At 57.6% G+C, this 55,082-nt stretch carries 57 protein-coding genes, 2 tRNA genes and 1 other RNA gene (1 of these 60 running past the window's edge); 40 read left to right on the top strand and 20 right to left on the bottom strand.

Annotation, left to right across the window (positions count from 1 at the left end):
- Both NFR87_RS05820 and NFR87_RS05815 read left to right on the top strand, forming a co-directional pair.
- A protein-coding gene (locus NFR87_RS05820; RefSeq protein WP_251447630.1) for a SpoIIIAH-like family protein crosses the window boundary here: on the top strand, nucleotides 1-99 show its end. It extends 471 nt beyond the left edge of the window; the window shows 99 of its 570 coding nt (coding positions 472-570); the start codon falls outside the window, past its left edge; its stop codon occupies nucleotides 97-99.
- 82 nt (nucleotides 100-181) lie between these two features.
- Nucleotides 182-574, top strand: coding sequence for an Asp23/Gls24 family envelope stress response protein (locus tag NFR87_RS05815; protein WP_251447627.1), 393 nt, complete (start codon nucleotides 182-184; stop codon nucleotides 572-574).
- 245 nt (nucleotides 575-819) lie between these two features.
- Here NFR87_RS05815 and NFR87_RS05810 read toward each other — a convergent pair whose 3' ends face one another.
- From NFR87_RS05810 to NFR87_RS05790, 5 genes are all read right to left on the bottom strand, one after another.
- Complete coding sequence (locus NFR87_RS05810; RefSeq protein ID WP_002575864.1) at nucleotides 820-2,331, bottom strand: recombinase family protein; 1,512 nt, start codon at nucleotides 2,329-2,331, stop codon at nucleotides 820-822.
- Between the two features lie 94 nt (nucleotides 2,332-2,425).
- A complete protein-coding gene (locus NFR87_RS05805; RefSeq protein WP_321118048.1) occupies nucleotides 2,426-2,617 on the bottom strand; it encodes a hypothetical protein in 192 nt (63 codons plus the stop codon).
- Nucleotides 2,618-2,621: 4 nt separating this feature from the next.
- Nucleotides 2,622-3,566, bottom strand: coding sequence for a MobV family relaxase (mobV, locus tag NFR87_RS05800; RefSeq protein WP_002575862.1), 945 nt, complete (start codon nucleotides 3,564-3,566; stop codon nucleotides 2,622-2,624).
- A gap of 173 nt (nucleotides 3,567-3,739) precedes the next feature.
- A complete protein-coding gene (locus tag NFR87_RS05795) occupies nucleotides 3,740-4,135 on the bottom strand; it encodes a replication initiator protein A (RefSeq protein ID WP_002575861.1) in 396 nt (131 codons plus the stop codon).
- Between the two features lie 111 nt (nucleotides 4,136-4,246).
- The gene (locus NFR87_RS05790) at nucleotides 4,247-4,660 is read right to left on the bottom strand and encodes a cysteine-rich VLP domain-containing protein (protein WP_002575860.1); all 414 of its coding nucleotides are present in this window, start codon (nucleotides 4,658-4,660) and stop codon (nucleotides 4,247-4,249) included.
- Between the two features lie 228 nt (nucleotides 4,661-4,888).
- On the opposite strand from NFR87_RS05790, the gene NFR87_RS05785 reads away from it, so the two are divergent.
- Nucleotides 4,889-5,152 (top strand): hypothetical protein, encoded by a 264-nt coding sequence (locus NFR87_RS05785; RefSeq protein ID WP_002575859.1) that lies wholly within the window; start codon nucleotides 4,889-4,891, stop codon nucleotides 5,150-5,152.
- 78 nt (nucleotides 5,153-5,230) lie between these two features.
- Nucleotides 5,231-6,031, top strand: a complete 801-nt coding sequence (locus tag NFR87_RS05780; RefSeq protein WP_002575858.1) for a helix-turn-helix domain-containing protein — start codon at nucleotides 5,231-5,233, stop codon at nucleotides 6,029-6,031.
- An 80-nt stretch (nucleotides 6,032-6,111) separates the two neighbouring features.
- On the opposite strand, the gene NFR87_RS05775 is transcribed toward NFR87_RS05780, so the two are convergent.
- A complete protein-coding gene (locus NFR87_RS05775; protein ID WP_002584949.1) occupies nucleotides 6,112-7,332 on the bottom strand; it encodes an MFS transporter in 1,221 nt (406 codons plus the stop codon).
- A 1,204-nt stretch (nucleotides 7,333-8,536) separates the two neighbouring features.
- Between NFR87_RS05775 and nusB the strand changes: the two genes are divergently transcribed.
- The 16 genes from nusB to NFR87_RS05695 are packed head-to-tail and all read left to right on the top strand — an operon-like array spanning nucleotide 8,537 to nucleotide 25,766.
- The gene (gene nusB, locus NFR87_RS05770; RefSeq protein ID WP_251447624.1) at nucleotides 8,537-9,004 is read left to right on the top strand and encodes a transcription antitermination factor NusB; all 468 of its coding nucleotides are present in this window, start codon (nucleotides 8,537-8,539) and stop codon (nucleotides 9,002-9,004) included.
- Nucleotides 9,001-9,924, top strand: coding sequence for a tRNA (adenosine(37)-N6)-threonylcarbamoyltransferase complex transferase subunit TsaD (locus NFR87_RS05765; RefSeq protein ID WP_251447622.1), 924 nt, complete (start codon nucleotides 9,001-9,003; stop codon nucleotides 9,922-9,924). Before nusB ends, NFR87_RS05765 begins: the two co-directional genes overlap by 4 nt.
- Before the next feature lie 24 nt (nucleotides 9,925-9,948).
- Nucleotides 9,949-11,136: an exodeoxyribonuclease VII large subunit gene (gene xseA, locus NFR87_RS05760; RefSeq protein ID WP_251447617.1), complete on the top strand. Its 1,188-nt coding sequence runs from the start codon at nucleotides 9,949-9,951 to the stop codon at nucleotides 11,134-11,136.
- A 29-nt stretch (nucleotides 11,137-11,165) separates the two neighbouring features.
- Nucleotides 11,166-11,399, top strand: coding sequence for an exodeoxyribonuclease VII small subunit (gene xseB / locus NFR87_RS05755; protein ID WP_251447614.1), 234 nt, complete (start codon nucleotides 11,166-11,168; stop codon nucleotides 11,397-11,399).
- Entirely contained in the window at nucleotides 11,396-12,289 is an 894-nt protein-coding gene (locus NFR87_RS05750) for a polyprenyl synthetase family protein (protein ID WP_251447611.1), read from the top strand. The genes xseB and NFR87_RS05750 overlap by 4 nt, the downstream gene beginning before the upstream one ends.
- A 4-nt stretch (nucleotides 12,290-12,293) precedes the next feature.
- Nucleotides 12,294-12,764: a divergent PAP2 family protein gene (locus NFR87_RS05745; RefSeq protein WP_251447608.1), complete on the top strand. Its 471-nt coding sequence runs from the start codon at nucleotides 12,294-12,296 to the stop codon at nucleotides 12,762-12,764.
- Between the two features lie 34 nt (nucleotides 12,765-12,798).
- Nucleotides 12,799-14,667 (top strand): 1-deoxy-D-xylulose-5-phosphate synthase, encoded by a 1,869-nt coding sequence (dxs, locus tag NFR87_RS05740; protein WP_251447605.1) that lies wholly within the window; start codon nucleotides 12,799-12,801, stop codon nucleotides 14,665-14,667.
- Nucleotides 14,636-15,460 carry a TlyA family RNA methyltransferase gene (locus NFR87_RS05735; protein ID WP_251447602.1) on the top strand — a complete coding sequence of 275 codons (825 nt, stop codon included), beginning with the start codon at nucleotides 14,636-14,638 and terminating at the stop codon, nucleotides 15,458-15,460. The genes dxs and NFR87_RS05735 overlap by 32 nt, the downstream gene beginning before the upstream one ends.
- The gene (locus NFR87_RS05730) at nucleotides 15,457-16,320 is read left to right on the top strand and encodes an NAD(+)/NADH kinase (protein WP_251447600.1); all 864 of its coding nucleotides are present in this window, start codon (nucleotides 15,457-15,459) and stop codon (nucleotides 16,318-16,320) included. Before NFR87_RS05735 ends, NFR87_RS05730 begins: the two co-directional genes overlap by 4 nt.
- A gap of 3 nt (nucleotides 16,321-16,323) precedes the next feature.
- Entirely contained in the window at nucleotides 16,324-16,773 is a 450-nt protein-coding gene (locus NFR87_RS05725) for an arginine repressor (protein ID WP_251447598.1), read from the top strand.
- A gap of 19 nt (nucleotides 16,774-16,792) precedes the next feature.
- On the top strand, nucleotides 16,793-18,487 hold the full coding sequence (gene recN, locus NFR87_RS05720) for a DNA repair protein RecN (protein WP_251447596.1): 1,695 nt from the start codon (nucleotides 16,793-16,795) through the stop codon (nucleotides 18,485-18,487).
- A gap of 29 nt (nucleotides 18,488-18,516) precedes the next feature.
- The gene (murB, locus tag NFR87_RS05715; protein ID WP_251447594.1) at nucleotides 18,517-19,464 is read left to right on the top strand and encodes a UDP-N-acetylmuramate dehydrogenase; all 948 of its coding nucleotides are present in this window, start codon (nucleotides 18,517-18,519) and stop codon (nucleotides 19,462-19,464) included.
- Between the two features lie 4 nt (nucleotides 19,465-19,468).
- Nucleotides 19,469-20,332, top strand: a complete 864-nt coding sequence (gene rapZ / locus NFR87_RS05710; protein ID WP_251447592.1) for an RNase adapter RapZ — start codon at nucleotides 19,469-19,471, stop codon at nucleotides 20,330-20,332.
- Complete coding sequence (locus NFR87_RS05705; protein ID WP_251447590.1) at nucleotides 20,332-21,345, top strand: gluconeogenesis factor YvcK family protein; 1,014 nt, start codon at nucleotides 20,332-20,334, stop codon at nucleotides 21,343-21,345. The genes rapZ and NFR87_RS05705 overlap by 1 nt, the downstream gene beginning before the upstream one ends.
- Before the next feature lie 23 nt (nucleotides 21,346-21,368).
- Nucleotides 21,369-22,262 (top strand): DNA-binding protein WhiA, encoded by an 894-nt coding sequence (gene whiA / locus NFR87_RS05700; protein WP_251447588.1) that lies wholly within the window; start codon nucleotides 21,369-21,371, stop codon nucleotides 22,260-22,262.
- 33 nt (nucleotides 22,263-22,295) lie between these two features.
- Nucleotides 22,296-25,766, top strand: a complete 3,471-nt coding sequence (locus NFR87_RS05695) for a DNA polymerase III subunit alpha (RefSeq protein WP_251447586.1) — start codon at nucleotides 22,296-22,298, stop codon at nucleotides 25,764-25,766.
- 63 nt (nucleotides 25,767-25,829) lie between these two features.
- Here the strand turns inward: NFR87_RS05695 and NFR87_RS05690 are convergent, their stop codons facing one another.
- The 7 genes from NFR87_RS05690 to NFR87_RS05660 all read right to left on the bottom strand — a co-directional run bounded on the left by NFR87_RS05690 (nucleotide 25,830) and on the right by NFR87_RS05660 (nucleotide 31,308).
- Nucleotides 25,830-26,213 (bottom strand): hypothetical protein, encoded by a 384-nt coding sequence (locus NFR87_RS05690; protein ID WP_251447584.1) that lies wholly within the window; start codon nucleotides 26,211-26,213, stop codon nucleotides 25,830-25,832.
- A 32-nt stretch (nucleotides 26,214-26,245) separates the two neighbouring features.
- Complete coding sequence (locus NFR87_RS05685; RefSeq protein ID WP_251447582.1) at nucleotides 26,246-27,949, bottom strand: recombinase family protein; 1,704 nt, start codon at nucleotides 27,947-27,949, stop codon at nucleotides 26,246-26,248.
- 68 nt (nucleotides 27,950-28,017) lie between these two features.
- Nucleotides 28,018-28,287, bottom strand: a complete 270-nt coding sequence (locus tag NFR87_RS05680) for a DUF6870 family protein (RefSeq protein ID WP_251447579.1) — start codon at nucleotides 28,285-28,287, stop codon at nucleotides 28,018-28,020.
- 128 nt (nucleotides 28,288-28,415) lie between these two features.
- Nucleotides 28,416-29,387, bottom strand: coding sequence for a hypothetical protein (locus NFR87_RS05675; protein WP_251447576.1), 972 nt, complete (start codon nucleotides 29,385-29,387; stop codon nucleotides 28,416-28,418).
- A gap of 126 nt (nucleotides 29,388-29,513) precedes the next feature.
- Nucleotides 29,514-30,239, bottom strand: a complete 726-nt coding sequence (locus NFR87_RS05670; protein ID WP_251447573.1) for an FtsK/SpoIIIE domain-containing protein — start codon at nucleotides 30,237-30,239, stop codon at nucleotides 29,514-29,516.
- Between the two features lie 38 nt (nucleotides 30,240-30,277).
- Entirely contained in the window at nucleotides 30,278-30,889 is a 612-nt protein-coding gene (locus NFR87_RS05665) for a hypothetical protein (protein ID WP_251447570.1), read from the bottom strand.
- Between the two features lie 77 nt (nucleotides 30,890-30,966).
- Nucleotides 30,967-31,308 carry a hypothetical protein gene (locus NFR87_RS05660; protein WP_251447567.1) on the bottom strand — a complete coding sequence of 114 codons (342 nt, stop codon included), beginning with the start codon at nucleotides 31,306-31,308 and terminating at the stop codon, nucleotides 30,967-30,969.
- A 256-nt stretch (nucleotides 31,309-31,564) separates the two neighbouring features.
- Between NFR87_RS05660 and NFR87_RS05655 the strand changes: the two genes are divergently transcribed.
- Nucleotides 31,565-32,095: a helix-turn-helix domain-containing protein gene (locus tag NFR87_RS05655; protein WP_251447564.1), complete on the top strand. Its 531-nt coding sequence runs from the start codon at nucleotides 31,565-31,567 to the stop codon at nucleotides 32,093-32,095.
- A gap of 63 nt (nucleotides 32,096-32,158) precedes the next feature.
- On the opposite strand, the gene NFR87_RS05650 is transcribed toward NFR87_RS05655, so the two are convergent.
- Nucleotides 32,159-33,775 carry a leucine-rich repeat protein gene (locus tag NFR87_RS05650; protein WP_251447560.1) on the bottom strand — a complete coding sequence of 539 codons (1,617 nt, stop codon included), beginning with the start codon at nucleotides 33,773-33,775 and terminating at the stop codon, nucleotides 32,159-32,161.
- A 150-nt stretch (nucleotides 33,776-33,925) separates the two neighbouring features.
- Between NFR87_RS05650 and NFR87_RS05645 the strand changes: the two genes are divergently transcribed.
- Both NFR87_RS05645 and NFR87_RS05640 read left to right on the top strand, forming a co-directional pair.
- A complete protein-coding gene (locus NFR87_RS05645) occupies nucleotides 33,926-34,189 on the top strand; it encodes a helix-turn-helix domain-containing protein (protein WP_338147041.1) in 264 nt (87 codons plus the stop codon).
- A 254-nt stretch (nucleotides 34,190-34,443) separates the two neighbouring features.
- The gene (locus NFR87_RS05640; protein WP_251447554.1) at nucleotides 34,444-34,956 is read left to right on the top strand and encodes a hypothetical protein; all 513 of its coding nucleotides are present in this window, start codon (nucleotides 34,444-34,446) and stop codon (nucleotides 34,954-34,956) included.
- Between the two features lie 62 nt (nucleotides 34,957-35,018).
- Here the strand turns inward: NFR87_RS05640 and NFR87_RS05635 are convergent, their stop codons facing one another.
- From NFR87_RS05635 to NFR87_RS05615, 5 genes are all read right to left on the bottom strand, one after another.
- Nucleotides 35,019-35,501: a hypothetical protein gene (locus NFR87_RS05635; protein WP_251447552.1), complete on the bottom strand. Its 483-nt coding sequence runs from the start codon at nucleotides 35,499-35,501 to the stop codon at nucleotides 35,019-35,021.
- A 102-nt stretch (nucleotides 35,502-35,603) separates the two neighbouring features.
- A tRNA-Pro gene (locus NFR87_RS05630) sits at nucleotides 35,604-35,680 on the bottom strand.
- Between the two features lie 97 nt (nucleotides 35,681-35,777).
- A complete protein-coding gene (locus tag NFR87_RS05625) occupies nucleotides 35,778-37,307 on the bottom strand; it encodes a recombinase family protein (protein ID WP_251447549.1) in 1,530 nt (509 codons plus the stop codon).
- Nucleotides 37,304-37,657, bottom strand: a complete 354-nt coding sequence (locus tag NFR87_RS05620) for a helix-turn-helix domain-containing protein (RefSeq protein ID WP_251447546.1) — start codon at nucleotides 37,655-37,657, stop codon at nucleotides 37,304-37,306. The genes NFR87_RS05625 and NFR87_RS05620 overlap by 4 nt, the downstream gene beginning before the upstream one ends.
- Nucleotides 37,658-37,953: 296 nt before the next feature.
- Nucleotides 37,954-38,286, bottom strand: a complete 333-nt coding sequence (locus tag NFR87_RS05615; RefSeq protein ID WP_251447543.1) for a helix-turn-helix domain-containing protein — start codon at nucleotides 38,284-38,286, stop codon at nucleotides 37,954-37,956.
- Between the two features lie 149 nt (nucleotides 38,287-38,435).
- Between NFR87_RS05615 and NFR87_RS05610 the strand changes: the two genes are divergently transcribed.
- From NFR87_RS05610 to NFR87_RS05580, 7 genes are all read left to right on the top strand, one after another.
- The gene (locus NFR87_RS05610; protein WP_251447540.1) at nucleotides 38,436-39,452 is read left to right on the top strand and encodes a LysM peptidoglycan-binding domain-containing protein; all 1,017 of its coding nucleotides are present in this window, start codon (nucleotides 38,436-38,438) and stop codon (nucleotides 39,450-39,452) included.
- Nucleotides 39,453-39,828: 376 nt separating this feature from the next.
- Nucleotides 39,829-40,092, top strand: a complete 264-nt coding sequence (locus tag NFR87_RS05605; RefSeq protein ID WP_251447537.1) for a hypothetical protein — start codon at nucleotides 39,829-39,831, stop codon at nucleotides 40,090-40,092.
- A gap of 68 nt (nucleotides 40,093-40,160) precedes the next feature.
- Nucleotides 40,161-41,018, top strand: coding sequence for a hypothetical protein (locus tag NFR87_RS05600; protein WP_251447534.1), 858 nt, complete (start codon nucleotides 40,161-40,163; stop codon nucleotides 41,016-41,018).
- Nucleotides 41,015-41,743, top strand: coding sequence for a type IV secretory system conjugative DNA transfer family protein (locus NFR87_RS05595; protein ID WP_251447531.1), 729 nt, complete (start codon nucleotides 41,015-41,017; stop codon nucleotides 41,741-41,743). Before NFR87_RS05600 ends, NFR87_RS05595 begins: the two co-directional genes overlap by 4 nt.
- A 438-nt stretch (nucleotides 41,744-42,181) precedes the next feature.
- A complete protein-coding gene (locus NFR87_RS05590) occupies nucleotides 42,182-43,210 on the top strand; it encodes a hypothetical protein (protein WP_251447528.1) in 1,029 nt (342 codons plus the stop codon).
- Nucleotides 43,211-43,425: 215 nt separating this feature from the next.
- Entirely contained in the window at nucleotides 43,426-43,611 is a 186-nt protein-coding gene (locus tag NFR87_RS05585; protein WP_251447525.1) for a hypothetical protein, read from the top strand.
- Nucleotides 43,608-44,075 carry a hypothetical protein gene (locus NFR87_RS05580; protein WP_251447522.1) on the top strand — a complete coding sequence of 156 codons (468 nt, stop codon included), beginning with the start codon at nucleotides 43,608-43,610 and terminating at the stop codon, nucleotides 44,073-44,075. The genes NFR87_RS05585 and NFR87_RS05580 overlap by 4 nt, the downstream gene beginning before the upstream one ends.
- A 132-nt stretch (nucleotides 44,076-44,207) precedes the next feature.
- Here the strand turns inward: NFR87_RS05580 and NFR87_RS05575 are convergent.
- Nucleotides 44,208-44,283, bottom strand: a tRNA-Ala gene (locus tag NFR87_RS05575).
- A gap of 163 nt (nucleotides 44,284-44,446) precedes the next feature.
- Between NFR87_RS05575 and ffs the strand changes: the two genes are divergently transcribed.
- From ffs to NFR87_RS05525, 10 genes are all read left to right on the top strand, one after another.
- Nucleotides 44,447-44,711: signal recognition particle sRNA large type (gene ffs, locus NFR87_RS05570), an RNA gene on the top strand.
- 75 nt (nucleotides 44,712-44,786) lie between these two features.
- Nucleotides 44,787-46,535 (top strand): DNA polymerase III subunit gamma/tau, encoded by a 1,749-nt coding sequence (gene dnaX, locus NFR87_RS05565; protein WP_251447520.1) that lies wholly within the window; start codon nucleotides 44,787-44,789, stop codon nucleotides 46,533-46,535.
- Nucleotides 46,536-46,548: 13 nt separating this feature from the next.
- A complete protein-coding gene (locus NFR87_RS05560) occupies nucleotides 46,549-46,896 on the top strand; it encodes a YbaB/EbfC family nucleoid-associated protein (protein WP_251447518.1) in 348 nt (115 codons plus the stop codon).
- Nucleotides 46,886-47,584 carry a YoaK family protein gene (locus tag NFR87_RS05555; protein ID WP_251447515.1) on the top strand — a complete coding sequence of 233 codons (699 nt, stop codon included), beginning with the start codon at nucleotides 46,886-46,888 and terminating at the stop codon, nucleotides 47,582-47,584. Before NFR87_RS05560 ends, NFR87_RS05555 begins: the two co-directional genes overlap by 11 nt.
- Nucleotides 47,585-47,631: 47 nt before the next feature.
- Entirely contained in the window at nucleotides 47,632-48,744 is a 1,113-nt protein-coding gene (locus tag NFR87_RS05550) for a DUF362 domain-containing protein (protein WP_251447513.1), read from the top strand.
- 65 nt (nucleotides 48,745-48,809) lie between these two features.
- Nucleotides 48,810-49,475: a deoxyribose-phosphate aldolase gene (gene deoC, locus NFR87_RS05545; RefSeq protein ID WP_251447511.1), complete on the top strand. Its 666-nt coding sequence runs from the start codon at nucleotides 48,810-48,812 to the stop codon at nucleotides 49,473-49,475.
- A gap of 186 nt (nucleotides 49,476-49,661) precedes the next feature.
- The gene (locus NFR87_RS05540; RefSeq protein WP_251447509.1) at nucleotides 49,662-50,864 is read left to right on the top strand and encodes a BMP family lipoprotein; all 1,203 of its coding nucleotides are present in this window, start codon (nucleotides 49,662-49,664) and stop codon (nucleotides 50,862-50,864) included.
- Between the two features lie 178 nt (nucleotides 50,865-51,042).
- Nucleotides 51,043-52,602: an ABC transporter ATP-binding protein gene (locus tag NFR87_RS05535; protein WP_420910705.1), complete on the top strand. Its 1,560-nt coding sequence runs from the start codon at nucleotides 51,043-51,045 to the stop codon at nucleotides 52,600-52,602.
- Complete coding sequence (locus tag NFR87_RS05530; RefSeq protein ID WP_251447505.1) at nucleotides 52,599-53,933, top strand: ABC transporter permease; 1,335 nt, start codon at nucleotides 52,599-52,601, stop codon at nucleotides 53,931-53,933. The genes NFR87_RS05535 and NFR87_RS05530 overlap by 4 nt, the downstream gene beginning before the upstream one ends.
- Nucleotides 53,930-54,961: an ABC transporter permease gene (locus tag NFR87_RS05525; protein WP_251447503.1), complete on the top strand. Its 1,032-nt coding sequence runs from the start codon at nucleotides 53,930-53,932 to the stop codon at nucleotides 54,959-54,961. Before NFR87_RS05530 ends, NFR87_RS05525 begins: the two co-directional genes overlap by 4 nt.
- Nucleotides 54,962-55,082 lie beyond the last annotated feature (121 nt).

Below are 55,082 nucleotides of genomic sequence, written 5' to 3'. Positions count from 1 at the left end.
GGCCTGCAGGACGCCGATGTGGCCCGGATCGTAGAGATTGTCACCGGGGAGACCGGCGTTCCCGCCAGCCAGATCACCATCATTGAGGCCCAGGGGTAAAAAAGTGATTGTAATTTCCTTTTTTTGTGGTACAATGAGAATAAGCACAAGAATAAACGCCACAGGAAAGGGAGCGTGAAGTATGGCGGATGGGAAAGAATATGTCTCCAGCCCCGACGAGCTGGGCAGCATCCATATCTCGGAGGACGTGCTGGCGGTGACCGCCGCGGCCGCCGCTTTGGAGGTGGAGGGTGTCGGCAGCCTGGCCGCCAATCTGGGCAGCGACATCGCCGAGCTTTTCAGCGGCCGGAAGAATCTGAGCAAGGGCGTGCGGGTGACCGTGGGGGAGAGCGGAGTCGCCGTGGATATCTCCCTGCTGGTCAAGTATGGCGCCACCGTGCAGGAGGTGGCCCGCGCCGCCCAGGACGCTGTGGCCGCCGCCATCGAGAACGCCACCAGTTTTCAGGTCACGGCGGTGAACGTCCATGTGGCCGGAGTTACGTTCGACCACCTGCGTAAGCCCAAGCAGGCGTAAAAGGGAACAAAAAAGCCCGGAGCGGGATCGCTCCGGGCTTTTCTTCTGTTTTGAACGGCGGAGAAGGTCACTTCTTCTCCGGCTGGGCGGGGAGGGCGGAGAGGAGAGCGCGGCGGCACAGAGAGCGGCGAGCGGTTTGCGAAGCTTCATGGCAGGTACCGCCTTAAAATTTATTTGAACTAGCATAAAGTACAGTTTACAAGGGACTACACAGGGTAGGTATCTGACGGGAGGGGTGCCGCCAGTCAGATTTTCCATGTGATGTTCAAGCTGTCGCTTGTGGCGGCTATGGTGGTGATCATCAAATCCACCACACGCCGCTTGTCATCAAAAGATACATTCTCCCAGGTATCGAGGTAGCCGGAAATCTGGCTGACCTGTTCCGGGCTGATGGCCTCCACAGTCAACTCCGCTATCCTTGCCAGAAGTTCCTGCTTGCGCCCGTCCAGTTCCGCTATCTTCACATTCACATAGGAGAACAGGACATTGTTTGCCCCCGTCAGACTGTCCACCAGCTTTTCAATCTCGCTGTCTACATGGGCAAGTTCCACTTGCAGGGCGGTGATTTTCGGGTTTGCCTTTGCCGCTTTCTTTTTTCCTGTCAGCGTCTTGTAGCTTGCCAGCTTCTTTACCATCTGCTGATAAACAACCGCTTCCAGTTCCGAAGTGATGATTTTCCCACAGCCAGGACAGCTTTTATTGTCCAGCCGTTTCGTGCAGCGGAGATACTGTTTGCCGGAGGGATTGTAGATACTCATAAGAGCATACCCGCAATTCCCGCACTTGATTTTTCCTGCCAGCCATGTGTGGGTGGCTTTCCGGGCAGACTGGATTTTCATGTTGTTCATCAGCTTCTTGCGGCAGGTCAGCCAGGTGTCGGAGGGGACGATACCCTCATGGGGAGCCAGTACCAGCATTTGGTCTTTTAAGTCGTTTTTCTTGCTGGCCTTTACATCTCGCCCTTGATACAGATAGCAGCCGTTCATGCCCGTAAAATCGGCAACGTCATTGACAATGACTGTACCTTGACTTTTGAAAAATTCGTACACATCAAGGTCTGCCTGCACATAGACAGGATTGCGTAACATCTGCGCCAGCGTGGGGCGTATCAGCTCTTTGCCATGGAACAAAATCCCCTGTTCGGCAAAGTACCGGGTAATGTCCCCGTAGGAAGTTGTGGGCTGGGCGTACATCTCAAACATCAGCCGGATATTGGCCGCTTCCTCCGGGTTTACCACCAGCTTCTTTGTGTTGATACCGTCCATCTTGATAGGCTCCGTATGGAAGCCGTAAGGGGCTTTCCCGCCCATCTTAAAGCCCCGCTGACTGCGGGAGTAGTAAGCGTCCGTTACCCGCTTCTGTATCGTTTCCCGTTCAAGCTGGGCGAACACGATACAGATATTCAGCATGGCCCGTCCCATCGGCGTGGAGGTATCAAACTTTTCCGTAGAGGACACAAACTCCACATTGTACTGCTGGAACAGCTCCATCATGTTGGCAAAGTCCAGAATGGAACGGCTGATACGGTCGAGCTTGTAAACCACGACCTTTGCAATCAAGCCCCGCTTGATGTCCCGCACCAGTTCTTGAAACTTCGGACGGTCTGTGTTCTTGCCGCTGTACCCTTTGTCTGTGTATTCCTTGCAGTTACCGCCTTTCAACTCGTATTTGCAAAATTCAATCTGGCTTTCAATGGAAATGCTGTCCTTTTTGTCTACCGATTGTCTTGCATAGATTGCGTCTATCCGATTGTTCATATTGTCGCTCCTTTTCTTAAAAAAGAAACGGAGCTGCTGACAGTTCTATTATACCGCCAGCAGCCCCGCAAATCAATGATGGGTTTGGAAAACCTTATGTCCCGGCTTCCTCACTCTCCCGCTTGTCGGCGTACTTGCGGAACACCTCATAAAGCTGCTGTTCCAGTTCCCGGCGTTTGGCTGCTTCCTGTTCCGGCGTGAACACCGGGGAGAGATTTTCCAGTGTGATTTCCTTTCCCTGAAAAGTCACGATTTCGATTTCCTTTTTGTATCTGATATTACTTATAAGATCACCTTTCCTTTCCATGCTGCCGCTGTTGCCGTTTCAGTTCCGCTAAAATCTCCGGCGGGATACGGTCAACCAGCCGCCGCATATCGTCCAGTTCGCTTTTTAACTTCGCCCGTTCCATCGTGTCATTCATCTTGCCTTTTTCGCTGGCCTTTGCCCTGACTTCCAGCTTTTCATTTTCCGCTAACAAGTCATTGATTGTGACCTTGTATTTTTTCAGTTGCCCGGAGAAGTTCTCCATCTGCGGAAACCACTTTTTCAGCATGGAGAGGGCTTCCTCTTTCTTCTTTCCGGCGTTCAGCGGGGTAATGCCGGAGAGAACCGCTTCAATGGCCCTCGCCTGTTTGGAGAGGTTGACCGCCTGTTTGAACAGCCGGGTGGGGATATGCTTCCGGCCCGTCTTGCTGGCGCTTTCCCCACGCTCCAGGTCGGGGTACTGCTCCACCATACAGGCGTGAAAATCGTCCTGCCACTTCGTCAGATTGGCCCGGTTGCCGATAATTTCTTTGGCGCACAGGCGGTTGTCCTTTGTCAGCGGCACAAAGACCAAGTGCAGATGGGGCGTTTTTTCATCCATGTGTACCATAGCCGAAACGATGTTCTCCCGGCCCACCCGGTCAATGAGGAAGTCCGCCGCCCTCTGGAAGTAGGCCGCTATCTCCTTTGGGGACTTGCCCTTGAAAAACTCCGGGCTGGCGGTAATCAGCGTGTCCACAAACCGAGTGCTGTCCTTGCGGGTGCGGCATCTGGCCTGCTCGATGCGGCTCTGAATGAAATGGTAGTAGCGGCCATCCGGCTTGACGATGTGGAAATTGTACTTGCTCCGGCTGGTGTCAATGTCCGGGTTGCTGGCGTACTGCTCCTTTTTCCGTTCATGGTGGGCTTCCAGCGGCCCCGCCGGGTGGCCCTTGTGCTTCTCAAATCGCAAAATTGCGTGTTGTGCCATTGAACTCCTTTCCCCATTCCATTCCTTTCCGGCGGGTTTTCCCGCCGAAAATATCTCTGATAGGATTGGAATGGAATGAATGTAAATAGATGGTTTTAATCTCTGTATTTCTATATACCGTCAGATTTCCGTACTTCAAGAGGATTGATTTTCGTACTCGCCAAGTACGGTTTTCAGCCCTCCGGCGTACCATAACCGGATTTCTTGAAGTCGGTGTTTGGAACCGCTTCATAGGATTTCGGGTAAATGCGGTTGGGTTTTCCACAGCCCTGTTTCTGGATTTCCACCAGCCCCGCATACTGCAACTCCCGCAGGGTGTTGACCGCTTTCTGCCGCCCGCAGCGGAGCAAAGCGACCACCTCGCAGATGGGGTAGTACAGGTAGACCCGCCCGTACTCGTCCGCCCAGCCGTTCTTCCGGGACAACTCCGCCCGGCGCAGGACAAAGGCATACAGCACCTTCGCTTCGTTGCTCAAGGGCTGGAATGTGGGTGCTTCAAAAAGGAAATTGGGGAGCCGGGTGAAACTGAACGCCTTTTCCGGCTGGTGAATATAAATCGTGTTTGTCATAGCGTGTTTTGTGGACGGTTAGAGGCCCGTTTTCCGGGGCGAATGATAAATGATACCAGCCGCCCCGGTTGAGGGCTTGCGGAGCCTTGCAAATCAAGGCTTTTCCCGCTCTTAACTGTCCACAGCAGACCTCCTTTTCCGTTCACTTTCTGTTTTCTGCCGCCTGTGAACTCTGGCGGCGCAGTCCGGGCAGTATTTGCCCCGGTTGGACTTCGGGACGAACACACCGCCGCACTCCGCACAGCGTTTCAAGTCCCTGTCCCGGTAAATCTCCGCTTCCAGCGTCCTGTCCAGCGGCAAGACCGCCCAGCGGAACCACTTGCAGCAGACGGAGAACGAAATCATCTGCGGACAGGCGCAGGTGTCGCCATCGTCCAGCGCAAGGCAGTTTCCGTCCTCGCAGTTGCAGCACTCCCGGCGTATCAGGCCGCTGGCTCGTCTCTTCTGGGGCGGGGTTATGCGGTAGGGGGAGCCGTCCGGCCTGTGTTCCAGCGGCGGCAGGTGTTGATAGGGTCTTTTGCTCATGCGTCCCTCCGTTTTCTTTGGCGTGTTCTGTTTCCAAGGTGCTTGTCCATCGATGAACTATCCCAAGTCTACACCTTTTTGACCGCCTGTGCCGTATATCCAAGAGGTAGGAAATCAGCCTGAAAAACTCCCTATTTCCACGCTCTCGGATTTGTGATATAATCAAAAAAAGATAAAAGACAAATTCAGGTTTCTGGTCTTCTTGCACAAAATAAAGGAGGAGCTATTATGCAAATTGTTTATATTCCAAGCGAATCAATGTCTGTTCAAGGTAAAAAAGATGAAATCTATAAAAGATATGGGAAAGACTGGAATATTAGAGAACAGGGAGGAGGTAACGGAAATTGGTTGTTGACCAGAAAAAGTGATGTGCTTGTAGATGGAAAAAGTTATCGTACTTTTGTACTTGAACACTACGGTAAATCCAAGCTGACAGCGAAGCTTGTTGATAAATTTCGTGAAGATGTAGCAAATGGTAAAATAAAACTGTAAATGCCTATGCCGTTATGCTATGAGCATAGTACATAGCATAACGGCTTCTCTTTCGTTGAGCTAGCAAGGAGGGTGAATATGTCTTTATCCATACAAGAGCGATTAAAAGACCTACGTGTGGAGCGTGGCTTGACGCTGGGGCAGCTTGCGGAGCAGACCGGGCTTTCCAAGTCTGCGCTGGGCAGTTACGAAACGGAAGACTTCAAGGACATCAGCCACTATGCCCTTATCCGGCTGGCGAAGTTTTACGGTGTGACCGCTGATTATCTGCTGGGGCTGTCTGAAATGAAAAATCACCCAAACGCCGATCTTGCAGACCTGCGTTTGAGTGATGAAATGATTGACCTGCTGAAAAGCGGGAGGATAGACAATACCCTGCTGTGTGAGCTGGCGGCGCACCCGGATTTCCCCCGGCTGATGGCTGACCTTGAAATCTATGTGAACGGAACGGCACTGAAACAGGCGCAGGGTGCAAACGCCATAGTGGACACGATGAGCGCAACTGTTATAAAAAAGCATAATCCTGGCATGAGTGATACGCAGTTAAGACAGCTTATCACCGCCCATATTGATGAGGACGAGTTTTGCCGCTATGTGATACAACGGGACATAAACGGGATTGCCCTTGCTCTGCGGGAAACACACAAGGACGATTTTTTCAGCGTCCCAGAGGATAACCCGCTAAAAGAAATGCTGGAAACTGCTGGTGAAATCGTCAGCCAGGACAGCGACACGGAACAAGCGTACTTGGCGTTTATCTGCAAACGGCTCAAGCTGAATTTTAGGAAGCTGTCAGTAGAAGAACGGAAGTGGCTGAAAAAGATTGCGGAAAAATCCGACTTGCTGAAGAATCCAAAACCGCAGAGAGGACGAAGATAAAAAATGCCTGAACGGCGGTTCTGGTTTTTCAGAACCACCATCCAGGCATTTTGTTTAGTAATAGAAAAAGGTGCAGTTGATTATTGCGTATTGTCAATCTCTCTCAAACCGGGTAGTAAAAATACGGCAAGCGCAACGATGATAATGCCAATTCCGCAAATGACAAACCATTTCTCAACTCCCAGCCGCTCCGCCAGAGGCCCGGAAATGACAAGGCCAAACGGCATGGCGAGGGAAGCGGCGCTTGTCAGTAGAGAAAAAACTCTCCCCAGATATTCTGGTTTGACCGTTTCTTGAAAAATCGCATTTTGCACACCGTAAAATGGAGCGGAAATTCCCATAACAGTACAGCACACAACAAAGACAAGAAATGCGTCTGGCGGCAAAAGCCCGGAGAGCATATTGCTAACGCCCATCAGGAGAACGGAAAGACCGATGGTGTACCGCCGTTTCTTAAAACCGCCCCAAATGCTCAGAATGACTCCGCCAAGCAGCATACCAACCGCAAAAGCAATTTCAGCGGCAGAGGCATGGGCCGGTGTTCCTTTGAAGTATGACATACAGATGAGAGGAAAAAGCGTACTGATTGGCATATAAAAGAACATATAAATTACACCAATCCAGAGCAGAGCAAAGAGGCCCCTGTTTTGCTTTAATACCACATACCCCTCTTTCATATCCTGTAAAAACTGTTGTCTTTTCGTTTCTGGACATAGTTCAGGCGTTGGTATGGACGAAATCGCAACAGTCACACAGGCAAGGATTGCACCCACAATATCTAACAATATAATTGCATTAAGAGGCCAAACAGCATATAAAAACGCTGCGGCAGCTGGACTGATAATCGCACTTACTGCTTGCATGGTCTGCGTGTAACCAGCGCATTTTGTAAGTTCCTCTTTTGGCACAATCATAGGTGTTGCTGCGCTGAATGCTGGAGAATGAAAAGCAGTTCCCGCACTTCGGATTAACAGGACAACCATAATAGACCATACGGGCAATTCCATGTAAAACGCCACCAGCGCCAGAATACCGCCAGCGGCGGCAATTATCAAATCCGCACCAATCATTACGCTTTTACGGCTGTGCCGGTCAACAAAAGCACCTGCAAACGGGCCTAAACAGGCTTGCGGCAAAAATCCAATCAGTGTTGCCGCCGTCAATATGATTGCAGAATTAGTTTTCGCAACCAAATAAAAGATAATGGCCATTTGCAAAATACCGCTGCTAATAAAGGATATTGCTTGTCCGGCAAGAAGTGTAAAATAAGTTTTTCTCCATGAATTGTTGTTTTGGGTCATAATGCGAACCTCCTTTTTTATTGCATTGTTCCTTTGTTTCTGCAATAAAAAGCAGGCGTTGTCCCACAGAGAGGGCAGACGCCTGCATAACAACAAAGCACGAAAAAACACCACGATACAGTTCAAAGACTGCTCGTGTCAAACCTACGTGTTCCTTTGCATACGCACGCAAAAAAAGCCCACCATCATGTGGAAAGGTACTTCTACTTTTTATTGCTTATTAGCGTACACAAATTAACACACGTAAGCCTCCTTCCAATCTCAAACTGTCGCACAGTATAACACACATCCGATAGACTTGTCAACCATTTTTAACCTTGTTTTCCATCTTGTTTTTCCATCTCTTACGGGCAGTAGCAAAGCCAGGCGAGCCAGTCAACGGTCAAGATGAACGGCGCTTTCAGCGCCGCCGTTGACAGTCTCGCCCGTCTTTGCTAATGGGTAATCAAGGCGGGAAAGCCATTTTAGGGCTTTCCCGCCCATTTCAATTTTGGGAGAAGAAAGGCCCCAAAATGAACGAGTGCGGCCAAACACTTTTAGGGATTGGCCACCTTGTCCACCCATCCAGCGGGGCGGCGGGGAACGGTCAAGGCCGGGCGTCAGCCCATTCATTTCAGCCTTGACGGTTTCCTGCCGTCCTGCTACTTTTCCCGGAGTGTGGCCACACATCTGGTCACGGTGTCCAGAGCTTTGGGACTTTTTGTCCCATAGGCCGGGGGCGGAGGACGAGGGACGGGGGCTTTCATAATACGCCCTGTCTGCTGCTGAAATCAGCCCTTTGTTTCCGGCTTACCAGCCCCAAACAAAGCCCTGCTTTCCTGCCGCGTCAAATGCCCTTGCCCTCCCCGGCGGCAACGGTATTTTCAGGGCAACGCCGACAGAGCGTATAACACACTACACTTTGCTCCGCAAAGTCGTGTGCCAAATGGGGCGCTGCCCCCTTTGGAAACCCCCGCAACAAACAGGTGCTATGCACCCAGCCGGGAGCATAGCGCCGTTTGTTGTCAGCAGCCCGTTTCACGGTCTGCGTGTAGTTCCTTGTAAACTGACCTAAAGGCCCTGTGAAAGCAACATATGGGGACAGGAAACAGCGGCAAAGGCTTTCTTTCCCCAAAACCCCATTTTGGGGGTTTATTTTTTGCATATTATGATGTATACTACGGATATAGGAAAATGACCAAAAATGCCCTCGGGAGGGATCCCTATGACAAGAAGCAGTGCCCGTGAGATCGCCGTCCACTTCGTGTTCGAGCTGGGCTTTTCCCATATGACCGCCGACGAGCTGCTCGCCGCCGCCCTGACCCGGCCCGCCTTTGAGCTGCTGGGCCAGGAGGAACCGCTATACGCGGAGTTTCCCAATGTGGAGCAGAAGGCGTACATATCGGAGTTGACGCGCGGGGTCTATGGCCGCGGCGGAGAGCTGGACGAATATATCTCCAAGTACGCCATCGGCTGGAATTTTTCCCGCATCCCCCGGGTGGTGGTGGCCATCCTCCGGGTGTGTATGTACGAGATCCTGTATATGTCCAGCGTGCCCAACGCCGCGGCCATCAATGAGGCGGTGGAGCTGACCAAACGTTATGAGGAGCCGGAGCTGGCCGCCTTCGTCAACGGCATCCTGGGCTCCTTCGTCCGGGAGAGGACTGCGGGGGAAGGGACTGGGGCGGAATGACCACCCTGGGACTGGACACCAGCAACTACACGACCTCGGCGGCCTTCTTTGACGGCCGGGCCGGCGGTAACGCCGGCAAGCTGTTGGAGGTAAACGCCGGGGGGTTGGGCCTTCGCCAGTCGGAGGCCCTTTTCCAGCATGTGAAGGCTCTGCCCGCACGCATCGCCCAGCTCCGGGAGCAGGGAGGGCTGGAGAAGCTCGCCGCCGTGGCCGCCTCCACCCGTCCCAGGGCGGTGGAGGGCTCCTATATGCCCTGCTTTTTGGCGGGGGAGAGCTTGGGGCGCAGCCTGGCCGCGGTGCTGGACGTGCCCTTCTTCGCCGTGTCCCACCAGCAGGGACACCTGGCCGCCGCGGCCTGGTCGGCGGGGCGCATGGAACTTCTGGACGCGCCCTTCCTGGCCTGGCACCTGTCCGGGGGCACCACCGAGCTGCTCTACGTGGAGCCGGAGGGGCGCAATGTGAAAGCGCGGCGCATCGGCGGCACCGCCGACATCTCTGCCGGTCAGCTCATCGACCGCACCGGGGTGCTGCTGGGTATCCCCTTTCCGGCGGGAAAGGGCCTGGACGAGCTGTCCCAAAGCTGTCAGGACAGGCCCAAGCCCTTCCCAGTGAAGCTCGCCGGCCTGGAATTCTCCCTGTCCGGCATGGAGAACAAGGCGAAGGAGCTTCACGCAAAGGGGGAACCGCCGGAGCGGATCGCCGCCTTCACCCTGGACACGGTGGCCCAGATCGTGCGCCGGGCCACGGTGGCGGCCCAAGACCGATACCCCGGCCTGCCGCTGCTCTGCTCCGGAGGGGTGGCCTCCAACAGCCGTCTGCGCTATATTCTCACCGAGTTTTGCCAGGCCATCTTTGCCCAAAGCCAGTATTCCACCGACAACGCCATGGGCGTGGCCATCCTGGCCCATCGGCTGCTCTGATTTGAAATGAGAGGAGGCCCTTTTATGGAATATCCCGTCTATTCGGTCTCCCAGGTCAACCATCATATTAAGAGCCTTTTGGACTCCGATGCCGCCCTCTCCGGGCTTTGTATCCGGGGAGAGGTGTCCAACTATAAGCTCTATCCCTCGGGCCACCACTACTTTTCCCTGAAGGACGAGACGGGGGCCCTCTCCTGCGTCATGTTCCGCAGGGAGGCGGCCTCTTTGCGCTTCCGGCCCCAGAACGGCATGAAGGTCGTCGCCTTCGGCTATGTGACGGTCTACCCCAGAGACGGCAAGTACCAGCTCTATGTCTCCGCCCTCACCGCCGACGGGGTGGGCGACCTCCACGCCGCCTTCGAGCAGCTCAAGGCCAAGCTGGCCGCCCAGGGCCTGTTTGACCAGGCGCATAAAAAGCCCATTCCCCGGTTCCCCAAACGCATCGCCCTGGTCACCTCCCCCGCGGGGGCGGCGGTGCGGGATATGCTGCGCATCCTGGGGACGCGCTGGCCCATGGCGGAGGTCTTTGTGGTGCCCTGCCGTGTCCAGGGGGCGGAGGCCCCGGCTGAGATCGCCGGGGCCATCTCCTGGGTCAACGCCCAGAGCCTTGCCGACCTTATCATCACCGGCCGGGGCGGTGGCTCCATGGAGGACTTGTGGTGCTTCAACGACGAGGGGGTGGCGAGGGCCATCTACGCCTCGAAGATCCCCGTGATCTCCGCGGTGGGGCATGAACCCGATGTGACCATCGCCGACTATGTCGCCGACCTGCGCTCGGCCACCCCCTCTAACGCCGCCGAGCTGGCGGTGCCCGATCAGAATGAGCAGTATGCGCTGCTTGCGCATTTGAACCGGCGCATGGCGAAGGCCATGGAGCGCCGCGTCGCCGAGGCAAGAGCCGCCCTGGAACAGGCGGGGCGGAGCCGGATGCTTCACGATCCCATGTCCTGGGTGGACGACCGCCGCCAGCTCCTTGACCGCCAGCGGGACAGGCTGGGCCATGGCCTGAGCCTTTCCATGGCCCGGGACAAGGAGCGCTTCGGCCGGCTGGCCGCCTCTCTGGACGCGCTGAGTCCACTGAAGGTGCTGGGCCGGGGCTATTCCATCGCCAAGGGGCCCGGGGGCCTTGTGAAGTCGGTGAAGGATGTGTCCCCGGGGGAGGAGCTGGAGCTCCGTGTTGCCGACGGGAGCATCGTCTGCGAAGTGAAATAAGGGCCCGAGCCCATAAAGGAGTGACCCAAATGAGCGCGAAAAAGCTGGATTTTGAACAGGCTATGGCCCGTTTGGAGGAGATCGTCACCGCCCTGGAGCGGGGGGACGCTCCCCTGGAGGAGGCCCTTTCCCTCTTTGAGGAGGGAGCCGCCCTGATGAAACAGTGCTCCTCCGCCCTGGACAAGGCCGAACAGAAGGTCTCCAAGCTCCTCGCCGGTGCGGATGGGGCTGTTGTCAAAGCCCCCATGGAGGAAATGGAATGACCTATCAGGAGAAGTATGACCGCTATAAGACCATGGTGGAGACCCGCCTCGTCCAATTCTTTACCGGCAAGGGACTGGAGGAGGTCATGCGCTACAGTCTTCTGGCCGGGGGCAAACGCATCCGGCCCGTCCTCGTCCTGGCCTTCTGCGAGGCCGCCGGAGGCGACCCGGCACTGGCCCTGGACTTTGCCTGCGCCGTGGAGATGCTCCACACCTACTCCCTGATCCATGACGATCTGCCCTGTATGGACAACGACGATCTGCGCCGGGGCAAGCCCACCTGCCACAAGGTCTACGGCGAGACGGCGGCGGTGCTGGCGGGGGACGCCCTCCAGGCCGCGGCCTTTCACACCGCCCTTATGGCCCCCGGCCCCTGGGTGAGGAGCGACGCGCCCGCCCAGGCCGCCCGCATCTTGGCGGAGGCGGCGGGGGAAAGGGGCATGTGCCTGGGCCAGTATTGGGACACCCTGGGCAAGGAGGGCCACGACGACATCGAAAAGCTGGTGCAGATCGACGATAAGAAGACCGGCGACCTGCTGCGGGCGGCCTGCCTCATGGGCGTGATCGCCGCGACGGGACAGAGGGAGACAGACTCTCGCTGTGTGGACGCCGCAATGGGCTATGCCGCCAGCCTGGGCCTTGCCTTCCAGATCCAGGACGACCTTCTGGACGTGACCTCCACGCCGGAGACCCTGGGTAAGCCCATCGGCTCCGACGCCGACAACGGCAAGACCACCTATGTGACCCTGGCCGGGGAGGAGAAGTGCCGCCAGGCGGTGGAGCGCTATACCCAGCAGGCCAAGGCCGCCCTGACCCAGGCCCGTTGGCCCGGCGGCGGGGAGCAGTTCCTGCGGGATCTGGCGGATGAATTGGGAAGAAGGGAGAAATGAGCCGATGGACAAAAACGCGGTGAGCTTTTTTACCGGAAATCTCATTCTAAACCTCTCCATTTTTGCCTGGGCCGCCGCCCAGGTTCTGAAGCTCTTTGTGGTGCTCATCACCGAGCGGCGGTGGGATTGGAGGCATATCCTCTCCAGCGGCGGGATGCCCTCCTCTCACTCCGCCACCGTCTGCGCCTGCGCTTCCTCGGTGGCCTACCTCTACGGCTACACCTCGCCCCTGTTCGCCCTGGCTGCCCTTTTGGCCATCGTGGTGATGTACGACGCCTTCAACGTCCGGCAGGAGACGGGCAAGCAGGCCCGAATCCTCAACTACATGATGGAGCACTGGGCCCAGATGAAGCCGGAGGAGCTGTTTGACCGGGCGCTGAAGGAGCTGGTGGGCCATACACCGCTCCAGGTCTTCATGGGCGCCGTGCTGGGGATCGCCATGGGCTGGGGCGGGGCCTGGTTCTTCACCCATTGATAGACTGAACTTACCACGAAAGAGGGCAAGGGCCTTGCTGGATATCCCCAACAATCTGCATCTTATCACCGACGCGGAGGCGGAAAGCCTCTGCGCCGCGCTGCGTCAGCGCCTGGTGGAGGTGGTCTCCCGGTCGGGAGGCCATTTGGCCTCCAACCTGGGGGCGGTGGAGCTCACCGTGGCCCTTCACCGGGTCTTTGCCCCGGAGCGCGACCGGATCGTTTTTGACGTGGGCCACCAGTGCTACTGTCATAAAATACTCACCGGCCGGGACGGCCTGATGGACACGCTGCGCTCCTTTGGGGGCGTCAGCGGCTTTCCCAAACCGGGGGAGAGCGTCTGCGACGCCTTCTCCGTGGGCCATGCCTCCACGGCGGTGTCCGTGGCGGTGGGCATGGCCCGTGCCCGCACCCTGCAGAAAAAGGACTACCATGTGGTGGCCCTTTTGGGGGACGGCGCCCTCTCCGGGGGCCTTGCCTATGAGGGGCTGTCCGACGCCGGCGACAGCGGGGAGCCGCTGCTGGTCATCCTCAACGACAACGGCATGTCCATCACCCGCAGTGTGGGAGGCGTGGCGGAGCATCTGGCCCGGCAGCGGCTCAAGCCCCAGTATCTGAGCTTCAAGAAGGGCTACCGAAAGGTGATGGGGGCCTTCTCCCTGGGCCGTCACGTCTACAAGGTGACCCATAAGATCAAGACCGCCGTGAAGGAGACTCTTTTGCCCTGCTCCCTCTTCGAGGATATGGGCTTTACCTACCTGGGGCCGGTGGACGGCCACGATGTGAAGGGTCTGACCCGGCTTTTGAAATACGCCAAAGACCTGGAGGGGCCGGTGCTTCTCCATGTGCGTACGGTGAAGGGCAAGGGCTACCTCCCCGCCGAGGCGGAGCCCGACCGCTTCCATGGCATCGGTCCCTTCGACCCCGTCACCGGGAAGGGCCTCTCCCAGCCCAGGCGGTGCTTTTCCGACGTGTTCGGGGAGAGCCTGTGCGCACTGGGGTCGAAGGACGGGCGCATCTGCGCCGTTACCGCCGCCATGCAGCCGGGAACCGGCCTGGACGGCTTTGCCCAGCGGTTTCCCCAGCGCTTTTTTGATGTGGGCATCGCCGAGGGCCACGCCGTCACCATGTGCGCCGGCATGGCCAAGCAGGGGATGATCCCCGTCTTTGCCGTCTACTCCACCTTCCTCCAGCGCGCCTATGACATGCTCCTCCATGACGTGGCCCTGCAAAATCTCCATGTGGTCTTCTGCGTGGATCGCTCGGGCCTGGTGGGGGAGGACGGGGAGACCCATCACGGCGTTTTCGACGTGGGGTTTTTGGACACCGTTCCCGGCATGACGGTGCTGGCTCCCGCCAACTACGCCGAGCTTGCCTCCATGCTCCGCTATGCCATCCGGGAGGCGAAGGGCCCTGTGGCCGTCCGCTACCCCAGAGGGGGAGAGGGGGCCTACCGGGAGCCGTGGGACGGGCAGAGCGTCACGCTCCTCCGCCCTGGCGCCGACGTGACCCTGGCGGGCTACGGCACCCAGGTGGGCGCCCTGCTGGAGGCGGCAAGGCTTCTGGAGCAAGACCACATCTCGGCGGAAGTGGTCAAGCTGAATATCATTACGCCCACCCCGGCGGGGGAGCTTTTTATGGACTCGGTGGAAAAGACCAAGGCCCTCTGGTTTTATGAGGAAGTCATGGATCAAAACTGTGTGGGCCGTAGGGTAGCCGCTGAGCTGGCCCTGGGCGGCGTACAGACACGGTATATTGCTTTGCGGAATCTGGGCAGCCGTGTCCCGCCCCAGGGCACGGCAGAGCAGCTGCGGCGGATGAATCGACTGGACGGCGAGAGCATTGCCCGGCAGGTGAAGGAGGTGGTGGGCCGTGAAACAGCGGCTGGACGTGCTTCTGGTTGAGCGGGGCCTTGTGGAGTCCCGCCAGAAGGCCCAGGCTCTCATTATGGCGGGCCAGGTTTATGTGAAGGAGCAAAAGGTGGATAAGGCCGGCGCTCCCACCGATCCCGAGGCCCCCATCGAAATTCGGGGGGGCGGCCTCAAATACGTGAGCCGGGGAGGCTACAAGCTGGAGAAGGCCATGGAGACCTGGCCCATTACGCTGACCGGGAAGACCTGCGCCGACATCGGGGCCTCCACCGGGGGTTTTACCGACTGTATGCTTCAAAACGGCGCGGCGAAGGTCTATGCGGTGGATGTGGGCTACGGCCAGTTTGCCTGGAAGCTGCGCGGCGATCCCCGGGTGGTCTGCCTGGAGCGCACCAACGCCCGGTATCTCACCCATGAAGAGATCCCCGACGAGCTGGACTTTTTCAGCGTGGACGTGTCCTTCATTTCCCTCAATCTCATTCTGCCTCCCCTGCGGCCTCTCATGGCTCCGGGGGGGCAGGGGGTCTGTCTTATCAAGCCCCAGTTCGAGGCGGGCAGGGACAAGGTGGGCAAGAAGGGGGTCGTCCGGGACAAGGGCGTCCACCGGGAAGTGCTGGAGCATTTCCTGGATCACGCCAGGGCCGCCGGGTTCGGGGTGAGGGGCATCACCTTCTCACCCATCCGGGGCCCGGAGGGAAACATCGAGTATCTGGGCTGGCTCTCTGCCGGAGAAGAAGAGGGCTGGCAGGGGGATCTTGCCCGGCTGGTGGAGGACTCCCACACCCAATTGTCAGAGCACGATACGCGAGGGGAGGAAGCGCGGTGAAAGTGGTATTAAGCCCCAACCCATACAGGGACAAGGGTCTGAAGGCGGTGCAGACCGCCCAGCGGGTGCTGAACCAGGCCGGGGCGGAGACCTGTCTGGCCCTCCCCTTTGAATTGGAGCGGGGAAGCGTAGAGGTCCCCGGTCATTTGAAATTTCTCCCCATGGAGACGGCGTTCCAAAATGCCGACCTGCTGGTCTGTTTTGGCGGAGACGGCACCATCCTCCACGCCGCCAAGGACGCCCAGGCCCACGGTATGCCCGCGCTGGGCGTGAACTTGGGCAGCGTGGGCTTCATGGCGGAGCTGGAGGTCTCTGAGCTGAACCTCCTCTCCCGGCTCCCCGAGGGAAAATACCAGGAGGAGGAGCGGATGATGCTGGATGTGGCGGTGCGCCGGGAGGGCCGGGTCATTTTCCGGGACACCGCCCTCAATGACGCCGTGATCACCAAGGGGGCCGTGGCCCGGATCATCGATCTGGACGTGCGCTCCGACGGTACGCTGGTGGGCCGCTTTTCCGGGGACGGCGTGGTGGTCTCCACGCCCACCGGCTCCACCGCCTACTCCATGTCCGCCGGCGGGCCCATTGTGGAGCCTGCGGCGGAGAATATCCTGGTGACCCCCATTTGTCCCCACGCCCTCCACGCCCGGTCATATGTGCTGGATCGGAACCGTCTGGTGGCGGTGAAGATGGGCAAGCTCTCCCGGAAGACGGCCTACCTGTCGGTGGACGGGGGCAAGGCCTTCCGTCTGGGCGGCAGCGACCAGGTGGAGCTGCGCCGCTCGGAGGCCAAGGCCCGTCTTGTCCGGCTGACCAACCGGAGCTTTTATACCGTTTTAAATCAAAAATTGGGGAGGACATGACCCATGAAAAGCAAGCGTCAGCAGGAGATACTTGACATTATTGCCGCCCAGGAGATCGAGACCCAGGAGCAGCTTCTGGAGTGCCTGAAGGAGCGGGGCATCACCACCACCCAGGCCACCATTTCCCGTGATATCAAGCAGCTTCACCTGATCAAGGAGCTCACTGCGGGAGGGGTCTACAAGTACGCCGCCTCCCGCCACCGCAACACCCTGAATTTCGCCGGGCGGCTTCGTACCATCTTCCAGGAGGGCGTCACCATCGACACCGCCCAGAACATCGTGGTGCTCAAGACTATGCCCGGCATGGCCAACGCCGTTGCGGCGGCCCTGGACGGAATGGACATCCCCGATCTGGTGGGCTCTCTGGCGGGGGACGACACCGTCATCCTCATCATGCGCACCAGCGAGGACGCCGAGGAGTTCCGGGTCGAGATGCGCCAGATGCTCTCTTGAGAAAAGGGGCGTGACAGCTATGCTCTCTATTCTCCACATCGAAAATATCGCCGTCATCCAGTCGGCGGACATCGTCTTCGGCGCCGGCTTTAACGCCCTCACCGGAGAGACCGGCGCGGGCAAGTCCATCGTGGTGGACGCCATGAGCGCCGTCACCGGGGAGCGAACCAGCCGGGAGCTGATCCGCACCGGGGCCAAGTCCGCCCTGGTCAGCGGGACGTTCACCGGTGTGAAGCCTCTGTATTGGCTGGTGGAGAACGGTCTGGGCCCCGACGAGAACGGGGAGCTGCTCCTCCAGCGGGAGATCCTGCCCGACGGCAAGAACCTGTGCCGGGTCAACGGCCGGCCGGTGACGGTGGCCCAGCTCAAGACCCTGGGCCGCCAGCTGCTCAACATCCACGGGCAGCACGATGGCCAGCAGCTGCTGGATGAGGGCTGCCACCTGGGCTATCTGGACCGGTTCGGGGCGCTGGAGGGGACGCTGTCGGTCTATCAGGAGGCCTATGGGGAGCTGGCGGCGCTGGAGAAAAAGATCGCCGCCCTTCAGATGGACGAGGGGGAGAAGGCCAGAAGGGTGGATACCCTGCAATTCCAGATCAATGAATTGGAGCGGGCCAACCTTGTAACGGGGGAGGAGGAGACCCTCAATGAGCGCCGGGATATCCTCCGCAACGCCGCTGATTTGGCCCAGGCCGCCCAGGGGGCCCATTTCGCCCTTTCCGGGGATGAGGACGCCCCCGGAGCGGCGGCCCTTTTGATGGAGGCGGAGCGGTGTCTGGAGGCGGTGGCGGGAGTGAGCCCCGCGCTGGACGAGCTCCGGGAGCGGCTCACCGACTGCCGCTGTCAGGCCCAGGATGTGGCGGACACCGCCCGGGATCTGTCTGGCAGCTTCGACTTTGAGCCGGGGGAGCTGGATCAGCTGGAGGGCCGTCTGGATCTTCTCTACCGGCTGAAAAAAAAGTACGGCGGCAGCGTGGAGGAGATGCTGGGCTATCTGGAGCGCTGTCAGGCGGAGCTGGACGAGATCCAGTTTGCCGACGACGCGCTCCTCCGTTTGGAGCAGGATCGGGCCAGGGCGCTGGCGGAGGCCCAGAAGAAGGGCCAGCTCCTGTCTCAGGCGCGGAAAAAGGCGGGGAAGGCCCTGGAGGAGCGTATCCAGGAGGAGCTGGCCCAGCTGGATATGCCCAAGGTGCGCTTTCGGGTGGAGATCCTCCCCTTGGAGAATGAAAAGGGACTGGGCGCCGACGGCATGGACGCCGTCCGCTTCCTCATGTCCGCCAACGTGGGGGAGGAGCTGCGGCCCATCCAGAAGATCGCCTCGGGGGGCGAGCTGGCCCGGATCATGCTATGTCTGAAAAATGTGCTGGCGGAGAACGACGACGTGGGCACCCTGGTCTTTGACGAGGTGGACACCGGCGTCTCCGGCCGGGCGGCCCAGAAGGTGGCCCAAAAGCTCTTTCAGGTGGCCCGCCGCAAGCAGGTGCTCTGCGTGACCCACCTGCCTCAGATCGCCGCCATGGCCGACGTCCACTTCTCGGTGGAGAAGGGGGAGCTGGGCGGGCGCACCTACACCCGGGTGGAGGAGCTCACCGACCAGCGCCGCAGGGAGGAGCTGGCAAGGCTCACCTCGGGAGACCACATCACCCAGACCGCTCTGGACAGCGCCGGAGAGCTGCTGACGGAGGCGGCGGGATACAAGAAAACGCTGAAATAGGCATACACTGGCAGGAAGGAGGGATCGCCATGACTTTGTTGGAAGGATTGGAAAAACGGCTGCGGGAGGAATGTCCCTTGCTGGAGCTGCGTAAAAACGAGCCCATGAGCAGGCACACCTCCTTCCGGGTGGGCGGCCCCGCCGCCCTGATGGCCCTGCCCAAGACCCGGGAGGAGGCCATGGACGCCGTCCATATTGCCTACCGGCAGGGGATCCGGCCCTTCTTTCTGGGCAATGGCACAAATCTGCTGGTTTCCGACCAGGGCTATGACGGTTACGTCATCAAGACCACAGGGCTGGAGCGTTTGGAGTGGGTGGATTTCACCTACAGCGGACGCAAGCTGGTGGTGGGGGGAGGGGTGTTTCTCTCCCGTCTGGCGAACTTCGCCGCAGAGCAGGGCCTCACCGGTCTGGAGTGGGCCGCCGGCATCCCCGGTACGGTGGGGGGTGCGGTGGTGATGAACGCCGGGGCTTATGGCGGAGAGCTGTGCCAGGTGCTGGAGAAGGTCAGCTACCTGGTGGAGACCGGCGACGTTCTGAGGATGGACGCCGGGGCCTGTGAGTTTGCCTACCGCCACAGTATTTTTTCCCGGCTTCCGGAGTGGATGGTGCTGAACGTTTCCCTGCTTCCCCTGGCGCAGGAGGCTCCGGCGAGGATCCGGGAGAGGATGGCGGAGCTTGCCGAGCAGCGCAGGGCCAAGCAGCCGTTGGAGCACCCCTCGGCGGGGAGTACCTTCAAGCGCCCGCCTCCGGTGGACGGAAAGCCCGTCTACGCCGCCGCCCTCATCGACCAGTGCGGGCTGAAGGGCCTGACGGTGGGGGGCGCCCAGGTGTCGGAAAAGCACGCCGGGTTTATCATCAACCGGGGCGGGGCCACCTGCCGGGATATTTTGAAGCTCATGGAAGAAGTGACGCGCCGGGTACTGGCCGAGACCGGCGTGGAATTGGAGCCGGAAGTCAAGACTTTGGGAGTGTGAAGGTATGGAATTTATCGTGATCTCCGGCCTGTCCGGGGCGGGAAAGAGCCAGGTGGCCTCCATCATGGAGGACATCGGCTATTTTGTGGTGGACAATATGCCCGCGCCGCTGATCCCCAAATTTGCCGAGCTGTGCATGGCGAACCAGGCGGAGTACGGCCGGGTGGCCATCGTCAGCGACATCCGGGGCGGCCAGACCTTTGACGGGCTTTTTGCCGCCCTGGAGGAGCTGACCGCCATCGGCTGTGACTACAAGATCCTCTATGTGGAGGCGGGGCCGGAGGTGGTCATCAAGCGGTATAAGGAGACCAGACGGCTCCATCCCCTGGCCAAGAACGGCCGCTCTCTTGACGAGGCGGTGCACCGGGAGCGGACGATCCTGGAGCCGGTGCGTGCCAGGGCGGAATATGTGATCGACACGACAGCCCTCTCCACCGCAAAGCTCCGGGGGGAGATCCTGCGGCTGTTTGCCTCCGGGGGGCCCCAGCGGGCCATGAATGTCAGCGTCATCTCCTTTGGCTTTAAGTACGGTATTCCCATTGAGGCCGATCTGGTCTTCGATGTGCGGTTCCTGCCCAACCCCTTCTATGTGGCTGAGCTGCGGCATCAGACCGGACTGGACGCCCCGGTCTATGACTTTGTCTTTGGCTATCAGCAGACCCGGGATTTTATGATCCACCTGGAAAACCTTATCGCGTTCCTGCTCCCCCAGTTCGTGGAGGAGGGAAAGAGCGCGCTGGTCATCGGCGTCGGCTGTACCGGCGGACAGCACAGGTCGGTGGCCATCACCAAGGCGCTGGCGGACTTCATCCGCCGGAAGGGATACGACGCCTCGGAGAATCACCGGGACATGACGAGGGCGCGGTGATGGAGCAGAGATTTGAGCGCCGTTGGGACAGGGGGCCCCGCATCGTGGCCATCGGAGGCGGACACGGCCTGTCCACTCTTCTGCGGGGGTTGAAGACCTACACCCGCAACCTCACCGCCATCGTCACCGTGGCCGACGACGGCGGTGGCTCCGGTGTGCTGAGAAATGACTTGGGGATGCCCCCGCCGGGGGATATCCGCAACTGCATGCAGGCGCTGGCCAACACCGAGCCGGTGATGGGCCAGCTTTTGGCCTACCGTTTTCCTGAGGGGTCGGGCCGGCTTACCGGTCAATCCTTCGGAAATCTGATCCTGGCCGCCCTGAACGGTATCACCGGCTCCTTTGAGGAGGCGGTGAGCGAGATGAGCCACGTCCTGGCCATCTCGGGCCGCATCTTGCCGGTCACCAGCGCCGATGTAAAGCTGGAGGCCACCTTTGAAAACGGCACCGCCATCCTGGGAGAGTCCAAGATCGCCGACTTCAAAAAGGCCCAGGACTGCCGTATCCGCAGCGTGCGCCTCCTGCCCGAGCGGCCCGCGCCCGTGTCCGCCGCCCTTGCGGCCATTCGGGAGGCCGACCTGATCCTCCTTGGGCCGGGGAGCCTGTACACCAGCGTCATTCCCAACCTGCTGGTGGACGGGGTGGCCCAGGCGATCTGTGACAGCGACGCCCTGCGGGTCTATATCGGCAATATTATGACCCAGGACGGGGAGACGGAGGGAATGACCCTCTCCGACCACATCGACGCGCTGCTCAGCCACGCCAAACCCGGACTGGTAGACCTGTGCCTGGCCAACTGCTCTCCCGTCTCCCAAGAGCTGCTGGAGCGATATCAGGAGGAGGGGGCGGAGCCGATCCGGGTGGACAAGGAGAAGACCGAGGCCCTCGGGGTGGAGGTGGTGGAGCGGCCCATGCTCTCCACCGGCACCCGCTACGCCCGCCATTCCCCCGACCGGCTGAGCCAGGTGGTGATGGAGCTATACGGGGAGCGGGCGGAGACCAAAATCTTTTAGACAAGAGAAGGAGGGTGGGGAATATGTCCTTTTCCGGCGACGCCAAAGCCGAGCTGTGCCGGGTGCCGCTGGCCCGGAAGTGCTGCGCCCAGGCGGAGTGCTACGGCATCCTCCTTTACGCCAACCGCTTCGACGAGGGGCAGGCCAGGATCGTCACGGAGTCGGAGCAGTTTGCCGCCCGGCTGCCCCAGCTGTTTAAGAAGGCTTTCCGGGTGAGCTTTGACCGGCTTCCGGAGGAGGGGATGGGCAAGCGGGTGTTTTCCCTGACGGCGGCGGACAAGCTCTCCACGCTCTCTGCCGTGTTTGGGTACGATCCCGGCTCCTCGGTGGCCCACCATATCAACTTCGCCGTACTGGAGGAGCCCCACTGCCGCACCGCCTTCTTTCGGGGGGCCTTCCTGGCGGGGGGCTCGGTCACCGACCCAAGCAAGGGCTATCACCTGGAGCTGGCCACCTCCCACCTGTCGGTGAACCGGGAACTGATGACCCTGCTGCGGGAGGCGGGCTTTGAGCCCAAGTCCGTCCGGCGGGGGGGCAACCACATGGCCTACTTCAAGCGCAGCGAGGACATCGCGGACTTCCTGGCCGCCATCGGCGCGCCCCTCCATGCCATGGAGCTGATGAACGCCAAGGCGGAGAAGGACTTGCGTGGGGGTGTGAACCGGCGGGTGAACTGCGACGCCGCCAATCTGGACAAGGCGGTAGACGCCGCCCAGACCCAGATCGAGGTCATCCACCGCCTCATGGCGCGGATGGACTTAGACGAGCTGCCTCCCAAGCTCTCCGAGGCGGCCAAGCTGCGCCTGGAGCACCCGGATCTGACCCTCACTGAGTTAGGGGAATTATGTCAACCGCCTATCACCAAATCCTCGCTGAACTACCGGCTGAAAAAGCTCTCGGAATTGGCGGGGGAGTAGGGCGCGAAAGAGAAAGAGAAGGAGGGGTGACCCATGTCCTTTGTCCACTTACACAACCACACGGAATATTCCCTGCTGGACGGCTGCTGCCGCATCCCGGCGCTGGTAAAGCGGGTGAAGGAGCTGGGCCAGACCGCCGTGGCGATCACCGACCACGGGAATATGTACGGCGTCATTGATTTCTACCGGGCCTGCAAGGCGGAGGGGATCCACCCGGTCATCGGCTGTGAGGTCTATGTGGCCCCCCGCACCCGGTTTGACCGTGTCCATGAGCTGGACAGCCAGGCGCGGCATCTCATTTTGCTGTGCAAGAACGAGGAGGGCTACCGGAATCTCTCCCACATGGTGAGCCAGAGCTACACCGAGGGGTTCTACATCAAGCCCCGCATCGATCTGGAGCTTCTCCGCACAAGGGCGGAGGGGCTTATTTGCCTGTCCGCCTGTCTGGCGGGGGAGCTGCCCCGGCGTATCCGCAACGGGGACTACGAGGGGGCCAAGGCCCACGCTGTGGAGATGGACGCCCTCTTTGGCCGGGGGAACTACTACCTGGAGCTTCAGGATCACGGCCTGGAGGCCGATCCCGCCGTGGTCGCGGGCCTTGTGCGCATCCATGAGGAGACGGGCATCCCGCTGGTGTGCACCAACGATGCCCACTATATTGAAAAAAAGGACGCCCGCACCCAGGATATCCTCATGTGCATCCAAACGGGGAAGACCGAGGACGACCCCAACCGGATGCGCTTCGAGCGGGAAGAGATGTACGTCAAGAGCACCGAGGAGATGGAGGCGCTTTTCGGCAAGTACCCGGGGGCCATGGAGAATACCCAGAAGATCGCCGATATGTGTCAGGTGGAGTTTGAGTTCGGCAAGTACCACCTGCCGGAGTTTCACCTGCCGGAAGGGGAGAGCGACCCGGACGCCTACTTTGAGAAGCTGTGCCGGGAGGGCTTTGCCCGCCGGTATCCGGACAGGCCCGCCGAGTATGAAAAACAGCTGGAGTATGAGATGGGAGTCATCCGGCAGATGGGGTTTGTGGACTACTTTCTCATCGTCTCCGACTTCATCGGCTACGCCAAGCGAAACGGCATCCCGGTAGGCCCCGGGCGGGGCTCCGCCGCCGGGAGCATCGTGGCCTACGCCATGGCCATCACCGAGATCGACCCTATGAAATACGGCCTGTTTTTCGAGCGGTTTTTGAACCCGGAGCGGGTGACCATGCCCGATATCGACGTGGACTTCTGCCCCCGGCGAAGAGAAGAGGTCATCGACTACGTCCGGCGCAAGTACGGAAGCGACCACGTGGCCCAGATCGTCACCTTCGGCACCATGGCGGCCCGGGGGGCCATACGGGACGTGGGCCGGGTGCTGAATATGCCCTACGACCAGGTGGATCAGGTGGCGAAGCAGGTGCCCATGGCGCTGCATATCACCCTGGAAGAGGCCCTGAAGCTCTCTAAGCCTCTGCGGGACATGTATGAGGAGGACGAGCAGATCAGGCTGCTCATCGACACCGCCCAGGCCATCGAGGGCATGCCCCGCCACGCCTCTACCCACGCCGCCGGCGTGGTCATCACCCGGCTGCCGGTGGAGGACTACGTCCCCCTGGCCAAGAACGATGAGTCGGTGGTGACCCAGTTCACCATGGTGACCCTGGAGGAGCTGGGCCTTCTCAAAATGGACTTTTTGGGCCTTCGCAACCTGACGGTGCTGGACGACACGGTGAAGCAGGTGCAGAAGACCCGGCCGGACTTCACCCTGGACAGCATCCCGGACAACGACCCTGAGGTGCTGAAAATGCTCTCCGAGGGCCGCACCTCCGGGGTGTTCCAGATGGAGTCGGCGGGGATGACGGGCGTGTGCGTGGGTCTGAAGCCCAAGGACATTGAGGATATCTGCGCCATCATCGCCCTCTACCGCCCCGGCCCCATGGACTCCATCCCCCGGTTCGTCTCCAGCAAGCACGACCCCAAGCTGGTGCGCTATAAGCACCCCATGCTGGAGCCTATCCTCCAGAGCACTTACGGCTGCATCGTCTACCAGGAGCAGGTCATTGAGATCTTCCGCAAGCTGGCGGGCTATTCCCTGGGCCAAGCGGACATGGTTCGCCGGGCCATGAGCAAGAAGAAGGCCAAGGACGTGGCGCGGGAGCGGGAGGCCTTTCTCCACGGGGATCCGGGACGGAACATCGCCGGCTGTATCCACAACGGCATCCCCGAGGATGTGGCCCAGTCCATTTACGACGAGATCTACGACTTTGCAAACTACGCCTTCAACAAGGCCCACTCCCTGGCATACGCGGTGGTGGCCTATCAGACCGCCTGGTTCAAGTGCCACTACACCAAGGAATATATGGCCTCTCTCCTCACCTCGGTGCTGGACTCCAGCGAGAAGGTGGCGGAGTATATCGCCGAGTGCAAAAACTGCGGTATCGACCTGCTGCCCCCCGATGTGAACCAGTCGGAGACCGACTTCACCGCCGTGGAGGCGGGTATCCGCTTCGGCCTGGCGGCGGTGAAGGGGGTGGGCCGGGGCTTCACCCAGCAGGTCATCGCCGAGCGAAGGGAGCGGGGGCAGTTCAGCTCCTTTGCCGACTTCTGCGCCCGGATGTTCGGCCAGGACTGCAACAAGCGGGTGGTGGAGAACCTGATCCGCTGCGGGGCCTTTGACAGCATGGGCTGCCGCCGCTCTCAGCTTCTGGCGGTGAGCGAAAAGACCCTGGACGTGATCGCCAAGAGCCGGAAGAACACCATCGAGGGACAGTACGACCTCTTTGGCGGCGAGGACGGCACTGCCGCCCCGCCGGAGATCCCCCTGCCCGACCTGCCGGAGTTCTCCCGGCAGGAGCTGATGCGGATGGAGAAGGAGACCACCGGCCTCTACCTCACCGGCCACCCCATGGACGACTACCGGGAGGAGGTCAAGAAGTACCGGGCGGCCCCCATAGGCGCCATCCTGGCGGACTTTGACCGGGAGGAGGGCCCCCAGAGCTACGCCGACGGCCAGCGGGTGACCCTGGCGGGCGTGGTGGCCTCGGCCAAGACCAAAACCACCAAGAACAACACCCTCATGGCCTATGTGGGCCTGGAGGACGACACGGGGGCCATGGAGATGCTGGTGTTCTCCCGGACGCTGGGGGAGTGCGGTTCCTACCTGAAGGCGGGTGAGGCCCTTTTGGCGGAGGGCAGGCTCTCCGTTCGGGACGAAAAGGCGCCCCAGCTCATGTGTGACCGGATCAAGCCGCTGGGGGCGCCCCAGGAGGGAGCAGAGGCGCCGGCGGCCCCCGGGAGCGTGCAGGGCAGCAAGCTCTACGTGAGAACGCCCGCCGCCGACGACCCCCGGATGCGGAAGGCCCGGCTGGTGCTGAACATGTTCCCCGGCGAGGGCCAGGTGATCTTCTACTGTGAGGATACCAAGAAGCGGCTGGGGGCCATGGCCCAGCTTCACAGCTCCATGGTGCGGGAAATGGAGGAGCTGTTTGGAAAGGAAAACGTGGTAGTGAAATGAGAAACCCCGGCGGGAACCAGGTAGGTTCCCGCCGGGGCTCTTTTTTAGAACTGGGTCTGGAATTCAGCCGCAGCAGCCACAGCCGCAGCCGCTGCCGCCCTCGATGTGATCGGGGGGGAAGAACTCGTCTACGGGGAATTTCACGTGACGGAACAGCTCGCAGGGATCCTCCTCGCAGCTGCCGCCGTCGCAGGTGCACTCCTTCTCAGGCATGCAGTAGTCGTAGACGGGGATGAGCAGCTGGGTGTCCCGCTCCAGGCGGATCAGGGAGAACTGGCCCAGAGAGACATAGAGGCGCTTGCCCTCGCTGCCAAAGGCCAGGTCGCTGCCGAAGCAGGAGCAGATGCAGGGGGGCACCTCGGTGAGCTCGCACTCGCAGGTGCAGGCGCACTGGCAGTCGCAGGAGCAGGGCTCCACCAGCTTCATCCCCAGAACCAGGGGATCCACGGCCTCCACTGAGGCCGTTATTTATAGACAACTTACGAGACAGCTTTTCCGCCGAGAACGTAAAGCTCTTTCTGATTGTTCTCCACGAACTCTACGATACGGCGGTATTGGTCTTGGAAATTAAATTCAATGTCAATGGAACCATCTTCGTGAATGTAAATGAATTTTACCAGCTCCACCAGCAGACCACGGGAAAGGCTTTGAATGTTGCGGTGCTTCAAGAAAGCGTTGAGGTAGGGGTCGCCTGTGCTGATACCCTGGGCGGCCACATTCTGTTCCTCCTGAATGTGGGAGACCTCGGAGCGAAGCTGGGCGGCCTGGTGTTCCAGCTTTTCCCTCATGCGGCGGTACTGCTCCCGGGTAATGTCCCCGGCCTTCATGTCCATATACAGGCCGTCCAAAAGGCTGTTTGCCCGGTCAAGCTCCTGGGTCTTCTGCCTCATAAGAGCGTTCAGACGGTTGGACTTGGTGGAGACTACGGGGGCGTTGTTGATCTCCTCCACCAGCTCGGACAGGGAGGCCACAAGCTCGATCTGCTTCTGGATGGTGACAAGGACAGCCTGCTCCAGTACGTCGCCCCGGATAGAGTGCCGGGTACATTTGTCCTTTCCCTTCTCCTTGTATGTCCGACAGGTGAAATAGGTGAAGTTCTTGGAGCGGCCCCGGATCATGGCCTTGCCGCAGTCGGCGCAGCGGAGGAAACCGGAGAACAAATAGACGTTCTGCCGCCCCGGAGCCGTCCGGGTGTCCCTCTGTATGAGGCTCTTGGCCTTGTCAAAGAGGGGACGGTCAATAATGGGGTCATGGGTGTTCTCTACCACATACCAGTCCTCCGGGTCAGTCTCATATCGCTTGTGGACTTTGTAGCTGATGATGGACTGCCGCCCCTGTACCATGTTGCCGATGTAGACTTGATTTCTCAAAATGTCCCGAACCGTCTTGGAGTTCCATAGTCCGTCATTGTCCCGGCCCCGGTGTCCGTCTTTATGGGTCAGCCCTATCTTGTACTTGTAGGCGCTGGGATTTGGAATACCCAAAGCGTTGAGCCGCTTTGAAATACTCTCCATCTTCATGCCCTCATGGACAAACCAGTGGTATATGTCCCGGACAATGGGGGCGGTGTCCTCGTCAATGACGAGGGCGTTTTTGTTTTCCGGGTCTTTCAAATACCCGTAAGGGGCAAAAGCCCCAATGAACTCACCCCGGCGGCGTTTGGTGTCAAAGGTGCGGCGGACATCGGCACTGGTCTTGGCGGCGTAGCGGTCATTCATCAGGCCGTTGATGGGAATTTCCATGCCCTGGGTACAATCCGGGTCAGCATAGGTGTCTACATGAGGATTGCTGACAGCGATAAAGCGGCAGTGGTAGGCGGGAAGAAGCTGCTCTATGAACCTCCCTTGGTCGCTATAGTTTCTAAAGCAGCGGGAAAGGGTCTTACAAATCACGCAGTTCACTTTCCCCGCCGCTATGTCGCTCACCATGCGCTGAAAGTCCGGGCGGGTGTCCTCGGTGGTGCCGGAGCGGCCATCATCCACATAGAAGTCTACCAGAATGTAATCTTCATCCCCAAACTTATCTTCTATAAATTCCAGGATGATTTTCCGCTGGTTGGTGACGCTCAGGGATTCATCGTTGCCGTCATCCTTGGACAGCCGGATATAGACCGCAATTCGCCAGATGATGTGTTTCTTTCCGGCGGGCTGTGTGGAAATGGATGACCTTCTGATTCTTGCCATGCTTTAGGGGTCTCCTTTCATCACCCCTCTATAATCTATATACATTATATCATAATTTTCTCTGATTTTCAACTAAAATCGCCGCCTTTCAAAGACAAAAAGTGAGATTTTAACTTTTCGGACAGGGGGCTTGCCTCGCTCTGAAAGGATACCCTGACAGGGGTTTGCCCTACCCTAACGTGGTAAGGGTTTTGGGTCTGGGCCAGATAGCTCTCCAGCCGTTGGGCGGGGGTGTCCCCCGTGATTTTTACATCCAGGAGGTCAGCAAGGGCGACAGGGGCCGCCTCCCGGCTGATACGCTCCATTTCTTCCAATTTTTTTATATCCACCATCGCCATCGCCTCCTTTCTGAACGTATGGCGTTTTGGCGGAGACTATGACTTTAACATACAAAAGTCTTTTTCAGCGGACAGCGGGGAGTACCCCGCTAATCCCCCGGCGGTACTTGACCTTTACCGCCTCTTTTTTATATGGCAAGTGGGTCAATAGAACTTTGTTCGGCCTCCGCTATCCACGAAGGGAGCGAGGGACGAGGACGAGGCGGGGTATCAAGCACCGTGTCAACGCCAAGGTTGGAGTTTGGGTAATCCGTCAAGGTGCGTAGGTGGTTGAGGATTTGCCGATAATCCGAGGGGGAAACGGTGATCCACTGGACATAGTTCCCAATGTATTGCTCCAACTTTTGGCGGGTCTTGCGGCCCAACCGGGTTAGGTCAATGTTTCCAGCAAGAATACCATCCAGCAAGGCCCGCTCTGTGTCGGTCAGGTGGGCCAGCTCGTCAAGCTGGGCTTGCTTGGTTTTGATTGCGTACGCCTTGGGCCAAGTTATCTTTGAGTATGGTACAGATGGGTCAAGCGTCAATTCTAACCGTGTGAGCGGTGGGCCGTTTAAGTGGCTCTCCACGCTCTTATTATACATTTTCACCCGGCTCCCGGTAGAGCGCCCTCCCAAATATTGTGTTCGGTCAGTCTGGCTCTTGCGGATCTCCGTATAGGCCCGGTGGTCTTTTAGTAGTTCCACATCGGCCCGGTCTGCTTCGAGGTCAATGGCGAGGTCGAACCGCCGTACCGTTGTGCGAAATTTTTTACACGTCATATTTAGATGGCCCAAGATGATCTGAAAGACTTGGTGGCGTACACAGTGGTTTGGATTTGCGTCAAGGCGTATTCTTCCGAAGTTCGGCTTGGCCTCGTTCAGACCGAGGCCGATGTAGAATGAACTACCGTCCGCAAAGGTCAAGGTCAGGTTTTCCCGGAATGTTCCGATACGGAGACTTGACCAGTGACGGCTATTGACGGCATAGCGCAGGTCAAGGGTGGAAAGCATTTTGGCAAATTCGTCACGGCCTTTGGGATTGCTCATGTAGTAGTCAATGACGAGGCCATCTATGGAGAGTGTCAGGCCGTCATTGGTGTTGATTGGTCGGTAGTAGTCCATATTGTTTTCCTCTGGTACATCAACTCTGCCCTAATTAGATACTGGGCAGGTTTCCCGACTGGGCCGCTCTGCGGCCCGCCGGGAGCCGGGCTTACGGCTTGCGCCGCCGCCCGGCCCGGTTTTGGGTTACTGTTCCGCTTGACGAGCGAGACAGTTATAGATCACACGATTGAGTTTATCCATGTTGCCAACGATTGGCACCCTCACAGGCTGCGCTATTCCGCCGTTGATGGAAAGCCAGCCAACACCTCGCCCGCCGATGGAGCCAAATTCTTTCATACGCTCTATACTGTCTCCGTCAAAGAGCATTCTCCGGGTCTCGGAGCCGCTGTCACCGAGCAAACAGACAACGCCAAATTGTTCTCGGCTGGCTGTGCCAGAGGCACCAAAAATTTGTGCCGTAGGTTGTTGGGTTGCCATTTGCACTGAAAAGTGACGAGAGCGTGAAAGCGAAAGTAAAAGGAACAGTTTTCGCTGGGCGGCTTCCCGCTCCCGCTTATCTTCGATCAAACTGACAAGGCTGGCAAACTCGTCGCAGAACAGGATTTTGAGATTTGCACTTAGATCTCGGCCCTCTTTACGAGCAAGATAGTCCTCAAAAAAGAGGTCAAAGCCCCTTGGAGCGGCCTCCCCCTTAAAGAAGTGAGGGAGGCCGTCCAGATAGGAGAAGTCAATGTCCTCTTTCGGGTCAAGGACAGTCAGGTGGACAGGCTGTAATTCCGGCGGGGCAAGCAAAATTGTACGAGCCAAAAGGCACTTCGCCCCTACCGTCTTACCGCTTGATGTACGGCCCGACCAAAGGGCGTGCGGGCTAATCTGATAGTCAATTGAGAGCCACCGTTCTATACCCATACGGTAGGCGGCCTCGTCCAGCAGAAATGGAACACCCATCACTTAAAGAGCGGGTCTTTAGGGCTTTTTCTTTCTTGCGGTGTTATACCAGTGCCAACTGTTAATTCCACTGTATACCTATATTTTCCGGGGGCAAATGCCTTATCGCTGTGACTATGTAATGCCCATAGGACAGCTTTTTTTGTGTCAGGATTATTCCAGAGCTGGACACCTATATATCGAGACCAGAAGACATATTTCTTTGCTGTAGACCCCTTTATACTTTTTACGCTGATAAGAAATGGCCTATAGTTATATCGAACATCAGCAGGAGAGAGCCCAAGGGCGATAGCCACATCAGAATCAATCTGAGCTGCTTTCCATGGAGTTCCAAGTAGAATCAATATAACCATGAGAAACGAAAAGGACACAACGACAATTAGGGTAGATGGAACCCATTGGTACAGCCGATGAAATGATGGAAGTATGACACTTTCGATTGAAAAAGCGTCCCGGTGGTGCCAAACAAAAAGGGTAAGTCCTAACCAGAGAATGAGGATGATCAAGGCGGCGGGTTGCTCTATAAGGCGGGATAATCCCCGCCGTAGGCGCCAACGAGTCATAGATCGCTGACGGATTTGACGCTCTTTTTTTCCACTATCGGTATTCATATAGTTCTCCTTGTATGTGATGTGTATCTTATAGACCCCGCCGCCGTGAGTAAGCCCACGGCAGCGGGGTGCGTGGGTTACTGAACGACTTTGACCGTTGCGATGACGGACAGATTGTTTCTGTACTCACCGTAAACGGTAGCCCGCTCCACATCAGAAATAACAACCTCAGTGACGAGGGGCTTCAGCTTGGCGAAAGAGGAGGGGTCAACCCCTCTGACCTTTACTACAAATTGCTCGCCAAAGTTGGTTGTTCCCTCTTTGGTGTAGGTGGTCTTATCCTCCACGATCTGAGCTGTTACCTTGCTGCCGATGATTTTCTCATCTTCTCGCCAAAGCTCAGCCTTGACAAAAACAAGCCGCTTATCGACAAAAAAGCGGTCACAGTTAAACTCAAGAAATTGGACAAGCCCTTTCATGTGGAAACTCCTTTCTCCCCGTATGGCCGATAGGGCAGCTGAATGATGGCAGAAGCGCTTCTGTGCTCGATATTATCATAGGTAGGTCGCCTTGTCCAAAAACAGCTTGGATGTTCACTCCAAATGTAAGTAATACATAGACCATTTAACCCCAAAAAGGGATAAGGGCACTCCCAATTTGCTTTACAAAAGTAAAAATCTGCGGTATATTCTTAATTTGGAAATCAAAAACGGAGGATTTGGAGGAGAATTGACGATGAAGTTTGGAGTTGAAGTTGGAAAACGCATAAAATCGTTAAAAGAATTCCACAAAATTATGAGTGTTGATGAATTCGCTAAAAAATGTCATGTGTCGAAAAACACGATGTATGCTGCTTTCAAAGGTGAATTGACTTTGGCATCACTTAAGGAGATTGCAAAAGCAAACAATGTTACACTTGATTACTTACTTGGAAATGATGAAGAAAAAAACCATAGAGAACAATGCTTGAAATTTGTACTACATCATATACAGCCCCAGATTCATCGTGAAACAATCAAGGGAGAAAAGTATGCCATCTCTGTGGTAAAACTTTCAGAGCCCCTAAAATCCGCCTTTAAGGAGATCAGAGAACGAGGAGAGACGGGCTCTATATCAAAGGAAACAAAGGAAAAACTCTTTGACCATTCCAAGGAAGCAGAAGAACCTGCAACTGATTACGTCCTCATACCATTGAAAAAATTAATTAATGGGCGGATGCTTGAAGATGTGGGTATCTCACCAGAAAATGACGAGGATATAGGATGAAAAAATGAGCCGACACAGTAGCAAAATGCTATGTCGGCTCATTTTTTAATTACAGAATAACTTTTAATCAGGTGTGTAGCTATGGTTTGTATCAACCACGATTGTATTATTACTCCCGTCCCAAGACACATCAAATCCAAAGGTCTGTCCCACGTCCCGAAGTTTGAAATAGTTGTTATTATTAATGGTATAAGCGGCCAATTGAATGGGTTGTCCATTTAAATAAATGATGGAGCTGTTTTGCACGGCGGTTTTGTTTGTCCCATCACCGGGGGTCAGTTCTCCACCGACCACAGTATAGCTCTGTCCGGAAACCAGGTTAATTGCATTGTTTGCACCGTCCCAGGTGACCTCAAATTGCTTTGAACTTCCAGTGAGTCCCATCGCCAGATCGCGGAGCTTAAAATAATTGTTTTCATTGATAGTGTAAGCGTCAAAGGCGATTTCTTTTCCATCGACTATGACTGTGGAACGATTGGGGATAGCCTCTGGAAGATTTAGAACATACGGGAGGTTATATTTTTTTGCATGTTCTTCGGCATAGCTTCCAGCACCCACATGAAGGGTCAATTGGGGTGGGAGCTTCTGTGAGAATCCATATGTATAATCGCCAACATAATAATAAAAAGCATTTGTGCCAAGTGGGTTTGCAACTGAAGTCAGTCCGATTGCGATTACGCTGTCAGGTATCGTTACGCTGATGAGATTTTCACATCCCTCAAACGCACTATGTCCAATCACGGTGACTCCTTCTGGAATCGTGACATATTTTAGTTCCGTGTGATCCCGAAATGCCCATGGACTGATTTGGGTCACACCTTTGGGGATGTTTACGCTTTCACTTGTACCAGAATAGGCGGTAAGATTTCCACCTACAATTTTAAAATCGCCTTGGGCCTCTTGGTTCTTCTCAGCCCATGGGGTCTCGTAAAACGCATAGTCGCCAATATCGGTTAACGAAGACGGAAGGGTTACATTTTCAAGACTGCTGCACCCCTGAAATGCCGAACCGCCAATTTTCGTGACAGTATCTGGTATAACAACATTATCTAATTTCACGCAATCTTTAAACGCCTGCTGAGCAATGTAAGTTACACCTTCTGGAATATACACTTGCTCAAGCCCACTACAGCCGCTAAATGTACCGCTCCGAATTGCGGTTACTCCCCCAGGGATCGTTATACTTGTAAGACCAGTACAGCCCCCAAAAGCATTTTCTTCAATAGAGGTGAGTCCATCAGGTAGTGAGATACTTGTCAGATTTATGCAGCCCATAAAAGCTCCACTATAGGATGATCCGCCTTGTATTTCGGTTACGCTACTTGGAATTGTTACACTGGTCAAGCTGGAGCATCCATCAAATGTTTGGTCACATATTGTAGTAACTCCTTCTGGAATAATTATTGTTTTAAGACTTCTACAACCTCTAAAAGCTGCCTCCCCTATTGCCTGCACACTGCTTGGGATGGTTATATAAGTTAAGTTTTCACATCCCTCAAATGCGCTGTCTGCGATGCCTGTTACATCGTCAGGAATCACAATGTCACCGCCAGAGCCGTTGTATTTGAGTAAGAGACCGTCACGAATGTCAAATTCATTATCTGCCGCCGAAGCTGGAACTGCCATAGCAGTTACCAATATACCCAAAGCCAGAATGAGGGACAGAATATGCTTTTTCATAGTGTGCTTTCTCCTTTGCTGTCGTTTTAGACAAAAAATATGTTGGTAAACATTTTCGCCTTGCCCATATCCTACCATTATTTTTTCAGCAAGTCAATGGCACTCCGTTAACCTTGTGCCGATTAATTCTCTATACTACAAGCAGACGAAATGAGGATAGGAGCTTGTAGCATGACATACTCCGATGTTATCATAAAGCGGTTAAAAGATTTATGCGCTCAAAAGGGAATAACGGTTAATAAGCTGGCGACTCGAAGCGGCATTACGCAAAGCACCGTTGAAAACCTTATGTCCGGCAAAACAAAGAATCCAAAGTTAAAGACACTGCACAAGTTGGCATCAGGGCTTGATATGACTATTTCCGAGTTGCTGGATTTTCCAGAAATGAACGAAACAGCATTTGACGATGAATAGACACGGCCTCCATTTGGTAGGCCGTGTTTTTGCTGTTTAAAGGTTGGTGTGGTGTAGGCCGTTAAGAGGGTGGCCCGCCACGGTGGGGCGGCTGGGTGGAGGCCATCAGGTGAGCATAAGGCGGGGTCAGTGGTTTGGTACGCTATCGCAATTCTGACGAATTGCTGACGCTCTGACGCCCTGCGGGGCGTAGGAATACAAGAGCGGGGGCCGATTGTCGGCCTCCGCTCTCGTACGATTATAGAGGGGTTTTCTTGTGTTTTGAACCGTTGCCCATAAATCACCGCCTCCACCACGGCCACGGGCTGGTTGACGCTGGGCAGGTTCTGGCAATCCAGGGCGTCCAGGCTCATCTCAGAGGAGAAGGACTTGGAGCAGCCCTCGCTGCCAAAGAGGATGACCCGTTTGTCAAAGACGGCCAGGCCGCAGACCTCCACCGGCCGGGCAGCGCCCACGAAGGCGTCGGCGGTGACGCGGTAGAAGTAGCGCACGTCTACGGTATAAAAGCCACGGTTGAAGCAGATGGGCTCCACATTGGTGGAGACGTACAGCAGCTCAGCCTTGCCAGCCTTCACGCAGCTGGCCCGGTCCAGAGCGCACTGGGAGCTCTGGGTGAGATAAACGCGAAGATCCTCGATGCAATCCTTGTCTCGACAAGCGTCCATGATCTTCCTGGTGTGTACACAGACAGCCTCGCGGATGCCGGCGGCATCGCAAACGGGGCCGGGCATGACCTTTTCAGGCATTGTTGGTTACCTCCCGAATGAGAATGGGGGAAGGTTGTGCCTTCCAATCTCAGTCTATGCCGGGAGGGGAAAAGGGTGCGGGGTCAGAGAAGCTCCAGTACCTGCTCCATGACGGCCCGGCCCAGGTCGGTGAGAGCCATGCTGCCCTTTTCCAGCACGGGGGTATCGAAGAGGAAACCGGGACGCCGGGCGCCTTCGGCTACGGTCTCACAAAAGCGGGCAAAGAGGGGAGCGGTCTCATAGGCGGTATAGTCGTAGTTGGAAAGGGGAAGGTCATAGTCCAGCGTGATGAGGCCGAGCGACGCCAAGCGGTTGAGGAGCGCGGCGGTGGAGCGGACGGCGTCCAGGTCGGCGCCGTTCTCCATGAAAACGGCGTCCAGGCCCACACTTTCCAGCTCATCCTCCCGGGAGGAGCGTATCAGGAAACGGCACAGGGGCAGGAAGGGGGCCTGGGCGAAGCGGGAGAGAAAGGCGGCCTGGGGGCGGGAAAGAACGACCTCCGAAGGCTTATGCCCCCCGGAACAGCCGGAGCATCCGGAACAATTTTGATGACAGCAGTGATCCATGAAAAACACCTCCGGGACAAGTATGAGCACAATGGAAAGGGAATATAGCCGCGCCGCGGCCACAACAGAAAAAAGGGAGGAACAACTAAGTTGTTCCTCCCTTGGTCCGAGTGACTGGATTCGAACCAGCGGCCTCTTGAACCCCATTCAAGCGCGATACCAAACTTCGCCACACCCGGATATTTAACATATACCCCGTAAGGGCTTAATTATATTAGCACAATTCTCTTCCGTTGGCAAGCCCTTTTTGCAAAAAATTCTGGCAGTCAGGTTCTATTATGCGGTTTTGCCGATATAAACAAGAAATCCGAACCCACCGCCTGCTGGCGTTAAGCTCGGATCATCTTGTTTTGGTGGAGGCGTGCCGCCTAAATCCGAACCCGCTATATCTTGTAAGGTAATGGTTTCCGTGCCGTCCCGGTAGTTGAATGTCAGAACGATTTTATCATCGTACACATAGACGGCGTTCACGAAGCTGTCAATCAGCCGTTGCCGCTGGTCTGGCTTGCTGGTGTCGATACCCCGGAAGCGGTGGAGCCAGAAAAGTATCTGCTTCTTGGATAGAAGCGGCTTTTTTAGCTCGGCCTGGGCCATGCTGATTTCAAGCTGGGCTTTCGTTTCCTCCAACTGCTCCAACCGGGCCTTGGTGGAGGCGGTCAAGATACCTTGCTGAATGGCGTTTAGAAGGTTTTCAATGCCCTGGGCCGTTTCTTCAAGCTGACGCTTCAAAATGGGAACGTCGGTATTCTCCCGCCGCTGGAAGTCCAGCAGGGTATCAGCCAGCTTATCCAGGGCTTTATCGTTGAATACCACGCTCATGGTCTGGTTGACCACCAGATCTTCGATCCAGTCCTTTTTCACGGCTTTCTTGTCACAGCCTGTTTTCCGTTTGGAGCTTCCGCACTTGTAATAATAGTGCTTCTTCCCCGTGTGGCTGGTGCCGCTCTCGCCCACCATCAGCCGCCCGCATTTGCCGCAAAACAGCTTTGTGGTGAGTAAATAGGCTTCCTCGGCCTTGCTTGCCGCTGGCGCACGCTTGTTGCGCTCCATCTTGGCCTGTACCCGTTCAAAGAGGTCTTGGGGGACGATGGCGGGAACGCCGCCGGGGATGGTTACATCTTGATATTGATACTCGCCTATGTACTTTCGATTTTTCAAAATGCGGTTAAAGCTGTTCATGCTGAACGGCCTTTTTCGCCGGGTCTGCAAGCCCCGCTCATTGAGGGATTGCACGATAGCCCGGACTGTCTCTCCCTCGTCATAGCGGGTAAATATCTCCACCACCAGAGGAGCGGTGAGGGGGTCAATTTGTAGCCGCTGGTCGTTCCCCAGCACATAGCCCAGGGGAATACCGCCGCCGTTATTCAGCCCCTTTAGGGCGTTCTCTTTCTGTCCCCGGTGTATCTTCTCGGATAGCTCCACGGAGTAAAATTCGGCGTAGCCCTCCAGCATACTTTCCAGCAAAATGCCCGTGCTGTCCTCCGCTATGGCCTCCGTTGCCGATACCACCTTAACGCCGTTCTTCTTCAAGATGGCCTTATAGTGTGCGCTGTCATAGCGGTTCCGGGCGAAGCGGTCTAACTTCCACACCAGGACAACATCAAAAAGGCCCTTTGCACTCTCCTTAATCATCCGCTGAAATTCGGGGCGGTTGTCGGTCTTGGCGGACAAGGCCCGGTCAATATAGCTTCCCAGAATGGTGATACCGTTCCGCTGGGCGTACTCCTTGCACTCCCGAAGCTGGCCCTCTATGCTTTCCTCCCGCTGGCGGTCAGAGGAAAAACGGGCATATATCACAGCTTTCATTCCTGGTTCTCCTCCACTACGTTCATTAACGCTTTCTTTAACTGCTTGCTTGCCGGGGATTTGGGGTCAAAGCACATTTCAATAAACCGCTTCATGTCGTTGTTCACCTTTGCCTGGGGTCGGGCCTTATAGGTGGCTCCCTGGGGCTTGTCCGTGCGGCAGCAGATATAGTCCAGGGACACGTCAAAATAATCCGCCCACCATATCAGCAACTTCACAGAGGGTTGAGCTTTCCCATTTTCCACCTTGGCTATGGTGGCCTGATTGCTCTTGCAGAGCTTGGCAACATCGGTTTGGGTCATGCCCGCCGCCTCTCGTAGCTCCCTCATACGTTCTCCAATAGTCGGCATATTTAATCCTCCTTTCTATATTCTATTTTAGCATATTTTAGAGTAAAAGTCAACTACGAATTGCCGCAAACCTATGCCTCGCAAGGCATGAGAGCGTCAGCAATTCGGGAGAATTGCGAGAAGCGTACCAAACCGCTGGCCCCGCCTTAAGCTCACCCATCGGCACCCACCCAGCCGCCCCACCGTGGCGGGCCACCCAGCCCAAAGGTTCACACCATGCCGCCCTCTGAACAACAAAAAGCCCGGAAGTGAGCGGCTCAATCAATGCCGCCCGCTTCCGGGTCTGCTCTGTATGATTATGTATTTTGGAAAAGTATATTGCACTCGTCAATGATGGCTTCTACCGTGCGGAGCTGAGACGGCGAAAGGCGGCGTAGCTTCTCGGAAAGGATCAACAAGTCCTTATCAACAATGTCCCCGGTCAGTAAATAGTCAGCACTGACATTCAAGGCGGCAGCCAACTTCAAAAGGTTTTCCGGGCGCATGGCTCGTTTTCCTGTTTCTGCATAAGAAACAAATTGGGTGGTCGTGTCACAGAGTTCAGCAAGGGCTTCTTGGGTCAGGCCCATCCGCTTACGCCGCTCTATAATGCGCTGGCCCACTTCCTCCATATGAAAATCCTGCCCCATTGTCTCACCTCGCCTTTTGTTTAATTATATCCACAAATGACGAAAAATTTAATAGCGAGTTGTTGACAAATATCAACATAGCGATATATAATATAGGGGCCTGTTTGAAAATTCAATTTCAGCAGAAAAAAATAAGGAGGAAAACACACATGAAGAAAAGAATTTTATCCCTTGCACTGGCCTTGGTACTCTGTCTTGGCCTGACCGTCCCCGCATTTGCAGCGGAGGACACCGAAAAGACCTATACTGGCGAATGTGAGCTTGGAAAGGTAAGCGTCATCATGAACGGCTGGTTACGTACCGAGTATGTCCCAACTAGGTATGACCCCATTGCCTACGGCAGCGTCTCCGAGGCGGATACAGTCCTGGCGATCCATGTGGTGGAGGACGGCTCTACGGTAAAGATTGAACCGCTGGATTTTGAGCTTAATGCGCTTAATGAAGAATATTACCACTGGGGAGACGGCATCTGGTTGAGTTATATCCCTGCATTTGGATTTGCAGGCGGTGGAATGGGGGCTAACGACACTGAAGGCAAAACATTTACGGCAAGCCCCGCCGCAGAAGGTGAAGACTTCCTCATGGATGCGTCTTTTGGTGTTTTCTGGATGTGCGAGAGTGATTTTGCGAAGATCAAGTCCGAACATAAAGTCAGCAGTTCTGGTCGCACCGTCATTGGAGCTGTCGATCCTACGGGGGGCACTGAGGCCCAGCCCACCCAGCCCAGCCAGCCTGTTGAGCCGGAGCAGCCCAGCCAGCCCACCGCTCCCGCTGAGCCCAGTCAGCCCGTCACCCCTGACACTCCCGGTACTTACACCGTGAAGAAGTGGGACACATGGAGTATTATCTGCACCAATTTCTACGGCACCAATGCCCAGCGTTACGCTCTGATGAAGGCCAATAAGAGCGTAAAGTTGACGGAGGGGACTATCCTTACCCTGCCTGAAAAGCTGGGTAAGGATACCCTGATCCCCGCTCCTGTCTGCGCCGAGGGGGAAAAGCTCTATACTGTCAAGGCCGGGGACACTCTGGGCAAGATCGCTCTGGCGGAGTATGGCAGCATGGCCCAGTATAAGGCCATTTTCGAGCGCAACAGTGACCGCTTGGCGAACGCCAATCTGATTTACGAGGGCCAGATTATCGTTCTGCCTGTCATTTCAAAGTAAGTATGACATAACATTAAACATAGCGGGGGTGAAAATGCCCCCGCTATGTTTTGAATTTTGATATTCCTAAACAGAATAATATGCTAGTATATAAATATTCCAAAAAGTCTTGACATGATATATCGGTTATGGTATCATATAGTCAGAAAGGAGGGCAGCCGCAAGCCCACACCACAATGATCTCGATGACCCATTTCGATGATCTCACGCCGACAAACTAATATTTCGTCTGCGCGCCCAAACCACTCAAACTCCGCCGTATGCTCTACAAAGAGCTTCGGTATTCGTGGTGAGGCGCGCCGAGACTATACCAGCCGCTTCACCAACAACCAGGTGGGCGGCTTTTGTCGTCCAAAATGAAAGGAGCAAATTCAAAATGAAAGTCCACATCATCGGCAAGAACCACCGTAAGGGTACATCCAAGAAAAACGGTAACCCTTATGATTTCTGGGAGCTTCACTACACCGGCCCCCAGCGGGGGGTGACTGGTGAGGCGGCCATCGTCAAGACCGTTGACCCTGGCCTGTTCGACTTAGAGGCCATGACTGTCCCCGGTGATTACCTGGTCGAGTATGACGGCCAGGGCAACATCATCAGCCTGTCTACCGTGACCGCTCCCGGCTCCGCTGCCAAGCAGTAAAACACAACCACAATCGGCCCCCGGTTCGGCACCGGGCCGGGGGCCACAATTAACAAGGAGGTAACTTCATGAATATCTTTCAACCGCACGATTTCTTCTTCGCCGCTCTGTGGGCGTTGGTCACCTTTGCTATCCACCGCTTTGCTGGCTGGCTGAAGGCTCAGGTCGAGGCGGACAATACCATCTCGGCCCGTGACGCAAAAATCTGCCACTACGGATTGCTCGTCCTGCGGGGGGTGTCGATCCTCACAGCCGTTTTCAGCATTGGCACCATCGTCCTGCCCCTGCTGGACGCTCTTTTGACCACCCTGCTCGGTACGGCCTCCGACTTGTTCAATAAGTATGGCGGTCTGGCCCTCATCATCGCTGCGGTGGTTATCTGGTGGAAGAACCGCCAGCCCAAGCAGGCCACCGCTCCCGCCTCTGTGACCGATGTGGATATAGAGCTTGCCCGTCAGAAGGCTATGGATATGCAGGGGTTTGCGCTTAGCTTTATGCTTCGTGTCCTTATCGCTATTTCGTCATTCACGCCCGTTATTCGTCCCCGTAACATCCACGACATTGAGGTGCGCTCCACCGATGGGGCCAGCTTTTACATGAAAGATGATGTTGCGATCCAGCAGGCCGAAGTCGAGGTTGAGGGCGAGATCACCCCCGAAGTGGAGGACACATTACAGCGGACACTGCAAAACTACGCCCAGAAGTATATCACTGATTACCCCATGCTCATTTCGCCCGAAGCCGGGGGCCGTGCGCCGGTGGAGGTCTTGGGGGTCAAGAACTGTGGTAGCCGGGTGCTGATCGACTATGTGTTTACTTCTGCGAAGTCTGTTGATATGATTAACGCCCGCCGCCGCGCCCGGGTGGAGCGTCAGATGAAGCAGGAGCGGCCCGCTCCCTACACAGACCCGGATTACGGCGAATGAAGCCCGTGGTATTTTGCGCTGAACGGCTCCCCTGCGGGGGAGCCGCCCAGCGGCCTGTCCTCGTGGATTTTGATAGGTACCCTCACCTAATCACCCAGGGAGGTACGGGAACGGGCAAGAGCATAGCCAGCCTTCTTGTCACCGCCAAAATTTCCCAGCTTCCGGGGGCGGAGGTCTACATTCTGGATTTTAAGAACGATGTGGACACGTTCAAATTCTGCCACGGGAAGAATTGTCGCTATTGGCGTTTTCAAGACTGTGAAGCGGGATTGAACGAATACTATGATCTGCTCCAGGCGGAGCTTGCCTCAGACGATGACAGCGGCCCTCATAAGGTGCGGTGGCTATGGATAGACGAGCTTGGCTCCTGGCTCCTGAACAGCGAGAAAAAGACAGCGGAGAGCATACGGGCCAAAATAGCCACCGTGCTTATGATGGGCCGCAGTAGGCGGTTCTTCTGTCTTACCTCGGTGCAGCGCGCCCAGGCCGAGCTGTGGAACCAGGGCGCGAGGGATAACTATTCGTGCTGCCTGGGGCTGGGGAACCTATCAAAAGAGGCGGCTTCCGTCCTCGGCTTCTCCCGTGATGAATTTCTCCCGGTCACGGAAATTGGGGGCGGTCACTTGCTCCTGGGCGGCAGACAAATTCCCGTGCAAGTCCCCTATATCGGCCCCCGTGGTATGGCCCGGATGAAAGAAGATATATTACGGGCTATGACCTGCTGACGATCTGGGGCCGGGCGGTGGCGCAAGCCACAAGCCCGGCCCCCGGCGGAGCCGCAAAGCGGCCCGCCGTAGCGGAAAGGTTAGTATTACCCTTTCCGCTACTTTTGTAGCCTGTAGCAAATAATCTTCAAATTGTTTCGCAAATTTCCAGATTGTTCACACATAGTCTAAATTTCGTTCATATTTATGGCGTAAGGTAAATATGTAAAAGGAAAGGAGACCTTGCAGGGAACCCCCTTGCCATCACAGTGCTGAACAGATTGTTGTAGTTCTGTGTCATCTCAAACGCCGCTGAACGTGTCTCTAAAGACACCGACAGCAACCACCTAAACAAAGTTTAGCGTGGCGGGTGAGGTGCGCACAGATTTTTTGTTGCCGCTCACCGAAACCAGGTGGGCGGCAATTTTTGTCCGCACCCCCAACAAAGGAGGTTCAGTTGTGACAAAAGATACTCAATCAAGGAAGTGGCAGGGCACATTAAATTATAAATCCCGACATGATATAGACCATGAAAAGATGAAAATGAAGTTTCAGGAGTTGCACGTGCTCTATTGGTGCCTGGCTGACGAAATCGGCCTTGAAACCCAAACGCTCCACACGCATTTCTTCATCATGCTAAAGTCCCCAGTTCGTTTTAGCCGTCTTAAAAAACTATTCCCCGAAGTCCATTTTGAACAGGTGCGAGGTTCTGCCCAGGAAAACCGGAATTACATCAGCAAAACGGGGAAATGGGTCAACGATGAAAAGGCGGATACCTCTATAGAGGGTACTTTTGAGGAGAGCGGCCCGCTCCCAGAGGAGCCGGGACAGGGGGCGAGGACGGATATTGCCGAGCTTTACTGCAAGATTGAGGACGGCATGACCAACGCCGAGATCATGGCCTCTAACCCCGATTTAGCAATCCATATATCTCGTATGGACAAAATCAGGCAGGATATCTTGGAGGCCCGGTATCGGGATCAACGGCGTACCTTGGAAGTGACATATATTTTTGGCCCCACCGCCACGGGCAAAACCAGGGGTGTCATGGATGAACATGGTTACGCCGACGTTTACAGGGTGACGGACTACAAACATCCCTTTGACCGATACGCCCAGCAGCCCGTGCTCTGTTTTGATGAATTTCGTTCTTCGCTCATGGTGGGGGATATGTTAGATTATTTGGACTGCTATCCTTTGGCGCTGCCGGCAAGATATGCTCCCCGTCAGGCTTGCTATGAGACAGTCTACATTATAAGCAATATCGATCTAAAACAGCAATTTCCGAAGGTGCAAGAACAGGAGCCAGAAACTTGGAAAGCGTTTCTTCGTCGTATCCACCATGTTGTAGAGTATAGGAGGAACGGCCCGCCTATCAATCACGGCTCTGCGCTGGAATACATCTTTCCCATAGACCCAACAGCTCCCGATTGGGTGCAGGAGGCGCAAAGAGCGGAACGAGAAGGAGAGGAGGTGTTGCCGGAATAGATTTTTGACGAAACGAGGCAGGCGGGCGAGGTCACGGCTTTAATTAAATCTGCGGCTTTGCCGCCTCCTTATTCCCCTCACCAATGACGGCCCGCAGGCCGCTCCGCTGAAAAGAAATTTTGTAAATCACAAACTTTGGGTGTCTCTACACCCGCTATATAACGATATTTGCCCGAACCAAAAGTTTGCGGCGCACTCCGTCAGGAGGTCGCAACATGGCGAACCCTACGAATGATTTTTGCCCCAGCATTCCCAAGAGAGAGCTTGAAGCTCTGGCTCGTTGTCTGCTCCCCGCCATTCAAGAATATTTCGAGAGCGAGGAGGGCAAGCGGGAGTTTGCCGAGTGGGAGGCTCAGCATGGACAGAAAGCACAAAATTTTAATGGAGGTATCAGCAAATGAACATTCAGCCTTTTGAAGCCGGTGGATACCAGGTGTTGCTAGAAAGAAATGAACTCGCGCATATCAAAATGGGGCCTAACTCAACGATAGAAACTCAAGGGGTGAGGGTCGGATACACAGTGTTCGGAAGCTTCTTCGCCATTTCACTGGGGATATTCCCTCCAATGCCGGGAAATAAAAATGACTGTACCGAGTGTGCAATTAACATTTTGGGGCGTAGTGACAATTGCGAGGAGTACGGAGCCAAATACATAACATACGACAACAACTATGACGTTTACATTCACATCATCACACATCTCCCTGTTGCGCAAGTGCAATCAAAGCTCTCGAACTACATAAAACATATGTCGTATAAACGTGCACTAGCGCTCTGTAAAGTCGTTGATACTGGAAAGACTGACGATACAAAAGATTTATTGGAAGATGATTTGGCTTTTTTGGCTTATTTGAAATCCCGCTAAAGTAATTTTGTGCTTCGTACAGAACGGCCCCCATCAAACCTGATAGGGGCCGTTTCCTTATGCCGTTTTGCCGATATAAACAAGAAATCCGAACCCACCGCCTACTGGCGTTAAGTTCGGATTATCTTGCTTTGGTGGACGGTATGGGGATCGAACCCACGACCTCAGCGTTGCGAACGCTGCGCTCTCCCAGCTGAGCTAACCGCCCGTATTCTCTTGTTTGCGCCATGACATTATAACAACAATTTGGCCCGGTGTAAAGTGTTTTTTCAAAAAATCAAATTCTCAGTTGATAATCCCCCCAAAATGTTGTATGATACCGTATGTATCAGCCTGCCCGTGGATCCGGCTTCCTTCGGCCCGGGGCAAGGCCGCGCTAACTGGGGAGATAGCGGTGCCCTGTACCTGCAATCCGCTACAGCAGGGGTGAATCCCGGCCCCCGGAAGCGCGCTGTGTCGTCTGACCCTGGTAAGCAGCGATGAAGGATCGGTCCCGCGCAACGCCTACCCGTGAACCGTGTCAGGCGGGGAACCGAGCAGCACTAAGCGGATCTGGGCGTGTGCCGCGGGGGCGCCGCTCCTGAGCCGGCTGCCGGGGTAACGGACATAGCGCGACTTTCAAAGGCCGGTGCGCGGTCTTGCCGCAGGCCGAAAACAGGGAAGAAGGAGCTGACCTTCTTCCCTTTATTCCTCTTTGGGAGGTGAGAGCCTATGTATCAGGCACTTTACCGGAAATGGCGACCCCGTACCTTTGATGACGTGGTGGGCCAGAGCCATATCACCGACACCCTCAAGCGCCAGGTGCGGGAGGGGCGGCTTAGCCATGCCTATCTTTTCACCGGCACCCGGGGCACCGGGAAGACCACCTGCGCCAAGATCCTGGCCCGGGCAGTGAACTGCGAGCATCCGGTGGATGGAAGCCCCTGCAACGAGTGCGACGCCTGCCGCGGTATTGAAAGCGGCGCGGTGATGGATGTGCTGGAGTTGGACGCCGCGTCCAACAACGGCGTAGACCAGGTGCGCGCCCTGCGGGACGAGGCCGTCTATTCCCCCGCGGCGGTGCGCAAGCGGGTGTACATCGTGGACGAGGTGCATATGCTCTCCACTCCGGCCTTCAACGCCCTGCTGAAGATCCTGGAGGAGCCGCCGGAGCATCTGATGTTCATTCTGGCCACCACCGAGCTTCATAAGGTGCCGGCCACCATCAAGTCCCGGTGCCAGCAGTTTGCCTTCAAGCGCATCTCTCCCCTGGACATCGCCCAGCGGCTGAAGCTGGTGGCGGGGGAGGAGAGCATCCCCCTTACAAATGAGGGAGCGGCCCTTTTGGCCCGGCTGGCCGACGGCGGCCTGCGGGACGCCTTGAGCCTGCTGGATCAGTGCGCCGTAGGCGCAGACGGCAAACAGTTGGGTGAGCAGGAGATCCTGGACGCCCTGGGGCTGGCGGGGAACGTGGAGACCGCCGCCCTAATGGATGAAATATCCCGGCGGGACGCCGGAGCCGCCCTTCAGCGGCTGGATCGGCTCTACGCCGCCGGCAAGGATGTGGGGAGCCTTTTGAACGAGCTTTCCGCCCTGACCCGGGATCTGCTCATCCGCAAGACCGCTCCCCAGGGCGGTGGGGGGCTGCTCACCGGCGGCTATGACGAGGGTACCCTCCGGGGGCTTTCCGAGGGGCTCACCACACCCAGACTGGCCCAGCTTTTGGGCAAGCTCCAGAGTGTCGCCGCCGATCTGGGCCGCAGCGCCAACCGGCGGGTGGACGCGGAGCTGTGCCTTATCCGCCTGTGCGACGAGACCTTAGATGATTCTGCCGCCGGGCTGAACGCCCGGCTGACCAAACTGGAAGAGCTGGCGGCGGGAGGGGCCTTTGTCCCTTCGGCTGTCTCTCCAGCCCCGGCGCAGCCCGCGCCCGCGGCGGCCCCTGTCTCCAGACCTCCGGAGCGGCCCGCGCCGCCTCCGCCCAGGGAAGAGGAGGAACCTCCCTGGGACATGGAGCCGCCCCCTCCTCCGGAGGAGATGGAGCCCGCGGCCCCGCCCCCTGCGGCGGCGCCCGCCCCGCCCCCGGCCATGCCCGAGCCTGCGGCGGAGAGCCCCGTTCAGACGGGCTCCGGCGCCGGGTTGGGCGATTTCTGGCCAGAGCTGGTGGTGAAGCTCAAGGGCAAGGTGCCCATGGGCGAGTACAGCTTCCTGTCCAACAAGTCCATGGTGAAGGGAGCCGTGGACGGGCCTCTGCTCACCTTGTGGGCGCAAAACGACTTTATCAAGGGCATGATCTCCAAGCCGGGCATTCTGGCGGCGGTGACCGAGGCGGCCAAGACCCTGCCCGGCGGCCCCTACCGCACGGTGGTCACCGTGGGCACGGCCCCGGAGCCCAAGGCTCCGGCGGCGGGTCAGCACGACAAGCTGGACGACCTGCTGGCTCTCGGCGGAGAGCTGGATGGGATCATTACGGAAGAGTAAGGAGAGATCGGCTATGGCAAAGGGATATAACCGCGGCGGCTTTGGTATGGGCGGCGGCGGAATGAACATGAATATGATGAAGCAAGTCCAGAAGATGCAGGCCGACATGGCCAAGATGCAGGAGGAGCTTGCCGCCAAGGTATACACCGCCGCAGCCGGCGGCGGCGTAGTCAGCGCCCAGGTCAACGGACAGCGGGAGGTGGTCTCGGTGACCATCGACCCCGAGGCTGTGGATCCCGAGGATGTGGAGATGCTCCAGGACATGGTGGTGGCCGCGGTCAACGAGGCTCTGCGGGCCGCGGACAGCGACGCCGCAAGCTCTATGAAGAACATCACCGGCGGGTTGGGCCTTGGCTTCTGAGCAGATAGAGCGGCGCCTGCCGGAGGAGGCCCTTTCTCTGTGCCTGCTCCTGGCGCTGGCGGGAGGATTTCTGGACGGCTATACATATTTGGCCCGGGGCGGCGTGTTTGCCAACGCGGAGACCGGCAATATGGTGCTTCTGGGGATCCGTCTGCTCCAGGGGGAGTATGCCCGGGCGGGGGCCTACCTGGTGTCCGTGCTGTCCTTTGCCCTGGGGATCTGGGGCGCGGAGGCCATTCGGGCCGCGCTGGAGAGCCGGGGTGGACTGCGCTGGCGGCAGACCACCCTGGGTATGGAGATCGCCGCGGTGACCTTAGTGGCGTTTCTGCCCAAGGAGCTGGATATGCTGGCCAACTGCATGGTGGCATTCACCAGCGCCATGCAGATCGAGAGCTTCCGCCGGGTGGAGGGGAATCCCTATGCCTCCACCATGTGTACCGGAGACCTGCGAAGCGGCACCGAGCAGCTGTTCCACTGCTGGCAGAGAAGGGACAGGAAGGCGGGGCGGAACGCCGTGGACTATTACGGCGTGATCGCCGTCTTCATCGTTGGGGCCGCGTCGGGTGTGCCCGCCTATGAGGTGCTGGGACTGAGGGCCTGCCTGGTCTGCAGCGGACTTTTGCTGGTGAGTTTTGTCCTTCTGACGGTCAAGGCCGGCCGGGGAAAAGGAGACGGCGGCCCGCGCTGAGCGGCCAGGCTGCTTGGAATATCAACATATAGAAAGGAAAAACTATTATGGCAGGGTCAAAGGTTTATTTTACCGATATGCATGTGGCCATGGGCGACAGCCTGCTGGAGAAGTTTGAGCGCCTCATCGTCAAGGCGGGCATCGACCAGATCGACTTCAAAGACAAGTTTGTGGCGGTAAAGGTACACTTCGGCGAGGTGGGCAACATGGCCTTCCTCCGCCAGCAGTACGCCAGAGTGCTGTGCGACCACATCAAGGCCAGGGGCGGCAAGCCCTTCCTGTGTGACTGCAACACCCTGTATGTGGGCTACCGCAACAACGCCCTGGGCCATCTGGACGCGGCCTACATGAACGGCTATAACCCGCTGGCCACCGGTGTGCACACCATTATCGGCGACGGACTGCGGGGCACTGACGAGCGCTCCATCCCCGTAGAGGGCGGCGAGTATGTCAAGGAGGCCAAGATCGGCGCCGCCATTGCCGAGGCGGATATCATCATCTCCCTGAGCCATTTTAAGGGCCATATCAACGCCGGCTTCGGCGGGGCGCTGAAGAACATCGGCATGGGCTGCGGCTCCAAGGCGGGCAAGATGGAGATGCACAGCAGCGGCACGCCCAGGATCGACCGGGAGCTGTGCATCGGCTGCGGCATGTGCGTGAAAAACTGCGCCAACGACGGCGTTCATGTGGTGGATAGGAAGGCCGTCATCGACGAGGCGCACTGCGTGGGCTGCGGCTACTGCATTGCCTACTGCCCCAAGGGGGCCATCATGACCAAGTGGGACGAGGCCAAGCCTGTAATGAACAAGAAGATCGCGGAGTATACTAAGGCCGTTTTGGCGGGGAAGCCCTCCTTCCACATCAATATGCTGGTGGACGTGTCCCCGGAGTGCGACTGCGACAGCTGCAACGACATTCCCATCATTCCCGATGTGGGCATGTTCGCCTCCTTTGACCCTGTGGCCATGGATCAGGCCTGTGTGGACGCGGCCAACCGCCAGCCGGTGATCCCCGGCAGCGCGGCGGATACCGGGAAGGGGGCCGGCCACACCCACGATGTGTTCCGCATGGCTCATCCGGACACCGACTGGGAGGCGGGGCTCGTCCACGCCGAGAAGCTGGGTCTGGGCACCCGGGAATATGAGCTGGTAGAGCTTTGAAATGACCCGCTGCCCCCAAAAGGCATAGAATAAGAACGACCACCTACGAGAAAGGAAGAGAGAGTATGGAGCTTCGCGAGATCCTGAGCCGCTGTGACCACACGCTGCTCAAGCAGGAGTGCACCTGGGAGCAGATCAAGGAGATCTGCGATGACGGCGTGGCATATGGCTGCGCCAGCGTTTGCATCCCTCCCGCCTTTGTGAAGCGGGCTGACGAGTACCTGGCGGGCAAGCTGAAGGTGTGCACCGTCATCGGCTTTCCCAACGGCTACTCCACCACCGCCGTGAAGGTCTTCGAGACCGAGAACGCCATCCGCCACGGGGCGGATGAGATCGACATGGTCATCAACATCGGCTGGGTGAAGAGCCGGCGCTGGGATCGTCTCCTGGAGGAGATCAAGGCGGTGAAGCAGAGCTGCTCCGGCCGCATTTTGAAGGTCATTGTGGAGACCTGCCTGCTCACCGAGGAAGAGAAGATCAAAATGTGCGAGATCGTCACCGAATCCGGGGCGGACTATATCAAGACCTCCACCGGCTTCTCCACCGCCGGGGCCACCCGGGAGGATGTGAAGCTGTTCAAGGCCCATGTGGGGCCAAACGTGAAGATCAAGGCGGCGGGGGGGATTTCCTCCCTCCAGGACGCGGAGGACTTCATCACCCTGGGCGCTGACCGGCTGGGCACCAGCCGCATCGTGAAGCTGGCGAAGGGGCAGCAGGGCGAGGGCTATTAAAACGATCGAAAAGGGAGGGAGAGGACGCGCCTGCGCCCTCTCCTTTTTATTGTTTCTTTTTCACAAAAAATTCTGTAACACTTTTGTAAAGAATGGATTGCTTTTTTCGCCGGAAACCGCTATAATAGGTTTGCAAAAACCAGAGGGAAACAATTCTGGGTAAAAATGAAAGGAAGGTATACTGAAATGAACAAGACCAGTAAGCTCCTTGCGCTGCTCCTGTCCGGTTCCATGATGCTCAGCCTGGCCGCCTGCGGCGGCGGCGCGGCCACCACGCCCGCCCCTGAGGAGAGCAAGGCCGCCGAGCCCGCTCAGTCCCAGGCCGCCGAGCCTGCCGAGAGCCAGGCCGCCGAGCCCGCCGAGAAGAGCGCCGACGACATCCCCGACAACATGACCTCTGCTGACGGCAAGTACGAGGTGGCCTTCATCACCGACGTGGGCCAGCTGAAGGACAAGTCCTTCAACCAGGGTACTTATGACGGCGTGAAGCTGTACGCCGACGCCAACGGCCTGAGCTACAAGTACTATCAGCCCGCCAACGGCGACCAGGCCACTGACGACGACCGCTACGACGCCATGAAGGCCGCCGTGGACGGCGGCGCCAAGGTGGTGGTGTGCGCCGGCTTCATGCAGGAGGCCGCTCTGACCCGCGCCGCCACAGAGTTCTCCGACGTGCCCTTCGTGTTCATCGACGGTTACCCCATCGGCCTGGACAACGTGGCCGGCATCTCCTTCCAGGAGGAGCAGAGCGGCTACCTGGCCGGTTACGCTGTGGTGAAGGAAGGCTTTGAGAAGCTGGGCTTCACCGGTGGCGGTGGCGGCACCAACCCCGCTTGCTGCCGCTTCGGCTATGGCTTCGTTCAGGGCGCCAACGCCGCTGCCGCTGAGATGGGCGTCAACGTTGAGATCAACTACTCCTGGGAGTACGGCGCCTCCTTCTCCGCCTCCCCCGAGCTGCAGACCATGGCCAACGGCTGGTACACCACTGGCACTGAGGTCATCTTCGCCTGCGGCGGTTCCATGTTCCAGTCCATCGCTGCCGCCGCCTCCGCCAACGACGGCTTCGTCGTGGGTGTGGACGTGGATCAGTCCTTCGAGTCCGACGCTGTGGTGACCTCCGCTATGAAGGGTCTGTCCAGCGCCGTGCAGTGGGCTGTGGCCAAGGTCTATGACGGCACCTTCGCCGAGATCGGCGGCCAGGGCACCTCTCTGGGCGCTAAGGACGACGCCGTGGGCCTGCCCACCGCCACCTGGAGCATGGAGAATTTCTCCGTGTCCGACTACGAGGCTATGTTCGCTGACATCGTTTCCGGCAAGCTGACCATCGACGCCGATTACGAGACCGGCCTGGAGCAGGATTGGTCCAACCTGAAGCTGAACATCCTGTAATTGGATCCTTCTGTTTCTGAAACGGGAGGGACGCAGAAAGCGTCCCTCCCGTTTTTTTACTGTAGTATTCCTGCCATTTTTGGGAGAAATGCTTGTCTTTTTTCTGTCTCTACGTTATAATGTTTAAAGTATAAGCACAAATATCGGCCTGATTTTTATATTTTAGACAGGAAGCGGGATGAGGACTATGGAAGCTGAGAACATCATTGAGATGCTCCACATCACCAAAGAGTTCCCCGGTATCATCGCAAACGATGATATCACCCTCCAGCTTCGGCGGGGGGAGATCCACGCTCTGCTGGGGGAGAACGGCGCGGGCAAATCCACTCTGATGAGCGTCCTGTTCGGGCTCTACCAGCCGGAGAAGGGCGTGATCAAGAAAAACGGCCAGGAGGTCAAGATCAACGACCCCAACGACGCCACCGCCCTGGGCATCGGCATGGTGCACCAGCACTTCAAGCTCATTGACGTCTTCACCGTCCTGGACAACATCATTCTGGGCGCGGAGACCACCAAGGCGGGCTTTCTTCAGAAGAAGGAGGCCCGAAAAAAGGTGGAGGCCATCTCTGAGCGCTATGGCCTGAAGGTGGACTTGGACGCCAAGGTGGAGGACATCACCGTGGGCATGCAGCAGCGGGTGGAGATCCTGAAGATGCTCTACCGGGATAATGAGATCCTCATCTTCGACGAGCCCACCGCCGTCCTCACCCCCCAGGAGATCGACGAGCTGATGGACACCATGCGGGAGTTTGCCAAGGAGGGCAAGAGCATCCTCTTCATCTCCCACAAGCTCAACGAGATCATGGCGGTGGCCGACCGGGTCACCGTTCTGCGCAAGGGCAAGTACATCGGCACCGTGGACACCAAGGACACCGACAAGCAGTCCCTGTCCAACATGATGGTGGGCCGGCCGGTGCAGCTGGAGGTGACCAAGACCCCCGCCCAGCCCGGCGAGCCGATCCTGGAGCTGAAGGACTTCACCGTCCCCTCCAAGGCCCACAAGAAAAACGCGGTCAACAACGTTTCCTTCCAGGCCCGCTCCGGTGAGATCCTCTGCATCGCCGGCATCGACGGCAACGGCCAGACCGAGCTGGTCTATGGCCTGACCGGCCTGGAGAAGAGCTCCGGCGGCACCGTCACCCTCTGCGGCGAGGATATCTCCCACGCCTCTATCCGCCGCCGGGGGGAGCACATGAGTCACATTCCCGAGGATCGCCACAAGCACGGCCTGGTGCTGGACTTCACCCTGGAGCAGAACATGGTGCTCCAGCGCTTCCGGGAGCCTCAGTTCCAGCACATGGGCTTTATCGACCAGAAGGCGGTGCGGGAGTACGCCGAGAAGCTCATTGAGCAGTACGATGTCCGTTCCGGCCAGGGGCCCATCACCCGGGCCCGGAGCATGTCCGGCGGCAACCAGCAGAAGGCCATCATCGCCCGGGAAGTGGATCGGGAAAAGCCCCTGATCGTGGCCGTCCAGCCCACCCGTGGCCTGGACGTGGGCGCCATTGAGTACATCCACAGCCAGCTGGTCTCCGAGCGGGACAAGGGCAAGGCCGTGCTCCTGATCAGCCTGGAGCTGGATGAGGTCATGAGCCTTTCCGACCGCATCCTGGTGATGTATGAGGGAGAGATCGTGGGCGAGCTGGATCCCAAGCAGACCACCGTGCAGGAGCTGGGCCTCTATATGGCGGGCGCCAAGCGGATGGATATGAGCAAGAAGGAGGGTGAGGGAGCATGAAAGAACGGGGCACGCTTTTGCAGAAGGAGGGAGCCCAGTCCGTAGTGGCCTCCCTGCTCTCCATCGTCATCGGCCTTCTGGTGGGCAGCATCCTCATCCTGGTGGTGGGCATGTTCAGCGACAACCTGGGCCTTGGAAGCGCCTGGGAGGGCATCCGCCTGGTCTTCTTCGGCATCTTCAGCACCGGGCGCAACGCATCCGGCGTTCTCACCTGGGGCTTTAATCCCCAGAGCATCGGCAATATGCTCTTCCGGGCCACCCCCCTGATCCTCACCGGACTTTCGGTGTCGGTGGCCTTTAAGACCGGCCTGTTCAACATCGGCGCGCCGGGCCAGTACCTCATGGGCACCCTGGCCACCCTGGCCATTGCCCTGGGCATCCCCAGCACGGCCCTGCCCAGCCCCCTGATCTGGCTGCTGGCCTTCCTGGGCGGCATCCTGGCCGGGGCGCTCTGGGGCTGTATTCCCGGCATCGTGAAGGCTTTCCTCAATATCAATGAGGTGCTGGCCTGTATCATGACCAACTGGATCGCCGCCAACCTGGTCACCTGGTTCTTCGACGCCAACAAGATGTTCCAGAACACCGTGGAGAACACCAAGACCAGCTACATCTACAAGACCGCCTACGGCCGCACCATGGTGGACGGGGCCTGGACGTATGTGGACGGCAACGGTGTGTCCACCGCCAAGCTGGGCCTGGATAAGCTCTTCTCCGGCTCCCAGGTCAACGCCGGTATCCTCATCGCCGTCCTCATCGCCATCTTAGTCTACATCCTCATGACCAAGACTACCCTGGGCTATGAGCTGAAGGCCTGCGGCGCCAACCGCCACGCCGCCCGGTACGCCGGCGTCAACGACAAGCGGAACATCGTGCTGAGCATGGCCATCGCCGGCGCCCTGTCCGGCGCGGGCGCGTCCCTCTATTATCTGTCCGGCAACACGGAATTTTTCTGGTCCACCTACCAGGCGCTGCCCGCCACCGGCTTCAACGGCATCCCGGTGGCCCTGCTGGCGGCCAATAACCCCATCGCCGTTATCTTCACCGGTATCTTCATGTCCATGCTGAACATCGTGGGCCTGCAGCTGACCAATCTGACGGCCTACAATGAGTACATTACCGACGTGATCATCTCGGTCATCGTCTATCTCTCCGCCTTCTCCCTGGTCATCAAGATGTTCCTTACCAGCAGGAAAAAGCACAAGGCCGCTGAGGCGGCCGCCGCCCCCGCAGCGGAGCCCGCCCCGCCGGCAGAACCGGAACCGGAGCCCGCGGCGGAAACGCCGCCGCCGGAGCCGGACGCCGCTGAGGAGAAAGGAGGGGAGCAGGCATGACATTCTTGATCCAACAGACCCTTCTCTACGCTGTTCCCCTGATGATCGTGGCCCTGGCCGGCGTCTTTGCCGAGCGCAGCGGTATCATCAACCTGGCGCTGGAAGGTATCATGATCTTCGGCGCTTTCGTGGGTGTTCTCTTCGTGCGTATGATGCAGGGCACGGAAATGTTCCAGGCCGCCTTTGCCGCCAAAAACTGGATGGCGCTCCAGGGTATGGAGCTTTTGGCCATGGCTGTGGCGGCCCTGCTGGGCGCGGTCTTCTCCCTGCTGCTCAGCTTCGCCTCGGTGAACCTGCGGGCCGATCAGACCATCGGCGGTACCGCCCTGAACCTGATGGCGCCCGCCCTGGTCCTCTTCCTGATCCGGATCATTGCCAACCAGAACACCCTCCAGATGGCGGAGGGCGACGCCGCCAGCTGGTTCATGATCAAGAAGACCACTTTGGGCTTCGACCGGAAGGCCGACCTGGGCTTTTTGGGCAACACCCTCCTCCACCAGGTCTATCTGGCCACCTACATCTGCATCATTCTCTTTGTGGTGCTGTCCATCCTGCTCTATAAGACCCGGTTCGGTCTGCGCCTGCGCTCCTGCGGTGAGAATCCCCAGGCCGCCGATTCTCTGGGCATCAACGTCTACAAGATGCGCTATGCCGGCACCACCATTTCCGGCGCCCTGGCGGGCATGGGCGGCTTTGTCTACGCCCTCACTACCGCCAACTGCGCCTCCACCGGCGATGTGGCGGGCTTCGGCTTCCTGGCCCTGGCCGTCATGATCTTCGGTAACTGGAAGCCGGGCAACATCGCCGGCGCGGCCCTCCTGTTCGGCCTTTTCAAGTGTATCGCCGCCTCCTATGCCAGTATCGACATCAACGGCGATGGAGTCTACATGCTGGCCACTTTGGGGATCAGCTCCCACCTCTACCGGATGCTGCCCTATATCATCACTCTGGTGGTCTTGTCCTTCACCTCGAAGAAATCCAGAGTTCCCAAGGCGGAGGGCATCCCCTACGACAAGGGCCAGCGCTGAGAAAGGGTTCCATTTCCAAAAATACAGCTGAATCAAACAACAGAAAAGCAGGAGGCGGGGGGGGGGGGGGGGGGGGGGGGGGGGGGGGGGGGGGGGGGGGGGGGGGGGGGGGGGGGGGGGG

It is taken from the genome of Vermiculatibacterium agrestimuris (assembly GCF_943193085.1).
Classification (GTDB): domain Bacteria; phylum Bacillota; class Clostridia; order Oscillospirales; family Oscillospiraceae; genus Vermiculatibacterium; species Vermiculatibacterium agrestimuris.
Note: the sequence above shows the minus strand (reverse complement) of the source record. Positions and strands in the feature narration are given on the sequence as shown.

What these genes read in the sequence shown, in the direction of transcription:
- NFR87_RS05815 (WP_251447627.1), top strand. Translation starts at nt 182, where the DNA reads ATGGCGGATGGGAAAGAATATGTCTCCAGCCCCGACGAGCTGGGCAGC.
- NFR87_RS05810 (WP_002575864.1), bottom strand. Translation starts at nt 2,331, where the DNA reads ATGAACAATCGGATAGACGCAATCTATGCAAGACAATCGGTAGACAAA.
- mobV (WP_002575862.1), bottom strand. Translation starts at nt 3,566, where the DNA reads ATGGCACAACACGCAATTTTGCGATTTGAGAAGCACAAGGGCCACCCG.
- NFR87_RS05795 (WP_002575861.1), bottom strand. Translation starts at nt 4,135, where the DNA reads ATGACAAACACGATTTATATTCACCAGCCGGAAAAGGCGTTCAGTTTC.
- NFR87_RS05790 (WP_002575860.1), bottom strand. Translation starts at nt 4,660, where the DNA reads ATGAGCAAAAGACCCTATCAACACCTGCCGCCGCTGGAACACAGGCCG.
- NFR87_RS05785 (WP_002575859.1), top strand. Translation starts at nt 4,889, where the DNA reads ATGCAAATTGTTTATATTCCAAGCGAATCAATGTCTGTTCAAGGTAAA.
- NFR87_RS05780 (WP_002575858.1), top strand. Translation starts at nt 5,231, where the DNA reads ATGTCTTTATCCATACAAGAGCGATTAAAAGACCTACGTGTGGAGCGT.
- NFR87_RS05775 (WP_002584949.1), bottom strand. Translation starts at nt 7,332, where the DNA reads ATGACCCAAAACAACAATTCATGGAGAAAAACTTATTTTACACTTCTT.
- nusB (WP_251447624.1), top strand. Translation starts at nt 8,537, where the DNA reads ATGACAAGAAGCAGTGCCCGTGAGATCGCCGTCCACTTCGTGTTCGAG.
- NFR87_RS05765 (WP_251447622.1), top strand. Translation starts at nt 9,001, where the DNA reads ATGACCACCCTGGGACTGGACACCAGCAACTACACGACCTCGGCGGCC.
- xseA (WP_251447617.1), top strand. Translation starts at nt 9,949, where the DNA reads ATGGAATATCCCGTCTATTCGGTCTCCCAGGTCAACCATCATATTAAG.
- xseB (WP_251447614.1), top strand. Translation starts at nt 11,166, where the DNA reads ATGAGCGCGAAAAAGCTGGATTTTGAACAGGCTATGGCCCGTTTGGAG.
- NFR87_RS05750 (WP_251447611.1), top strand. Translation starts at nt 11,396, where the DNA reads ATGACCTATCAGGAGAAGTATGACCGCTATAAGACCATGGTGGAGACC.
- NFR87_RS05745 (WP_251447608.1), top strand. Translation starts at nt 12,294, where the DNA reads ATGGACAAAAACGCGGTGAGCTTTTTTACCGGAAATCTCATTCTAAAC.
- NFR87_RS05725 (WP_251447598.1), top strand. Translation starts at nt 16,324, where the DNA reads ATGAAAAGCAAGCGTCAGCAGGAGATACTTGACATTATTGCCGCCCAG.
- recN (WP_251447596.1), top strand. Translation starts at nt 16,793, where the DNA reads ATGCTCTCTATTCTCCACATCGAAAATATCGCCGTCATCCAGTCGGCG.
- murB (WP_251447594.1), top strand. Translation starts at nt 18,517, where the DNA reads ATGACTTTGTTGGAAGGATTGGAAAAACGGCTGCGGGAGGAATGTCCC.
- rapZ (WP_251447592.1), top strand. Translation starts at nt 19,469, where the DNA reads ATGGAATTTATCGTGATCTCCGGCCTGTCCGGGGCGGGAAAGAGCCAG.
- NFR87_RS05705 (WP_251447590.1), top strand. Translation starts at nt 20,332, where the DNA reads ATGGAGCAGAGATTTGAGCGCCGTTGGGACAGGGGGCCCCGCATCGTG.
- whiA (WP_251447588.1), top strand. Translation starts at nt 21,369, where the DNA reads ATGTCCTTTTCCGGCGACGCCAAAGCCGAGCTGTGCCGGGTGCCGCTG.
- NFR87_RS05695 (WP_251447586.1), top strand. Translation starts at nt 22,296, where the DNA reads ATGTCCTTTGTCCACTTACACAACCACACGGAATATTCCCTGCTGGAC.
- NFR87_RS05685 (WP_251447582.1), bottom strand. Translation starts at nt 27,949, where the DNA reads ATGGCAAGAATCAGAAGGTCATCCATTTCCACACAGCCCGCCGGAAAG.
- NFR87_RS05680 (WP_251447579.1), bottom strand. Translation starts at nt 28,287, where the DNA reads ATGGCGATGGTGGATATAAAAAAATTGGAAGAAATGGAGCGTATCAGC.
- NFR87_RS05675 (WP_251447576.1), bottom strand. Translation starts at nt 29,387, where the DNA reads ATGGACTACTACCGACCAATCAACACCAATGACGGCCTGACACTCTCC.
- NFR87_RS05670 (WP_251447573.1), bottom strand. Translation starts at nt 30,239, where the DNA reads ATGGGTATAGAACGGTGGCTCTCAATTGACTATCAGATTAGCCCGCAC.
- NFR87_RS05665 (WP_251447570.1), bottom strand. Translation starts at nt 30,889, where the DNA reads ATGAATACCGATAGTGGAAAAAAAGAGCGTCAAATCCGTCAGCGATCT.
- NFR87_RS05660 (WP_251447567.1), bottom strand. Translation starts at nt 31,308, where the DNA reads ATGAAAGGGCTTGTCCAATTTCTTGAGTTTAACTGTGACCGCTTTTTT.
- NFR87_RS05655 (WP_251447564.1), top strand. Translation starts at nt 31,565, where the DNA reads ATGAAGTTTGGAGTTGAAGTTGGAAAACGCATAAAATCGTTAAAAGAA.
- NFR87_RS05650 (WP_251447560.1), bottom strand. Translation starts at nt 33,775, where the DNA reads ATGAAAAAGCATATTCTGTCCCTCATTCTGGCTTTGGGTATATTGGTA.
- NFR87_RS05645 (WP_338147041.1), top strand. Translation starts at nt 33,926, where the DNA reads ATGAGGATAGGAGCTTGTAGCATGACATACTCCGATGTTATCATAAAG.
- NFR87_RS05635 (WP_251447552.1), bottom strand. Translation starts at nt 35,501, where the DNA reads ATGGATCACTGCTGTCATCAAAATTGTTCCGGATGCTCCGGCTGTTCC.
- NFR87_RS05625 (WP_251447549.1), bottom strand. Translation starts at nt 37,307, where the DNA reads ATGAAAGCTGTGATATATGCCCGTTTTTCCTCTGACCGCCAGCGGGAG.
- NFR87_RS05620 (WP_251447546.1), bottom strand. Translation starts at nt 37,657, where the DNA reads ATGCCGACTATTGGAGAACGTATGAGGGAGCTACGAGAGGCGGCGGGC.
- NFR87_RS05615 (WP_251447543.1), bottom strand. Translation starts at nt 38,286, where the DNA reads ATGGGGCAGGATTTTCATATGGAGGAAGTGGGCCAGCGCATTATAGAG.
- NFR87_RS05610 (WP_251447540.1), top strand. Translation starts at nt 38,436, where the DNA reads ATGAAGAAAAGAATTTTATCCCTTGCACTGGCCTTGGTACTCTGTCTT.
- NFR87_RS05605 (WP_251447537.1), top strand. Translation starts at nt 39,829, where the DNA reads ATGAAAGTCCACATCATCGGCAAGAACCACCGTAAGGGTACATCCAAG.
- NFR87_RS05600 (WP_251447534.1), top strand. Translation starts at nt 40,161, where the DNA reads ATGAATATCTTTCAACCGCACGATTTCTTCTTCGCCGCTCTGTGGGCG.
- NFR87_RS05595 (WP_251447531.1), top strand. Translation starts at nt 41,015, where the DNA reads ATGAAGCCCGTGGTATTTTGCGCTGAACGGCTCCCCTGCGGGGGAGCC.
- NFR87_RS05585 (WP_251447525.1), top strand. Translation starts at nt 43,426, where the DNA reads ATGGCGAACCCTACGAATGATTTTTGCCCCAGCATTCCCAAGAGAGAG.
- NFR87_RS05580 (WP_251447522.1), top strand. Translation starts at nt 43,608, where the DNA reads ATGAACATTCAGCCTTTTGAAGCCGGTGGATACCAGGTGTTGCTAGAA.
- dnaX (WP_251447520.1), top strand. Translation starts at nt 44,787, where the DNA reads ATGTATCAGGCACTTTACCGGAAATGGCGACCCCGTACCTTTGATGAC.
- NFR87_RS05560 (WP_251447518.1), top strand. Translation starts at nt 46,549, where the DNA reads ATGGCAAAGGGATATAACCGCGGCGGCTTTGGTATGGGCGGCGGCGGA.
- NFR87_RS05550 (WP_251447513.1), top strand. Translation starts at nt 47,632, where the DNA reads ATGGCAGGGTCAAAGGTTTATTTTACCGATATGCATGTGGCCATGGGC.
- deoC (WP_251447511.1), top strand. Translation starts at nt 48,810, where the DNA reads ATGGAGCTTCGCGAGATCCTGAGCCGCTGTGACCACACGCTGCTCAAG.
- NFR87_RS05540 (WP_251447509.1), top strand. Translation starts at nt 49,662, where the DNA reads ATGAACAAGACCAGTAAGCTCCTTGCGCTGCTCCTGTCCGGTTCCATG.
- NFR87_RS05535 (WP_420910705.1), top strand. Translation starts at nt 51,043, where the DNA reads ATGAGGACTATGGAAGCTGAGAACATCATTGAGATGCTCCACATCACC.
- NFR87_RS05530 (WP_251447505.1), top strand. Translation starts at nt 52,599, where the DNA reads ATGAAAGAACGGGGCACGCTTTTGCAGAAGGAGGGAGCCCAGTCCGTA.
- NFR87_RS05525 (WP_251447503.1), top strand. Translation starts at nt 53,930, where the DNA reads ATGACATTCTTGATCCAACAGACCCTTCTCTACGCTGTTCCCCTGATG.